65 protein-coding genes and 1 pseudogene (2 of these 66 cut by a window edge) are annotated in these 53,539 nt (G+C 63.0%); 37 read left to right on the top strand and 29 right to left on the bottom strand.

Features of this window, described 5'->3' with window-relative positions; all coding sequences use genetic code 11:
- Positions 1–491, top strand: the 3' end of a protein-coding gene (locus tag WI560_RS23000) for an adenylate/guanylate cyclase domain-containing protein (protein WP_375304990.1). Its footprint begins 718 nt before the window's first position; only the last 491 of its 1,209 coding nucleotides appear in the window; its start codon lies beyond the left edge, outside the window; it ends in the stop codon at positions 489–491.
- A gap of 300 nt (positions 492–791) precedes the next feature.
- Here the strand turns inward: WI560_RS23000 and WI560_RS22995 are convergent, their stop codons facing one another.
- Positions 792–1,052, bottom strand: a complete 261-nt coding sequence (locus WI560_RS22995; protein WP_375159360.1) for a hypothetical protein — start codon at positions 1,050–1,052, stop codon at positions 792–794.
- Positions 1,053–1,303: 251 nt separating this feature from the next.
- On the opposite strand from WI560_RS22995, the gene rocF reads away from it, so the two are divergent.
- Positions 1,304–2,281: an arginase gene (gene rocF / locus WI560_RS22990; RefSeq protein WP_375304989.1), complete on the top strand. Its 978-nt coding sequence runs from the start codon at positions 1,304–1,306 to the stop codon at positions 2,279–2,281.
- Between the two features lie 120 nt (positions 2,282–2,401).
- Here rocF and WI560_RS22985 read toward each other — a convergent pair whose 3' ends face one another.
- Positions 2,402–2,797, bottom strand: coding sequence for a response regulator transcription factor (locus tag WI560_RS22985; protein WP_375304988.1), 396 nt, complete (start codon positions 2,795–2,797; stop codon positions 2,402–2,404).
- A gap of 323 nt (positions 2,798–3,120) precedes the next feature.
- On the opposite strand from WI560_RS22985, the gene WI560_RS22980 reads away from it, so the two are divergent.
- Positions 3,121–3,459, top strand: coding sequence for a hypothetical protein (locus WI560_RS22980; RefSeq protein WP_375304987.1), 339 nt, complete (start codon positions 3,121–3,123; stop codon positions 3,457–3,459).
- Positions 3,460–3,532: 73 nt separating this feature from the next.
- Here the strand turns inward: WI560_RS22980 and WI560_RS22975 are convergent, their stop codons facing one another.
- The gene (locus WI560_RS22975) at positions 3,533–3,949 is read right to left on the bottom strand and encodes a hypothetical protein (protein ID WP_375304986.1); all 417 of its coding nucleotides are present in this window, start codon (positions 3,947–3,949) and stop codon (positions 3,533–3,535) included.
- A 237-nt stretch (positions 3,950–4,186) separates the two neighbouring features.
- On the opposite strand from WI560_RS22975, the gene WI560_RS22970 reads away from it, so the two are divergent.
- Entirely contained in the window at positions 4,187–4,390 is a 204-nt protein-coding gene (locus WI560_RS22970) for a hypothetical protein (protein WP_375304985.1), read from the top strand.
- Between the two features lie 5 nt (positions 4,391–4,395).
- Positions 4,396–4,518, top strand: a complete 123-nt coding sequence (locus WI560_RS22965; protein ID WP_375304984.1) for a hypothetical protein — start codon at positions 4,396–4,398, stop codon at positions 4,516–4,518.
- Between the two features lie 321 nt (positions 4,519–4,839).
- Here the strand turns inward: WI560_RS22965 and WI560_RS22960 are convergent, their stop codons facing one another.
- A complete protein-coding gene (locus tag WI560_RS22960) occupies positions 4,840–5,175 on the bottom strand; it encodes a nuclear transport factor 2 family protein (RefSeq protein WP_375304983.1) in 336 nt (111 codons plus the stop codon).
- Between the two features lie 3 nt (positions 5,176–5,178).
- Between WI560_RS22960 and WI560_RS22955 the strand changes: the two genes are divergently transcribed.
- The gene (locus tag WI560_RS22955; protein ID WP_375304982.1) at positions 5,179–8,601 is read left to right on the top strand and encodes a LuxR C-terminal-related transcriptional regulator; all 3,423 of its coding nucleotides are present in this window, start codon (positions 5,179–5,181) and stop codon (positions 8,599–8,601) included.
- Positions 8,602–8,745: 144 nt separating this feature from the next.
- Positions 8,746–9,030, top strand: coding sequence for a hypothetical protein (locus WI560_RS22950; protein WP_375308887.1), 285 nt, complete (start codon positions 8,746–8,748; stop codon positions 9,028–9,030).
- Between the two features lie 68 nt (positions 9,031–9,098).
- On the opposite strand, the gene WI560_RS22945 is transcribed toward WI560_RS22950, so the two are convergent.
- The 5 genes from WI560_RS22945 to WI560_RS22925 form a co-directional block, all read right to left on the bottom strand.
- On the bottom strand, positions 9,099–10,385 hold the full coding sequence (locus WI560_RS22945) for an NRAMP family divalent metal transporter (RefSeq protein WP_375304981.1): 1,287 nt from the start codon (positions 10,383–10,385) through the stop codon (positions 9,099–9,101).
- Between the two features lie 237 nt (positions 10,386–10,622).
- On the bottom strand, positions 10,623–10,808 hold the full coding sequence (locus WI560_RS22940) for a hypothetical protein (RefSeq protein WP_028137711.1): 186 nt from the start codon (positions 10,806–10,808) through the stop codon (positions 10,623–10,625).
- A 219-nt stretch (positions 10,809–11,027) separates the two neighbouring features.
- On the bottom strand, positions 11,028–11,654 hold the full coding sequence (locus WI560_RS22935) for a hypothetical protein (RefSeq protein ID WP_375304980.1): 627 nt from the start codon (positions 11,652–11,654) through the stop codon (positions 11,028–11,030).
- A gap of 26 nt (positions 11,655–11,680) precedes the next feature.
- Positions 11,681–12,001: a hypothetical protein gene (locus WI560_RS22930; protein ID WP_375304979.1), complete on the bottom strand. Its 321-nt coding sequence runs from the start codon at positions 11,999–12,001 to the stop codon at positions 11,681–11,683.
- A 493-nt stretch (positions 12,002–12,494) separates the two neighbouring features.
- Positions 12,495–12,677, bottom strand: coding sequence for a hypothetical protein (locus WI560_RS22925; RefSeq protein ID WP_257175739.1), 183 nt, complete (start codon positions 12,675–12,677; stop codon positions 12,495–12,497).
- A 130-nt stretch (positions 12,678–12,807) separates the two neighbouring features.
- Here WI560_RS22925 and WI560_RS22920 point away from each other — a divergent pair, with 130 nt between their 5' ends.
- Positions 12,808–13,035 carry a hypothetical protein gene (locus tag WI560_RS22920; RefSeq protein ID WP_375304978.1) on the top strand — a complete coding sequence of 76 codons (228 nt, stop codon included), beginning with the start codon at positions 12,808–12,810 and terminating at the stop codon, positions 13,033–13,035.
- Positions 13,036–13,174: 139 nt separating this feature from the next.
- On the opposite strand, the gene WI560_RS22915 is transcribed toward WI560_RS22920, so the two are convergent.
- Positions 13,175–13,945 carry an EAL domain-containing protein gene (locus WI560_RS22915; protein ID WP_375304977.1) on the bottom strand — a complete coding sequence of 257 codons (771 nt, stop codon included), beginning with the start codon at positions 13,943–13,945 and terminating at the stop codon, positions 13,175–13,177.
- 718 nt (positions 13,946–14,663) lie between these two features.
- Here WI560_RS22915 and WI560_RS22910 point away from each other — a divergent pair.
- Complete coding sequence (locus WI560_RS22910) at positions 14,664–14,933, top strand: hypothetical protein (RefSeq protein ID WP_375304976.1); 270 nt, start codon at positions 14,664–14,666, stop codon at positions 14,931–14,933.
- On the opposite strand, the gene WI560_RS22905 is transcribed toward WI560_RS22910, so the two are convergent.
- Together WI560_RS22905 and WI560_RS22900 are read right to left on the bottom strand one after the other, a co-directional pair.
- Positions 14,927–15,154 carry a hypothetical protein gene (locus WI560_RS22905; protein WP_257196428.1) on the bottom strand — a complete coding sequence of 76 codons (228 nt, stop codon included), beginning with the start codon at positions 15,152–15,154 and terminating at the stop codon, positions 14,927–14,929. The two genes, WI560_RS22910 and WI560_RS22905, sit on opposite strands and share 7 nt — an antisense overlap.
- The gene (locus WI560_RS22900; protein ID WP_375304975.1) at positions 15,151–15,351 is read right to left on the bottom strand and encodes a hypothetical protein; all 201 of its coding nucleotides are present in this window, start codon (positions 15,349–15,351) and stop codon (positions 15,151–15,153) included. The genes WI560_RS22905 and WI560_RS22900 overlap by 4 nt, the downstream gene beginning before the upstream one ends.
- A gap of 556 nt (positions 15,352–15,907) precedes the next feature.
- Here WI560_RS22900 and WI560_RS22895 point away from each other — a divergent pair.
- The 3 genes from WI560_RS22895 to WI560_RS22885 are packed head-to-tail and all read left to right on the top strand — an operon-like array spanning position 15,908 to position 17,480.
- Positions 15,908–16,642 carry a DUF4261 domain-containing protein gene (locus WI560_RS22895; RefSeq protein WP_375304974.1) on the top strand — a complete coding sequence of 245 codons (735 nt, stop codon included), beginning with the start codon at positions 15,908–15,910 and terminating at the stop codon, positions 16,640–16,642.
- Positions 16,643–16,647: 5 nt separating this feature from the next.
- On the top strand, positions 16,648–16,851 hold the full coding sequence (locus WI560_RS22890; RefSeq protein WP_375304973.1) for a hypothetical protein: 204 nt from the start codon (positions 16,648–16,650) through the stop codon (positions 16,849–16,851).
- Positions 16,848–17,480: an imm11 family protein gene (locus WI560_RS22885; protein ID WP_375304972.1), complete on the top strand. Its 633-nt coding sequence runs from the start codon at positions 16,848–16,850 to the stop codon at positions 17,478–17,480. Before WI560_RS22890 ends, WI560_RS22885 begins: the two co-directional genes overlap by 4 nt.
- Before the next feature lie 155 nt (positions 17,481–17,635).
- On the opposite strand, the gene WI560_RS22880 is transcribed toward WI560_RS22885, so the two are convergent.
- From WI560_RS22880 to ligD, 3 genes are all read right to left on the bottom strand, one after another.
- Positions 17,636–18,301, bottom strand: a complete 666-nt coding sequence (locus tag WI560_RS22880) for an SOS response-associated peptidase (protein ID WP_375304971.1) — start codon at positions 18,299–18,301, stop codon at positions 17,636–17,638.
- A gap of 15 nt (positions 18,302–18,316) precedes the next feature.
- The gene (locus WI560_RS22875) at positions 18,317–18,730 is read right to left on the bottom strand and encodes a hypothetical protein (protein ID WP_375304970.1); all 414 of its coding nucleotides are present in this window, start codon (positions 18,728–18,730) and stop codon (positions 18,317–18,319) included.
- A 529-nt stretch (positions 18,731–19,259) separates the two neighbouring features.
- Entirely contained in the window at positions 19,260–20,183 is a 924-nt protein-coding gene (gene ligD / locus WI560_RS22870; RefSeq protein WP_375304969.1) for a non-homologous end-joining DNA ligase, read from the bottom strand.
- Positions 20,184–20,318: 135 nt separating this feature from the next.
- On the opposite strand from ligD, the gene WI560_RS22865 reads away from it, so the two are divergent.
- The 3 genes and pseudogenes from WI560_RS22865 to WI560_RS22855 all read left to right on the top strand — a co-directional run bounded on the left by WI560_RS22865 (position 20,319) and on the right by WI560_RS22855 (position 21,378).
- Positions 20,319–20,504 carry a DUF3606 domain-containing protein gene (locus tag WI560_RS22865; protein WP_375304968.1) on the top strand — a complete coding sequence of 62 codons (186 nt, stop codon included), beginning with the start codon at positions 20,319–20,321 and terminating at the stop codon, positions 20,502–20,504.
- Between the two features lie 232 nt (positions 20,505–20,736).
- A pseudogene (locus WI560_RS22860) lies at positions 20,737–21,118 on the top strand (hypothetical protein).
- Positions 21,119–21,147: 29 nt separating this feature from the next.
- Positions 21,148–21,378: a hypothetical protein gene (locus WI560_RS22855; RefSeq protein WP_375304967.1), complete on the top strand. Its 231-nt coding sequence runs from the start codon at positions 21,148–21,150 to the stop codon at positions 21,376–21,378.
- Here the strand turns inward: WI560_RS22855 and WI560_RS22850 are convergent.
- Positions 21,375–21,608: a hypothetical protein gene (locus tag WI560_RS22850; RefSeq protein ID WP_375304966.1), complete on the bottom strand. Its 234-nt coding sequence runs from the start codon at positions 21,606–21,608 to the stop codon at positions 21,375–21,377. The genes WI560_RS22855 and WI560_RS22850 overlap by 4 nt on opposite strands.
- Positions 21,609–21,660: 52 nt before the next feature.
- Here WI560_RS22850 and WI560_RS22845 point away from each other — a divergent pair, with 52 nt between their 5' ends.
- The 4 genes from WI560_RS22845 (at position 21,661) to WI560_RS22830 (ending at position 24,497) form a co-directional block, all read left to right on the top strand.
- Positions 21,661–21,846, top strand: a complete 186-nt coding sequence (locus tag WI560_RS22845; protein ID WP_375304965.1) for a hypothetical protein — start codon at positions 21,661–21,663, stop codon at positions 21,844–21,846.
- Between the two features lie 134 nt (positions 21,847–21,980).
- A complete protein-coding gene (locus WI560_RS22840) occupies positions 21,981–22,424 on the top strand; it encodes a hypothetical protein (RefSeq protein WP_375304964.1) in 444 nt (147 codons plus the stop codon).
- Positions 22,421–22,618, top strand: coding sequence for a hypothetical protein (locus WI560_RS22835; RefSeq protein ID WP_375304963.1), 198 nt, complete (start codon positions 22,421–22,423; stop codon positions 22,616–22,618). Before WI560_RS22840 ends, WI560_RS22835 begins: the two co-directional genes overlap by 4 nt.
- A gap of 265 nt (positions 22,619–22,883) precedes the next feature.
- Entirely contained in the window at positions 22,884–24,497 is a 1,614-nt protein-coding gene (locus WI560_RS22830; protein ID WP_375304962.1) for an MASE4 domain-containing protein, read from the top strand.
- Here WI560_RS22830 and WI560_RS22825 read toward each other — a convergent pair.
- Both WI560_RS22825 and WI560_RS22820 read right to left on the bottom strand, forming a co-directional pair.
- Positions 24,485–24,853, bottom strand: coding sequence for a response regulator (locus WI560_RS22825; protein ID WP_375304961.1), 369 nt, complete (start codon positions 24,851–24,853; stop codon positions 24,485–24,487). The two genes, WI560_RS22830 and WI560_RS22825, sit on opposite strands and share 13 nt — an antisense overlap.
- 119 nt (positions 24,854–24,972) lie before the next feature.
- A complete protein-coding gene (locus WI560_RS22820) occupies positions 24,973–25,596 on the bottom strand; it encodes a response regulator transcription factor (protein ID WP_375304960.1) in 624 nt (207 codons plus the stop codon).
- Positions 25,597–25,907: 311 nt separating this feature from the next.
- Between WI560_RS22820 and WI560_RS22815 the strand changes: the two genes are divergently transcribed.
- Positions 25,908–26,588 (top strand): helix-turn-helix domain-containing protein, encoded by a 681-nt coding sequence (locus WI560_RS22815; RefSeq protein WP_375304959.1) that lies wholly within the window; start codon positions 25,908–25,910, stop codon positions 26,586–26,588.
- A gap of 286 nt (positions 26,589–26,874) precedes the next feature.
- On the opposite strand, the gene WI560_RS22810 is transcribed toward WI560_RS22815, so the two are convergent.
- From WI560_RS22810 to WI560_RS22800, 3 genes are all read right to left on the bottom strand, one after another.
- Positions 26,875–28,407, bottom strand: a complete 1,533-nt coding sequence (locus WI560_RS22810; RefSeq protein ID WP_375304958.1) for an FAD-dependent monooxygenase — start codon at positions 28,405–28,407, stop codon at positions 26,875–26,877.
- A 237-nt stretch (positions 28,408–28,644) separates the two neighbouring features.
- On the bottom strand, positions 28,645–28,989 hold the full coding sequence (locus WI560_RS22805; RefSeq protein ID WP_028137698.1) for a response regulator: 345 nt from the start codon (positions 28,987–28,989) through the stop codon (positions 28,645–28,647).
- A 58-nt stretch (positions 28,990–29,047) separates the two neighbouring features.
- Positions 29,048–29,272 (bottom strand): hypothetical protein, encoded by a 225-nt coding sequence (locus tag WI560_RS22800; protein WP_375304957.1) that lies wholly within the window; start codon positions 29,270–29,272, stop codon positions 29,048–29,050.
- 93 nt (positions 29,273–29,365) lie between these two features.
- On the opposite strand from WI560_RS22800, the gene WI560_RS22795 reads away from it, so the two are divergent.
- The 7 genes from WI560_RS22795 (at position 29,366) to WI560_RS22765 (ending at position 34,081) form a co-directional block, all read left to right on the top strand.
- Positions 29,366–29,704 (top strand): hypothetical protein, encoded by a 339-nt coding sequence (locus WI560_RS22795; protein WP_375304956.1) that lies wholly within the window; start codon positions 29,366–29,368, stop codon positions 29,702–29,704.
- Positions 29,705–29,715: 11 nt separating this feature from the next.
- Positions 29,716–29,877 carry a hypothetical protein gene (locus WI560_RS22790; protein WP_375304955.1) on the top strand — a complete coding sequence of 54 codons (162 nt, stop codon included), beginning with the start codon at positions 29,716–29,718 and terminating at the stop codon, positions 29,875–29,877.
- A complete protein-coding gene (locus WI560_RS22785; RefSeq protein ID WP_028137680.1) occupies positions 29,874–30,173 on the top strand; it encodes a hypothetical protein in 300 nt (99 codons plus the stop codon). The genes WI560_RS22790 and WI560_RS22785 overlap by 4 nt, the downstream gene beginning before the upstream one ends.
- A 64-nt stretch (positions 30,174–30,237) precedes the next feature.
- On the top strand, positions 30,238–30,666 hold the full coding sequence (locus tag WI560_RS22780) for a GNAT family N-acetyltransferase (protein WP_375304954.1): 429 nt from the start codon (positions 30,238–30,240) through the stop codon (positions 30,664–30,666).
- Positions 30,667–30,908: 242 nt separating this feature from the next.
- Positions 30,909–32,174 (top strand): CaiB/BaiF CoA transferase family protein, encoded by a 1,266-nt coding sequence (locus WI560_RS22775; RefSeq protein WP_375304953.1) that lies wholly within the window; start codon positions 30,909–30,911, stop codon positions 32,172–32,174.
- A 134-nt stretch (positions 32,175–32,308) separates the two neighbouring features.
- Entirely contained in the window at positions 32,309–33,514 is a 1,206-nt protein-coding gene (locus tag WI560_RS22770; RefSeq protein ID WP_375304952.1) for an acyl-CoA dehydrogenase family protein, read from the top strand.
- Positions 33,515–33,523: 9 nt separating this feature from the next.
- Positions 33,524–34,081, top strand: coding sequence for a flavin reductase family protein (locus WI560_RS22765; protein ID WP_375304951.1), 558 nt, complete (start codon positions 33,524–33,526; stop codon positions 34,079–34,081).
- Between the two features lie 31 nt (positions 34,082–34,112).
- On the opposite strand, the gene WI560_RS22760 is transcribed toward WI560_RS22765, so the two are convergent.
- Positions 34,113–35,021 carry an NAD(P)-dependent oxidoreductase gene (locus WI560_RS22760; RefSeq protein ID WP_375308886.1) on the bottom strand — a complete coding sequence of 303 codons (909 nt, stop codon included), beginning with the start codon at positions 35,019–35,021 and terminating at the stop codon, positions 34,113–34,115.
- Positions 35,022–35,187: 166 nt separating this feature from the next.
- Here WI560_RS22760 and WI560_RS22755 point away from each other — a divergent pair, with 166 nt between their 5' ends.
- The 6 genes from WI560_RS22755 to WI560_RS22730 all read left to right on the top strand — a co-directional run bounded on the left by WI560_RS22755 (position 35,188) and on the right by WI560_RS22730 (position 41,493).
- Positions 35,188–36,171, top strand: coding sequence for an ABC transporter substrate-binding protein (locus WI560_RS22755; protein ID WP_375304950.1), 984 nt, complete (start codon positions 35,188–35,190; stop codon positions 36,169–36,171).
- Positions 36,172–36,242: 71 nt separating this feature from the next.
- Positions 36,243–37,937, top strand: a complete 1,695-nt coding sequence (ilvD, locus tag WI560_RS22750; RefSeq protein WP_375304949.1) for a dihydroxy-acid dehydratase — start codon at positions 36,243–36,245, stop codon at positions 37,935–37,937.
- Between the two features lie 82 nt (positions 37,938–38,019).
- Positions 38,020–38,865: an ABC transporter ATP-binding protein gene (locus WI560_RS22745; protein ID WP_375308885.1), complete on the top strand. Its 846-nt coding sequence runs from the start codon at positions 38,020–38,022 to the stop codon at positions 38,863–38,865.
- Complete coding sequence (locus WI560_RS22740) at positions 38,862–39,647, top strand: ABC transporter permease (protein WP_375304948.1); 786 nt, start codon at positions 38,862–38,864, stop codon at positions 39,645–39,647. Before WI560_RS22745 ends, WI560_RS22740 begins: the two co-directional genes overlap by 4 nt.
- Complete coding sequence (locus WI560_RS22735) at positions 39,647–40,411, top strand: ABC transporter permease (protein WP_257175713.1); 765 nt, start codon at positions 39,647–39,649, stop codon at positions 40,409–40,411. The genes WI560_RS22740 and WI560_RS22735 overlap by 1 nt, the downstream gene beginning before the upstream one ends.
- 35 nt (positions 40,412–40,446) lie before the next feature.
- On the top strand, positions 40,447–41,493 hold the full coding sequence (locus tag WI560_RS22730; protein WP_375304947.1) for a peptidase M29: 1,047 nt from the start codon (positions 40,447–40,449) through the stop codon (positions 41,491–41,493).
- Here WI560_RS22730 and WI560_RS22725 read toward each other — a convergent pair.
- From WI560_RS22725 to WI560_RS22705, 5 genes are read right to left on the bottom strand one after another with little or no spacing between them, the layout of a single operon-like run.
- Positions 41,490–42,482 (bottom strand): 3-hydroxybutyryl-CoA dehydrogenase, encoded by a 993-nt coding sequence (locus tag WI560_RS22725; protein WP_375304946.1) that lies wholly within the window; start codon positions 42,480–42,482, stop codon positions 41,490–41,492. The two genes, WI560_RS22730 and WI560_RS22725, sit on opposite strands and share 4 nt — an antisense overlap.
- 3 nt (positions 42,483–42,485) lie before the next feature.
- A complete protein-coding gene (locus WI560_RS22720; protein ID WP_375304945.1) occupies positions 42,486–43,574 on the bottom strand; it encodes an NAD/NADP octopine/nopaline dehydrogenase family protein in 1,089 nt (362 codons plus the stop codon).
- Positions 43,571–45,097 carry a class I adenylate-forming enzyme family protein gene (locus WI560_RS22715; protein ID WP_375304944.1) on the bottom strand — a complete coding sequence of 509 codons (1,527 nt, stop codon included), beginning with the start codon at positions 45,095–45,097 and terminating at the stop codon, positions 43,571–43,573. Before WI560_RS22715 ends, WI560_RS22720 begins: the two co-directional genes overlap by 4 nt.
- A 2-nt stretch (positions 45,098–45,099) precedes the next feature.
- A complete protein-coding gene (locus tag WI560_RS22710; RefSeq protein ID WP_375304943.1) occupies positions 45,100–46,389 on the bottom strand; it encodes an acyl-CoA dehydrogenase family protein in 1,290 nt (429 codons plus the stop codon).
- A 12-nt stretch (positions 46,390–46,401) separates the two neighbouring features.
- Positions 46,402–47,217: an alpha/beta fold hydrolase gene (locus WI560_RS22705; protein WP_375304942.1), complete on the bottom strand. Its 816-nt coding sequence runs from the start codon at positions 47,215–47,217 to the stop codon at positions 46,402–46,404.
- A 182-nt stretch (positions 47,218–47,399) separates the two neighbouring features.
- On the opposite strand from WI560_RS22705, the gene WI560_RS22700 reads away from it, so the two are divergent.
- From WI560_RS22700 to WI560_RS22685, 4 genes are all read left to right on the top strand, one after another.
- The gene (locus tag WI560_RS22700) at positions 47,400–48,161 is read left to right on the top strand and encodes an SDR family NAD(P)-dependent oxidoreductase (protein ID WP_375304941.1); all 762 of its coding nucleotides are present in this window, start codon (positions 47,400–47,402) and stop codon (positions 48,159–48,161) included.
- Positions 48,162–48,192: 31 nt separating this feature from the next.
- Positions 48,193–49,029: an enoyl-CoA hydratase family protein gene (locus tag WI560_RS22695; RefSeq protein WP_257196403.1), complete on the top strand. Its 837-nt coding sequence runs from the start codon at positions 48,193–48,195 to the stop codon at positions 49,027–49,029.
- 97 nt (positions 49,030–49,126) lie between these two features.
- Entirely contained in the window at positions 49,127–51,478 is a 2,352-nt protein-coding gene (locus WI560_RS22690; protein WP_375304940.1) for a bifunctional salicylyl-CoA 5-hydroxylase/oxidoreductase, read from the top strand.
- A gap of 51 nt (positions 51,479–51,529) precedes the next feature.
- Positions 51,530–52,780: a flavin-dependent oxidoreductase gene (locus WI560_RS22685; protein ID WP_375304939.1), complete on the top strand. Its 1,251-nt coding sequence runs from the start codon at positions 51,530–51,532 to the stop codon at positions 52,778–52,780.
- A gap of 9 nt (positions 52,781–52,789) precedes the next feature.
- On the opposite strand, the gene WI560_RS22680 is transcribed toward WI560_RS22685, so the two are convergent.
- Entirely contained in the window at positions 52,790–53,245 is a 456-nt protein-coding gene (locus tag WI560_RS22680) for a cupin domain-containing protein (RefSeq protein ID WP_375304938.1), read from the bottom strand.
- A 30-nt stretch (positions 53,246–53,275) separates the two neighbouring features.
- Positions 53,276–53,539, bottom strand: the end of a protein-coding gene (locus WI560_RS22675; RefSeq protein ID WP_257196400.1) for an ABC transporter substrate-binding protein. 912 nt of this gene lie beyond the right edge of the window; the window shows 264 of its 1,176 coding nt (coding positions 913–1,176); its start codon lies beyond the right edge, outside the window; its stop codon occupies positions 53,276–53,278.

Below are 53,539 nucleotides of genomic sequence, written 5' to 3'. Positions count from 1 at the left end.
GTCAAACGTCCCCCACGCAGCTAGTCCAACTGCTCAACAGCGTATTTACGGCATTCGACGAGCTCGTAGAAGAACACCGGCTCGAGAAAATCAAGACGACCGGCGATGGTTACATGGTGGTCAGCGGAGTTCCTGTCGAGCGCGAGGATCATGCGCAGGCGTTGGCGGTCTTCGCACTCGATATGCTCGGGGTCGCAGCAAGTCTTCGCGACCAGCATGGAGAGGCTGTGCCTATCCGAATTGGAATCGCGAGCGGGCCGCTGGTCGCCGGCGTGGTAGGTAAGCGAAAGTTTTTCTATGACGTTTGGGGCGATGCGGTAAACGTCGCCTCGCGAATGGAGTCCACTGGGGTGCCTGGACGCATCCAGGTATCGAAGGAAGTTTTTGACCTCCTGAAGGGAGATTTCGTTTTTGAAGCCCGAGGCGCAGGAGAGGTGAAGGGAAAGGGAGTCATTCCGACCTGGTTCTTGATCGGTCCCAACGGCGAATAGCTAGTCGAGAACAATCTGTGCAAGGAGATGGCATGCACAGCGGGAAACGTACAAAGTCATATGAGCGGTTGCAAACAGTTAGACGTCGCACCATTGGCGACCGATCTGCCGTCGAAGTCTCCGTTGGTCCTTCGCGAGCGGCTGCGCCACCGGGTTCAATTCGAACTTCAAGGTGAGGATTGCCGTCGGCCGGTGCTACCGCCGCAATGCGAATCGTGCCTCCAGTGCACCGTCTCTGGGGCCGAGCCGCACGGGCGAGCCACTGATGGAGGACGATCTCGCCGAAGGGGCGGCAGAAAGCTACCGCCGGCGCGCCACCGCGACGCCGAACAGGAAGGCGACGAACAGGCTGGCAAGCGGCGCTTCGCGCGTGATCGCCGCGACCGTCGCGAGGGCGCCGCCGGGCTTGCGCGATTCCTCGATGGTCGAGGTGAAGCGGTCGACGGCCGCGTGCAGGCCGCCCGCGACTTCACCGATCGTGCGGGAGACATCCGCCGCCGTATCGATGGCACGCTCGGCCATGCCGGGTTGGGACGTGGATTGCGGTATCTCCGTGCTCAAGTGCGCGACCTCCAAACCTGATGGCGGAGGCCGGCACCTTTGGCTATCCGCGCGAGCGCTTGTTTTGAACAGCGGGTCTGACGACCTTTGGCTATCCGCGACAGGCGCCGTCATTAACGGCGGGTGCCGGCCTTGGATGGGCAATGCAGCGCAGGGGCTTTTGTTCCTGTCCGGATGGCAAGTGCCCCCGTGAAACGACGGATGCGAATCTCTGTTAGGCTGGCTCGACCTTGTTGGATCAGGAGGCGGCCGTGACCGATCGGACCATGACGGATCGAGCCCGGCGCATCGCTTTGCTCGGCGCGCCCATCGATATGGGCGCATCGCAGCGCGGCACATTGATGGGTCCTGCGGCGCTGCGTACCGCGGGCCTTGCGACACTGCTCGAAAGCCTGGATTTCGAGGTCGTCGACTACGGCGATCTTTCCGCTGGCGAAGTCCGAGACCTCACCGACAGGCCCCCGGAAAGAGCCAATCACTACCGCGAGATCCAGCGCTGGACACGCGCCCTGAGCCGCAAAGGCCATGAGATCGCGAAGACCGGTGCGCTGCCGATCTTCCTGGGCGGCGATCACACGCTGTCGATGGGATCGGTCAATGCCATGGCGCGCCATTGGCAGGAGCGTGGCCGGGAGCTGTTCGTGCTCTGGCTCGATGCCCATGCCGATTACAACACGCCGGAGACGACGATCACCGCGAACATGCACGGCATGTCGGCCGCGTTCTTGTGCGGCGAACCCGGCCTCGAGGGCCTGCTCGGCGACGATCCCCGCGCCTCAATCCATCCGGACCGGCTCGACCTGTTCGGCGCGCGTTCGATCGACAAGCTGGAGAAGGAGCTGATGCGCGCGCGCCGGATCAGGGTCGTCGACATGCGCCAGATCGACGAGTTCGGCGTCGCCGTGTTGATCCGGCGCGTCATCGAGCGGGTCAAGGCGAGCAACGGGGTGCTGCACGTCAGCTTCGACGTCGATTTCCTCGATCCCTGCGTGGCGCCGGGCGTCGGCACCACGGTGCCGGGTGGTGCGACCTATCGCGAGGCACACCTGATCATGGAGCTGCTGCACGATTCCGGCGCGGTCGGATCGGTCGACATCGTCGAGCTCAATCCCTTCCTGGATGAACGCGGCCGGACGGCGCGGACGGCCGTCGAGCTTATCGGCAGCCTGTTCGGCCAGCAGATCACCGACCGGCCGACGCCGAGTAACGCAATTGCTCCGGGGGAGTGAAGCGTCGGCAACGATGACGATGAGATTCAATCTGCTAGACGAGTCCCAGCTTGTCGCTTGGCGGTATCAGGGCTTCGTCGTCGACGGAGAGAACTGAAGCAGTCAGGGATTGCGGAAACCTCAGGCGGGACCCGTTTGCTGCGAGCCCGCGTTCAAGAGCTGCGATACAGCGGCAACCACTTGCGCGGGCGCAAATGGCTTTTGCAACAGGATGCTGTTCGGCACCCCTAGGACGGGCCATTGATCGGCAGCGCCACCCGTCATGTAAACCACCGGAAAATTCGGATCGAGCTCCCGGGCCGCTCTTGCGACCTCCCAGCCATCGAGGCGTCCGAGAAGATTGACGTCCGTGACAAGAGCCCGGTAGGGCCTGAGACGGCCCTTCAGCAGTGTACTGGCTTCCTCGCCCGTCTTCACGGTTGCGATCTCGAAGCCTCCTTCGGTCAAGGCATCTTCAACGATAGCCTGGATCGTATCGTCGTCTTCGATAACAAGAATCATCGGACGTTCTGTCACGGCACCAATCCCCTGCCATCTCCCCGTGTGTTACAAAGTGTACACAGCGCCGTTTGTTCCCCAGCGGCACAAATCACCTGAATTCAAGGCTGGCGTGGTCAAGCATTTCGTCTGGAATTCCGCCGGAACAGGAACATTCCGGCAATTGCCAAGTTTTCCCGATGCCCTTCCCCAAGGGTGACCCCGATGGCCCCAGCTCCAACGCCCCCCAACTATCCCCGCGAGCTGGGGCCCTTTTTTATCGAGACCGGGCGGCGACGCAGCCCGGAACTTTGCCGACGCATCACCATTCCGGTGTGCAGGCGCGAACGTAGGCGGACACCATGAAATGGATGCTTGTGGTCCTCGTCGGTGGCGTCGCGCCCGTCAAGACGGATCTCGTATTCGACAAGTTCAGCGACTGCCTGTCCGCCGAGGCGCAAATGCGACAGCATTACTCTGACGCGTTCGATGCCTGGGACCGCGTGGCTGCGGCAAGAATCGACCGGCGTAGCGACTACAGGAAAGCCCGCGAACTCGAGGCGAAAAGACTGCTGAGCAACGTCGGGACCTGTGTGCCTCATGGCGGGGGAGATTCTGTCACGCCGACGGAGCCGCCCAAGCCGCCCGCCGCACCTTCACAGCAACCTGCTGCGCCGCCGCAGCCGGCGCCGCGAACCTAGCAAGACGCGCGCCTCATCGAGAAAAAGCCGCGCTCCTGGGGAGCGCGGCCGCATTCGGAATGACGCGCAGCGCTTACCGGTGGTGGTGATGCCAACGGTGCCGCACCACGGGATATGATCCGGGGTAATAGGCGTAGGCGGGGCGCACGACGCGGCGATAGCGATAGCCGTAGGAAACGGGCTGTGTGTAGTAGGTGGTCGTGGTGTATCCGCCGCCCCAACGATACGGTGCGTCGTACCCATAATCATAGGCGTATGGCCCGCCATAATAGCCGGCGCCATAATAACCCGGACCGTAGCCGTAATAGCCATGGCCGGGGCCCCATCCATACGCCGAGGAGGCAAGCCCGCCGATCACGGCACCTGCGACTAGGCCGCCGGCAAGTCCCGGTCCCCAGCCCCGCCAATGGGCTTCAGCCGGAGACGTCGCAGCGATCGAGCTCAAACCAAGAGCGCCGGCCATCAGGGCCGACATTGCGATTTTGTTCATCGAGATACCTTTCACATCGCATGACATCCGCCCCGGAGATAACGGGAAAAATAGGCAATAGTTGCCAAGTGAAAGATCGTCCCCGCCAAGGGCCAATTCGCCTGCGTGAGAGCCCCCACGACCGAAACCGTCCCGCGCGATGTCGTCCGTTCGACTAAAGATACCGGGAAAAACTGGAAACATCAGGAGTGCCTTGAGTTGGCAGCGATGGATCCGGTGTCGTGGAGAACAAGCATCGTGGACGACGTCTTGAAGAACGCCGCCGAAACGGCCTGGACGGTGTACCGGGCGCGGCATCCCGACGTCGACGCATGCGACAGTCGGCGATGCCTGCTGGAACGCCATTTGCTCAGGAGAAGGGAAGAGCGCGAGAGCGATGCCGAAGAGCTCGTCAGTTTCGGGATAGCCTACCTGTCCCGACTTCCCAGCGACGAATGTTGACGAGCATGAAGATGCTCGTCGCGCGCGTAGCCCGCGGAAGCACAAGGCCGAGTTGGACGCTGCTGGCGATTTCGTTTCTCATCTCGGCGGTCATCGTGATCGCCTTGCGCATCGTCTTCGGCAGTTAGCAAGGGAGGCACCACTGCTGCCGGTCCGGATCGCGCCGAAGGTTGTAGGGCGGGGCAATCGCATATGGATTGCACGGGGGCCGTCTGCGGGCTTGCTCCGCCTCTCCCGCTTGCGGGTGACGCGCTCGCAGAGCTTGGCGAGACCTGCGCACGCCTCGCCCTTCGAGACGACCGCTTCGCGGTCTCCTCAGGGTGAGCCAAGCGGCATTGGTGCTTGCTGAAACTAGTAGGGGCGCATCCGGTCCTCATCCTGACGGCCGCCAACGGCGGGCGTCTCGAAGGATGGCCCCAGGCGAGAGCGCTGCAAGATGCGGTTGCCTGCTAGGGCAGGGGACTGCAGTCCAGGACCTTGATCCTGCCGGAGGTGTCAAACGCCAAGACCGCGCTCATGACACCTGTACTGGTGAGGTAAGAGATCACGGTTCCCCGGTCCGAAGGATTGAGATCGTCCAACGAGCCCGCCGGATATCGTCGGAGGTGCTCGATCCAATAGGCACGAAGTGCTTCGCGGCCGGTGACGGTCTGGACGCCGCTGCAGCCGCAGTGCACCACGGCATCGTCGGCATGCAGGTCCAGGAGCGCTTCGATGTCGCCGGCGCGGTAGGCATCAAGCCAGTCGACCGCAACGGCCATGGGGTCAAAGGAGATATTTGTCACTGAGTGCCGTCCAAACTGATTCAAGCCAGTGGGAACCAAATCGATTGCTTGTATTTTATTATCCCACCCGGCCACGGCGATATGCCGAAGGACATAGAGGACCGGGCCGAGGCAAAGTCGATGTTGGACGCGTCCGCCAAGCAGGGGATTTCCAAACCCATCCGGCTTGTGCTTGTTGATCGGCAACCGATCGTCCTGCAGGGACTGAAGTCGGTCCTCGGGACGCAGCAGGATTTCGATGTTGTCGCGTCCGCCAACGACGGGACAAGCTGCCTCGAGGCCATCCGGAATTTGTCGCCCGACGTCGCGCTCATTGCCGACACCCTGCCGGACCTGACGGCATCCGACATCCTCGCGATCGCGAAAGCCGAGAAGCTTTCGACGCGCCTGGTGTTCTTTGTCGAATCCGACGCCAACCACGGTCTGACCGCAGCGATCGCTGCCGGCGCCTGCAGCGCAATTTCGAAATATGCTGCTCCCGGCCCCATGCTACGATCGTTGCGGCTGATGGCCAAGAGCGGTGTGTCGCTGGCGCAGTCCGATCTTGTGCCAGGCGGCGAGGACGGCGACGGCAAGCTCGAAAAGATGCTGAAGCTATTGACGCCGCGAGAACGTCAGATCGCCCGACTGGTCGCGGAAGGGATGTCGAATAAGGAGATCGCGCGCCGGCTCGACGTTTCCCAAGGGACAGTCAAGGTCCACCTGCACAATATCTTTCAGAAGCTTGAAATCACCAACAGAACGGTGCTTGCGACCCTCTCGTTGTTGCAACGCACCTCCGGCTTCAGCGTGCTCGCTCTGGCGTTTCTTGCCTTCGCAATTGCCGACGAACTCAAGGCGTCGGAAGCCGAGGACACTTTTGCGCATGACGATGGCCCCGGTCAGAGCGACGAACACGCCGGCTTTGAGGTCTGGAAAAAAGCCATCCTCGCGCATCTCATCATCTCGAAATCCGGGGAAGCGACTGCTCTCACCGAGAGGGACTTGCTGGCCAAGGCAAGCCAGGCCGCGAACCCGAGCACGGCAATGGAAGTGCTGCGCGCGGCGGAGCAGCTGCTTGGCTCACAAGTCCCTGGCTTGAACGCGTTGAAGCAGGGCGGTGCTGCTGGATCGAACACGCCGAGCCTTCATGCGCTTTTGCCGCGGGAATCCCACGACGCTTCAAGCGGAGGTGTCCTTCGGGTGGAAGATCACCTTCCGCGGCTTGCTTTCCAACCGACGCCGGTCCCCGGAGGCTATGGCACTTTCGCCACTCTTGCCGGCGCGCTGATCTACGCCCTCAGCGATCCCCATCTCGCCGCGCAGGCGCATGAGTTGGATCACACATCGATCGGCAGCCTCCTGGACGGCGTTGGCGAGACTGCGACGACCAAGCTCGCCGCCATCACGCATGTCGACGCCAATCAGCCAGCGAGCTTGCATCCAGCGAACTTAACTTCGGATATCCTTGCGCACGATTTTGGCCGGGCTGCCGGCTTTGTGACCGGAAGCATTGACGTCCCGCAACAGGACGTTCGGGGGCAGGCTGGCCCGGATGCCGCGAGCGACAGCGGCCAGAAAATTGACGACGGGTTGGATCTTGGTCCTGCTTCCGGTTCCGGCGGAGATGGCCTCGATCAATTGCCGGGTGGCAAAGTCGAGAACGTCGTTCATCGCGGTGGGGTCGATACCAAATCCGGCTCTTCCGATTCCGTCCTGGATTCCGCCTCAGGACCGAACAGGATCAATCTTGCGGCTTTCGGGGCGCTCGCTTGTCTGCATTTGACGGCCGCGGTCAAATCGATCCCGCCACATACCCTCGCCTGGATCTACGATCCCGCAACCAATCAAACGATCGTCTACGTGAATCCGACAGATCGTGTGCTTGATGTCGGGGATCGCGCGCTGCTGGAAGTTCATCTGCAGGGAATTGTATCCGTCGCAGATGCGGATGTCGTTCATCCCACAGATGGCGCAGCTGTCGCCGTCACCCTAGAGCAACTCGAACGGGCGCTGATATCGGCGGCCGCCATCGATGAGACTGATCCGAGTGAGAGCCGGGACCACGCGAGCGAGAGTTCGCCCGGGACAGCCCACGTTTGGAGCGCTTCGGCCGATGACGGCTTGAGCTTCCAGTTCGCACACTTTCGGACGGGCTCCGGGACGTCGGCCAAGTCGGGCACCTTCGCACGCCACTCGGCAGATACGACCGAGGGAAGTACCGATGCCTCCGGTGTCTCGTCCTACGGATCATCAACCGCGCCCGCTCATGGTGCGTCGCCTCCGGCAACCGAAAATCTCAGTTCAAAGAGCGCTCCGGCTAGTCCGAACAGCGGCGCTCCATGGAGCGCGCAGAATGAGATCGTCCCGCCTGGCCTCTCGACGGTTGATAGTGCAAGCCATGGCAATTCTGCGCACGCTTCAAACCAGGGACAGGGAAAGAACGCGGCCGCGGGCGAGGCTGAGACGGAGTCCAAACCCGGTAACGCTGACCACGACAGTGAGCACCATTCCCAGGCTCCGGACAGTTCGCCAGGGCAAGCGAAAAAGGCAGAGGCCGGCGGCGCCGATCACGGCAAGTCGGGCTACTCGGGCAAAGCAGTGGACCCAGGCGAGAGCGACCCAAATGCCGGCAACGCCGAGCACGGTCACGCGTCGCATGATTTGAAGTCTGGGCTTGTCAAGGCGGCGAACGTGGAGAAGGCCGAAGCCAATTCCAAGCCGGACCATGACGTCGGCCATGACAAGGAGCATCATTCCCAGGCCGCGGACAATCCGCCAGGGCAAGCGAAAAAGGCAGAGGCCGGCGGCGCCGACCACGGCAATTCGGGCCACTCGGCCAAAGTAGCGGAAGCCGGCGAGAGCGACCCAAATGCCGGAAATGCCGAGCACGGTCACGCGCCGCACGCTGGTAAGCCTCTGCCTGCGAACGTGGAGATGGCCGAAGCCGAGTCCAAACCGGATCACGGCGCCAGCCATGATGAGCATCCATCCCACGCTTCCGACCCGGCATCTCCGGCAGGGAAGACAGCAGACCCGACGGCTTCGGAGCACGGCAAGCCGCCGCACGATTCGCCTTCGGCCTCACCGAACGCAGGCACGGCCGAGCCGAGCGTCGTAAGAGGGGACATCGCCGCGGGCGGAAGCCCACACCAGCCTCCGCAATCTCCTGCACCTGAAGCCCAACCGGGAAAATCTGGATCCGCAAGCAACGGCGCGGATCGTGACCTGGTGTTTCGCTTCGATAGCGGGACAGCTCCTTCCACATTCGCCCCGGCCGTCGAACTCAGAGAACATGGTGTTGCCCACCTGACGCCCGGTGAGAAAGGCTCCCCCCAGATGATCACCGAAATCGTTGCCGGCGCGCTGGACGAGCACGCAGCCCATCACGGCGTGAACGGTCCGCATCACGGCATGGGACCCGCGACCCATGATTGGTTGATCTGAAGCGCGGCGCCCTCATTGCGCGGACAGGAACATGATGGCGCGGGCCGCATCCGCGCAATTTGCCTGGAACCTGCCTGATGGAAGCTGGAACCGGGAAGGGCGCCTTGGAATTAACCTGCGGAAGGATAACCGCGGATTTTCATGATGACAAATGGTCGTTTCGCCAACTCCATGTCCACCGCCTTCCGCCATCCCGGCGTGATCGCGCTGATCGTAGCGGGGGTGACGATTGCGGCCATGCTGATCGTCGATCACGGCCCGTGGAATCGCGCCAAAACCCAGCCGGCTCATGTCGCGATGTATGCGACCACGGGCGAAGCGGCACGGGCCGCGGGGGCCAAGGTGCTTCCGACCACTCCGAAATCGCCGATCGAGCCGACGCGACCGGGGCCCAGGACGTCCCCTGTCGTCAATCCCGTGACGCCGTAATCGCGTCAGCCCTTGCGGCCGTGATTCATGAGCCCGCGGCGAACTTCTTCTCGCGCACCTCGGTCGCGTCAGCCGATCACCGATGAGGCGAGCAAGGCGAGGACGGCGAGCGCCATCAGCGCGGTGCCGAGCCAGCCCAGCGCGACCAGCAACGGCCTTGCCCTGAAGCGGCCCATGATCGCACGGTTCGAGACGATCAGCATCATCATTGCCATGATGGGGACGGCGACGATGCCGTTCAGCACCGCGCTCCACACCAGCATCTGGATGGAATCGATCCCCGTGAAGCCGAGGCCGAAGCCGATGAGGGTCGCTGCGGCGATGATGGTGTAGAAGCCGGCCGCCTCGTCCGGCTTGGCCTCCAGCGTGGCGCGCCAGCCGAAAATCTCCGCAACGCCGTAGGCGGCCGAGCCTGCCAGCACCGGGATCGCGAGCAGACCCGTGCCGATGATGCCGAGCGCGAACAATGCGAAGGTGAAGTCCCCGGCGAGCGGTCGCAGCGCCTCGGCCGCTTGCGTCGCCGAATCGATGTTGGTGATGCCGTTGGCGTGCAGCACCGACGCGGTGGTGAGAATGATGAAGAAGGCGATGCCGTTGGACAGCAGCATGCCGGAGATGGTGTCGGTCTTGATGCGGTCGAGCTCCCGTCCGCCGCCGCGCTTGAGCTCGCGCAGCGGCTCGTCGCGCGTGCCCTGGTTCATCTCCTCGACCTCCTGCGAGGCTTGCCAGAAGAACAGATAGGGGCTGATCGTGGTGCCGAGCACGGCGACGACCATGAGGAAATAATCGGCGCTGACATTGGCCTTGGGCCACACCGCGGCGAGCAGCGCCGTGCTCCAGGGGATCTTCACGGTGAAGGCGGTCGCGACATAGGCGAACAACGCCAGGGTGAGAAACTTCAGCACCGGCGAATAGCGGCGATAGGGCAGGAAGACCTGCAGCAGGGTCGAGCCCGCCGCGAAGATCAGCGCATGCTCGTGATTGAGCCCGCCGATCACGAGCGACAGCGCCTCGGCCATCGCGGCGATATCGGCGGCGATGTTGAAGGTGTTGGCGGCAACCAGCATGGCGACGAGGCCCAGCACCGCCCAGCGCGGCACGATCTGCATGACGTTGGCGGCAAGCCCCTTGCCGGTGACGCGGCCGATCCGCGCGCTGACGAGCTGGATCGCGATCATGAACGGCGTGGTGAGAAACACCGTCCACAACAGCCCGTAGCCGAATTGCGCGCCGGCCTGCGAATAGGTGGCGATGCCCGAGGGATCGTCGTCGGCAGCTCCGGTGACGAGGCCCGGCCCCAGCCGTTGCAGAAGCGTCGGCGCGGATTTCGTCGGGGTGAGGGCGCTGTCGCTCATGGAAGGGGGACCTCGATCGGGCGGTGTTTCCATAGCAAATGCTAAGGAGGGAACGTAGGTTCCACACCGCGCGGAGATCCATCATTTCTGAAAATGCTAATTCGACTTGACCGCCGGGCAAAACACATGTAGATTGCCATCATCGCAAGTCTTCTCGAACCCCGGTCGAGTGGGCGAGGGCCTCGCGTCCAGGCGGAGTCTTGAAGCGGGCGCGCCGGGAACTGCTGCGCCGCCGGGCTACTTGATGCTGACGAACATGCCCCAGGCAGCCGCCAGCGCCGCGCCGGAAAAGACGATCAGCGGGTTGTCGCAGAATGCACCGCCATAGGTGCACATGGTGACGCCGAACGAGCCGATCTCGTGATGGCTCGCCGAATAGAACAGTCCCGACAGCACCAGCAATGCAGCGGCGACGTAGTACATGGGTGATCTCTCCGAAGCTCTTCCGACAGCGCCCGCGCAAAGAGAGCAAGCGGCACGCTCAGCATGGCGCGAGGAGCTTTCATTCCGCCAAATCCGATGCGTCGGATTTGGCTAAAATTGGCGCGATTTCCGGTTTGTCCCGACCGGGCATAGGTGGATCGCGCTCATGAAGAAAGGCCCCGCATTGCGGGGCCTTTGCGTATCTTGCTTGACGGGAGCTTATCGCCGCGTACCTGCGCCGTAGAGTTCGCGCTCGCGGCCGATGTCCTGCGGCGACAGCGGCGGGCTTGCCGCATCGAAGTCGGTCCAGCCGCTCTTCTGCCAGGCCGCGCTGCGGTCCTGCAGGTTCACGGCTCGCTCGTTGAGAAGCGCATCGAGCCGCGCGCGGTCCTGGTCGGGCACCCGCGCTGACACCAGCGTGCCGCCGCGGCGAACGCCTTCGGCATAGCGCGAGGCCTCTTCCTTGGAGACGCCGGCTTCGGTCAGGGCGCCGACGATTCCGCCCGTGGCCGCACCGGCGGCTGCGCCGGCCGCCATCGAGGCGAGCCATCCTGCCGCGACGACCGGCCCGAGGCCGGGGATGGCGAGCAGGCCGAGACCGGCGAGCAGGCCCGCCGCGCCGCCGAGGCCGGCGCCGATGCCGGCACCGGTGCCGGCGCCCTCGGCGCGGTCGTCGACGCCGTCGCGGTCACGGTCGACCTTGCCGGAGCGAGAGCCGTACCAATTGTCGGAATTGTTGGCGACGATGCTGATGTCGGAGTGCGGCACGCCGGCGCTTTCGAGACGGGTCACGGCGCGCTCGGCATCGGCGTAGGTGTCGTAAAGGCGGGAGATGGTGGCTGTCATTTGCATGATTCCTTACTTGGTCGGCCTTACTTGGCGGGGTTCACGTTGCCCTGGAAGTCCAGGCTGACGTCGGTCTTGCTGCCGGCCTTGTCGGCCTTGCCGCGCCAGACGCCCTGGTCGTCCTTGTGCAGTCCGGAGACGTTGGAATATCCGGCGCCCTCGATCCGCGACTTCGCCTGTCCCTCGGTGAAGCTGTTGCGGCCCTCGACAGGCTTGTTCGAGTTGTTCTGGTCCGAGCTGTTGACGGCGTTGTTGCCCGGCCCGCTTTGCGCGGGCTGCGACTGCGCGCTTGCGGGCACGGCTCCGAGCATCAGCAAGGTTGCGGCTAGTAAGGTAAGGCGTCTCATTGTTTGTTCTCCGGCGGTGAATGTGCCGGCGACAACACGTGAGATTCGAATTGGTTGCTATCGTGCGAAGCTGCGAATGCGGCAGCAGCGTCTTGCTTCGATCGTGGTCGCGCAGGTAAGGGGCGCGAGCAACGATTGCCACACTGGTCGGAGGAACTTCGCTTCCGGCGACCGATTGTCTTCGCTTTCACAGCGGGCGAGGCAGCGCCAACCATGCAATCACGCTATCCATTGTTGAAGAGGTGGACAGCGGATGAGCACGAGCAGTTGAAAGCCATGGCTGAAGCGGGCCGGCGGCCCGACGAGATTGCACTTGCGCTTAACCGGAGCGAGGCGGCCGTGAGGGGGCGAGCCTGGCAGCACGGCATCAGCTTGCGCTCCGTCACCGCGAAGCGCGGCAAATGAGTTGCGCCGGGGTTCGAGACCGCAGACGTGCGAGGCGATCCTTGCGGGGGTACAAAAGCCTGGAATCCAGTTGCCGAGAAGCTCCGCCTCACTTCGCCGGCGGAGCCTCGGCCTGCGTCGTGGCGGGCTCCCAAGGGGCCGGCAGGATGACGCGGATCGGACGAGCCTCAGCCGCAGGCCGCCCCTGATCCTTGGTGGGCTCGGCCAGCGCCACGGACATGAGCGCGATCAGCATCGCCAGCGAGGTCGTCACAAGTCTCACATCCAGCATCGAAGCCTCCAGGGTCGTGCGTCAACGCGGGCCGCGGCCGTTGGTTCGGGTCCCGACCGGGAACAAGTGGCAATATTTGAAGTTTAAAGGAGACAGGTCCGGGATCACCGGGCCGCTGGAGGAGGACACGATGAACATCAAGACCATCATTACCGCCGCCGTGCTGACCTCGTTTGCCGCGCCTGCGTTCGCGCAGTCGTTCTACGTGGTGCAGGACGTCAAGACCAAGAAGTGCACGATCACCGAGGCGAAGCCGACCACCACCGAAACGACGGTCGTCAGCGGCGACACCGTCTACAAGACCAGGTCTGAAGCCGAGGCCGGCATGAAGACCGTCAAGGTCTGCACCTCGAACTGAGGATGCACTGAGACGACGATCGACGCCGAGCCCCCTCGGCGCTGCGCCTTCGAGAAGGCCGCGCAAGCGGCAAACGAAAGCCCGCGTGGAGCGATCCGCGCGGGCTTTGACTGATGAGCGGCTTAGGCAGGACAGTGCCTCACCCCGCGAGCGAGACGTCGATCCGTTCGAATCCCCGCACCGCCGGCAGCGACATCAGGGCGGGCCTGGCGAAATAATAGCCTTGAAACAGTGCGATGCCGGCGGCGCGCAAGATGATGAGTTCGGCCTCGTTCTCGACGCCCTCGGCCAGAACCGCGATATCGAGCTCGCGCGCGATTTGCGCCAGGCCTGAGACGATCACCTGCTTGGGCCGGCTGAGATGGATGTCGCGCAGCAGCTCCATGTCGATCTTGATCAGGTTCGGCTGCAGCCGGGCGAGCAGGCCGAGGCCGGCATAGCCGGCGCCGAAATCATCCAGCGCCGTCCAGAAGCCGAGCGCCTTGTAGGTGCGCACGATGTTCTCGACATGCGCCGGATCGCTCATCCGCTCGTTCTCGGTGAACTCGAACATCAGATTGGAGGCGGGAAAATTCACGCGGCGCGCCGCTTCCAGCGATTTCCGGATGCAGGCGCGCGGCTCGTACACGGCGTTCGGCATGAAGTTGATCGAGAGCCGCGCGCGCGGATCCACAAACAGCCGGCCGGCGGTTTCGATCGCCATCACCCGGGCGGCCTGGTCGAAGCGGTAAAGCTGCTGGTCGGTGAGCTGGCTGAGCACGCTATGCGCGCTCTCGCCGCTGGGGCCACGCACCAGCGCCTCATAGCCCCAGATCCTGTTCTCGGCGACGTCGACGATCGGCTGGAATGCCATCTTGAATTCGAACGGCAACTCCGTCCCGTCAGCGCATCCGGCGCACGTCACGCCCATCTTGCAAGTCTCCTGCAGCCCTTCACCTGCGCGGACGTTATGGCGCACCCGTTAAGGAACAGCGAAGCGTGGACGCGGACCCCGGAAAGGCATTGCCCATGTCCATTTGTGAACACAAGCAGGCGGGCCATCAGCGTCACGATCGGACGAAACACGCCTGAAACAATGCTGAAACCCGATTGTCCTGAACTCCGTGCGCCCGGGCCCCGACCAACGAAGCGAAAAGGAGATCATCATGATCCAGATCGGTTCAAAGGAAGAAGTCGCGTTCCTGCTGGCGCTGTTCGGCACCCACACACAGCCGGTGCGGCGGCCGAAGCCGAAATCGCAGCAGAGGTGAGAAGCAAACCCATGCCCGGTTTGGCCGAATGCCAGAGCCTGCTCCGGCTCCTGATCGCCAGGGGCGATCCCAAGGCCATCCCGCTCGCCAAGGGCGCCATCGATCAATATCTGAATACGGCGCCGGTGAGCTGCCGCGGACGGGGCCTGCGCGTGCTCCAGCGCGATGCACTCGACCAGCACGACGTGGCGGTCGGCGTGCAGCGCTCGTTCGCCGAGACGGTGGACGCCTATATATCGAGCGCAAGCTCGCGGAAGAGTAGGGGACTGCGCCAGGGAGGCGCAGTCAGTTCCCGGAACCCCTTGGCTTCAATTGATTTTCGATGGGCTTGCAACCTTTGTCCCCTCCCGGGCCTCTTAGGGACAAAGGAATACGCACATGGCGCGCTACTACTTTGACTTGACCGACGAGCACGGAGTCGCGCTCGACGAAGAGGGGCTGGAATTGTCCAACATGCGCGCGGTCCAGGCCGAGGCCGCCAAGTCGGTCGGCGACATGGCGCGCGACGCCATCATTTCCGCACCGGCGACCGGCGGACGGCGGAGGATGGCGATCGACGTTCGCGACGCCGGCGGGCCTGTCATGCAGGTGACATTCAGCTTCGCGATCGAGACGTTCGACGCACGAACGCCATCCGGCGATCATTGACGCGTCAGCGTCGGCCGCGATGGCTGCGGCGGTGGCGGCCAGGATTGCCCGGACTCGAGCACCGCGATCTTGCGGCCGAGCTGCCAGACCTCGACCTTGCCGTGCCGCGTGAACTGCCGCGCGAAGGCGAGGGCGGTCTCGTCGGACGAGGCCTCGAAGGCCTCCGCCGAGCGGAAGACGCCGTTCTCGCCGACGAGATAAGCGCGATATTGCTGGCTCATGTCGGCGCCCTCAGGCCGGGCGAGCGCAGCCAGGCCTCGATCTGCATGGCGGTCTCGTCCTGCCGCGCCCGGCGCAGCAGCATCTCGCGGCGGCGCCCCGGCGACAGCGCGCGCGCCTCTTCGCGGCAGCGGATGGCCTCGTCGGCCAGTCGTTCGTTGAGGGTCTTGATTTGTTTGAAACGACGCCGTTTCAGCATGGCGTACTCTCCTCGCGGGATAGAAGGGCGGGAGCGCGATTGGCGTTCTCATCACCGGTCTTGTGCCACGGGCCTTGCGGTGATGGATGAAGCCTAGGCCTGGCGCAGCGGCGAGTCTGTATCTTTTGATACGTGCGCAGATTAAATTTCGAGGCGAAGTTTGAGCCTGTTGAGCGACTTACTCAATCTGAGTGCGCGTCGATACGTGCGCTCATCTCTGCAAGCGCGTGCGCGCATGCCGCGAGCAGCTGAAGCAGCCGCCGCCCAGCTTTTTTCACGACGCAAACAGACAAGAAGGACAAGTCGGAGACGAAACGCTGAACGCGCGGCAACGCCCGCGCTGGTCAGCGCGCACCACGGGCCGTTTCCTGCGTGGCCGAGATCTCATTTGCGCTCCCATCAAAACGTCGATTGACATCGTTCTCTTTTTGTTCTAGTCAACCAACATTTCAACCTGTGGGCGAACGCCGCTGGATCGGTGTTGGCCTGATTTTTTTTCGCGGGGCAGTCGATGAGTAGCTCGCTTCTCGCTTTTGTCTTGTTGGACAACCCGGCGATGCCGGACATGTCAGCGGTCGCCAAGGTCCTTCACGCCCGGCATCCGGATTTGGCAACGGAGGCGATCGGGGACGGACCTCCGCAGCAGACCCAGGCCAATTCGCCGCTCATCCGCTGTGGCCGCGAGCTTGTTGCCGTGATGTCGATGCCCGCGTCCGTGCCGCACGACCAGGGACTGTGGGCGCGGGCCGCCACCACATGGCCGGAGAGCAAGGCGGTGGCGGCCCGCCATCGCGGTCATCTGATCGTATCGATGCTCGGAAAGAGCGAGCAGCCACTGGTCGCCGCGCGCGGCACCACCGCACTCATCGGCGCTTTGATCGCGACCATGCCGGAAGCTTGCGGCGTGGTGTGGGCCGGCCGGGTGGCGCGGCCCGCCGATCTCTGGCTCGAGATGTCGCGCGACGCGTTCGCAGCGTTTCCGGACTATCCCTTCAGGCTCTGGGTCGACATTCTTCCGTTCCGGTCAGGCGCCAGGATCGGCGCGGTGACAATGGGACTGTCCGCCTTCGTCGATCGGGAGATCGAGTTCGTCACCGCCAAGCTCACGCTTTCGGCGCTCTTCGACAAGGTAGCCGGCCTTGCCGTATATCTGATCGAGCATGGCAGCGTGGTGAAGGACGGCGACACCATCGGGGCAAGTGCGAGCGAGCGGATCCGGGTCCGTCACAAGGAGTCCGATGCGTTTGGCGGGATGCCGGTGTTTTACTGTGTTGATGAGGTCGCGCAGTGATGTCGATGAGCGACTACCATCGGTACTTGCCGCCGGACTCATTGCTCGAGATTGATCGTTTGACACGTCGGGCAAAACACCGGCAGAATGGCATCATCGAAAAAAGCCGATTAAGCTCGCGGGAAGCCGCGGGCTTTATTGTTGTGCGACCGATCGCGCTCTTCACCGCGTGTGTCGCGGGTACGATGTTCAGTGAGATGCAGTCGTGACTGACGAAAAAGAGAATTCTGTGCCGAAGCGACCGAGAGCACGCAAGCGCCGCTTCCACCAGATAAGGTACAATCTCAGCGGCCGGCCCGGCTTTTGGATCGCGGACGAAAGCGTCCTTCCTCCCTACCAAGTATCTCGATTGCCGGCTTCTACGCCGCCTGTGCCTTACATGTTCGATAAATCGGACGGCCGTCCGCCCGGCGACCTGGAGCTCTGCTGGGGGTGGTGGCTCATTTCGGATCGAACCAAGGCTGTCTTCGAGAGGATGGATCCGGAAGCCTTCGTTTTTGTGCGATGCGACGTGCGACTACCGAAAGGTAGCTATCATGGGCCGGACTATTGGATCTGCGATGTTGTTCGCGTCCTCGATGCGGTGGACGAAGCGCAATCGCATTTGCAGATCGGAATTCGGGACGATATCCGCTACATGGACCATGGCATGAAATATTACGAATTCCCTCTCGGATACAAGCTGGTCTTCAGAGAAGACGTGATCGGCACGGCGCACATCTTCCGCATGGCCTACAACGAGGCGACAGTCATATGCGACCAGGAGTTCAAGGACGCTTGCAAGTCGGCGGGGTTGAAGAAGATCCATTTTGCCGACACTTCGAAAGGCGAAATTTGACTCTCTCCTTCCCGAGGAATGAAGTCCTTTCTCTCGTCGAGGGTGTGCTTTCCTGAAACACAAGCGAGGGGCCGTTTCGGTTCGGCTATGACTAGTTGCGGCGGGCCGAAATCCATTTACTTTATGAGGTCGCGCAGTGATGGCGAGGATGCGGCTTAGGAAGGCACGCCCGGATCCTCCTTTTCAGTTCCGCGCGCCACGATCTTAAGCTCCTCGTCGGCAAGTGGACGCTGCAAAGATTTTGCCTCGTCCCACGGCGCGCCTAGCCAAACGTCCCACTCGTCGGAAGAGGTCAGCAGAACTGGCATGGCCTTAGGGTGTATCGGTTCTACGACCGCATTGGGCGCCGTCGTGAGAAACCCATAGACCTGATGCGGCCCCGGCACGGGTTTCGACTTCGTGCCCCGATCGCCATTGAAGGTGGTCCAGATCCCGGCGAATGCAAACAGCGGTCGCTCCTTCGCGCGCGCGAACCACACCACATCTTTCTTCTTCGTCTCTGGGTTCGGCTCCGGGGCATATTCGGCAAAGCTGTTGGCGGGCACGAGGCAGCGGTGCTCCGGCTTGAGCCAGGCGCGCCAGTGTGGCGACGACGTGTTGCGGATGTTGGTGACGGGCGGGCCGCCGGTGCGCGGTGGTGGCGGCATGCCCCAGCGCATCATCACTAGCTCGCGCTCGCCGCCTGCGTTGCGAATGACGGGGGCGGGGTAGTCCGGAAACACGCCCGGCATCGGCGGCAAATTGCCCTCGTAGCGGCGGACGATGCGGAACAGATCTGCGATGGCGGCTTGATTGGTAGTGATCGAATAGAGATTGCACATGAAATGGATTGTCCCTTATCGCTCGCCCGGCCACCAGATCGAGGGCGGGTGGTCGGCTGAAATCTTCGTTGGCCTCAACGCCACAAGCGTACTGCGCTTATACGGGTAGCCGCGCAGCTGCGAACAGTCCTTGCAGCGCATGTAACGTTCGAGTTCGTGCACCGGTGTTGTCTTGGGACGCCGGATGATGTCGAGTGCTACGGTTTGGTTAGTGTCGCAGCCGAGACAGCGAACTTCGAGGTATGGATATCCTCCATTGATCGCGTCGCCAATCGTGGGCGAGGGCTGCGCCGGCCCCTTGTACCCTAGCATACGGTAGTTCCACGCCTCGCAGGCGAGCTTGTCAGCCTCCTTGCGCGCGTCCCTGGCGCGTTCGGCCGACATCTTGATCTGAGTGCCGAAGAGATATTGGCGCGACTTCGTGGACATCCGATCATCAAAGGCATGCACCAACTGCGTTGGCAAATTGTCGATTCCTAGTGGGCGGGCAGGACGGAGAGACACTGCCTGTCGTGGCTGTGGACAACCCAAACCCTCAGATGCTCACCAACTGTCGGCCTGTCCCTTTGCAATCAACACAAGCGCAATCGGGTCCGACAATCTCTGGTGCGAACTTGCCCCAGTTACCGTCGCCTCCGCATTCGAGGCAGCGGATCTCTCCGGCGCCGCATCCGAGATCTCTGACGTCTGCCGCGACTTTGGTGTTGCAGTTGTTGGCGCAGAAAACCCGCATCCGTGTTACCAAGGCGGCGTCCGTCTCAGTCATCTCTATTGTCCTCATCCAAAGGATCGGGTTGAAAGCCAGGCGGCATGGCCGGCGGGTTCGACGCATCCGCTCGATTGCAGACGGGGCAGGGCATTCCTGCTCCGCACTCGCAGGCACGCGGCCCGAAAGACGGCCTGTCCGGATGATTCTCGCAGACCCAGCGCTGATTGTCGCAGCGTGTGCAAAACTGAATCAAAGGTCCTCCCTCAATCCCTTGAAGAAGGGATGCCGCACCTTTCCCTCCGCCGACTTGGCGCGGTACTCGACCTCGGCCAACAGCTTCGGTTCGACCCAGATGCCCTTGTGGGCGATGCGCTTGGCGTACGGCTGCGTCCTGCGCCGCAGCGGCTCCAGGCGCTTCTGCAGTTCGGCGGCGGATGTCTTATCGAACCCGTGGTCGACCTTGCCGGCGTAGATGAGGTCATCGCCCTTGCGGCGACCAAGATACACGCCGTCCCATTTTCCTTCGTCGAGCGCGAAGCCTGCGATGGTCAGGGTCTCTCGCTGGCGGCAAGTCGTTTTGACCCAATTGTTATTCCGGCCGCTGCTGTAGATGCTGTCGCGGACCTTGGAGACCACACCCTCAAGCCCGACCTTGCAGGCATGCGCGAACATCTCGCGCCCTTCCAACTCGAAGCTCTCGCTGAACTGCACGTCGGTCCCGGCGATGATCTTCTTCAGCTCGGCCTTGCGCTGAACCAGCGGCAGGCGGCGAAGGTCGCGGCCGTTGAGATACAGCAGGTCGAAAGCAACCAGCACGATCTTGGACGACTTCCCCTTCAGCTCGTTTTGCAGAACCGAGAAATCGGTGGTGCCGTCCGCCGCCGGGACGACAACTTCGCCATCGATGATCGCCGCCCCTGCCTTGATGCGCCAGGCATCGTTAGCGACTTTCTTGAAGCGCTTGGTCCAGTCGTGGCCGCGACGGGTGTAGATGGTGGCCGCTTCATTGGCCAACTGCACCTGAACGCGGTAGCCGTCGAACTTGATTTCGTGAATCCACCGCTCCCCGGACGGCACCCTCTCGACGGTGGATGCCAAGGCCGGTTCGATGAATCCCGGCAACGGCGCCTTGACGCCGATCCCCGGGGACTTCCGCTGACGCTGAGACGCCACCAACCAACTCCACGCAACAAACTCATTTGATTCGAATCTTTCTGCGCCGATTCGTTCCGGGCTCGCCGCCGCTACAGAGAGGCTTTAGGAACCAACTGAATCCTCTGTCGTTTTCGCAGTGCATGGAGGTGCACTATGGCTAAAGCAAAGAAGCAGACCGCTCGCGGTCGCAAGCAAGACCGCGCGCGCGTGGCGGGTGGCCAGAAATATGAAGTTGGTTACGAGGCGAAGAAGACGGGGCGCTCCGCCTCTGCCGTGAAGAAGGCAGTCAAGAAGGTCGGCAGCAGCCGGAAGAAGGTGGAGCGCAAGCTGGGGCGCTGACAATCCTTCCTGGCTCCCGCTTGGGTCAGAGTGAGCCGGTCGCGTCAGCGACCGGCTTCTTGCGTTGTCGCCCGCCTATTAGGAATCTTCTCAACGCAGGAACTGCAGCAATCACCGTGGAATTGAGTCGCTGCTGGCTCGCCGCCGAGCTGGCGGAGCGGCCCCGGCCATACCCCCATCCCCTGCGACGCCGGGGCCGTCTCTCCGCCAACGCGCGTTTCCGAGTGAGAGTATGCGTTCATCGCCTCCGATCATCCCAATCGATCGCCTCGACCGCGACATTTATTTGGTGCTTGAGGATTCTGGCGCACGTGCCGGTTGTGCTTGGCGCGAGACCGACGAGCAGGATACCGACTGCGACCACCATCATCCGCGATCTGCTTTACGGCGAATACACCTATCCGGTGCGGATCGTGGTTTTCAACGCAATCGAGGGCCCCGCGCGCGACGCGACCATCGAGATTGCAGACGAGCTGGCCTAGACTGTCGCTGAGAACGCCGATATCGGCAACGCCTTCGTCGAGGCAAATTTCACGCGCCCGCCGGCTCGTCAGTTGCGGCTCCCCCTTAGAGCGTTCCCTTCCTGGAACCAACAAACCACCGGTGCGTTTTGATGCTGCACGCAGTTGTTGGGGAGGGAGTGATGGCCGACAGCCGGCGTCGCGTTAAGCACACCAAGACCTTCAAGGAACGTCTCCTTGAGGAAGCTGCCAGATTTCGCGCGGAGGCAGATAAACTGCCCCCTGGCACCCAACGTGAGCTACTGATGAAGCGCGTGTACCAAGCCGAGAAGGCGGTGGAGATGAGCGATTGGCTGAGCAAACCAGCCAGTAGCCCGCCCGCTTCGCTCGGCAATCTCTTGAAAGCGACCTAGTCCTCTTGGATCTTCGCGCTGATGTAGATTTGATAAAGTGGTTTGCGGGCTTCCGTCATGACTTCAAGCCTCCAGTCCTCGCCTGGGCGAAACTTGCCGTCAATATCTTTGAACAACTCGCCTGCAAAGCGGGTCGCTTCACGCCAAGCAGCTTCATCGTCCGGTAGTTCTTCGCCGGCCTGATCAGTGCTAGGCTGAACGTTATGCACATTGAAGAAATACTTTGGCATAGCAATAGAATGCCGTTCGACTGATGCTGTTCCGGAGCGACGCGGAGTCTGAATGAAACTGCTGAATGAATACCTAGAGCGCGCAGTTCAGCTAGAAGCGCTAGCAGCCGATGAGAGCGATGGGCCGTTCAAGACCCAATTGCTGGTGCAAGCACAATCCTATCGCAACCTCGCGGCAAAACGTGCCAAGGACTACGGGCTTCCGATGCCTAGTCCTCCGGAGCCAAAGGTTGTTTGACTCGTCGGGCAAAACACCGGCAGAATAGCATCATCGAGACGAGTTTGTTTTGCGCCCGCGCCGGACTTCCGCCGCGGGTTTTTTGCGTCTCGATCCTGAATTGAGTTGGCTGAGTTTTCAAATGGATGATCAAAATGACTGAAGTGGTGAAATTCAAACTTCTTTCCGAGCATGCTCTGGCGAGAGAGGCCGCTCGCCGAGCCCTGAAGCAGCGGACGTTGACCGAAATCAAGTCGCTGGCGCGAACGCATACGAATGTCGCCGTTAAAACTCTCGTGCAGGTCATGCGCGACAAGGAAGCTCCTGCCCATGCCCGCATCATGGCGGCCAATGCCATTCTTGATCGGGGATGGGGCAAGCCGCTGCAGCCGATCGCCAGCGAAGACGGCAAGCCGTTGGAATTTGTTCACCGTATCGAGCGCGTGATCGTGCATCCCGGCGACACGGTGACGATGGAAGCGCAGATCGAGGAAAGCGTGCAGCGCATGCCGATCAGCGTTCTCGGCAGCGTCGGCGCGACCAACGATTTCGATGTCTCTCCCGAAGAGCTTTGGCTGCAATCGCAGGAGCAGACATGAGCGACATACTTCAGAAGCTGCTTCCGCGTGCCGAGCCAAAGCCGGAAGCCAAATGGCCGCAATGGATCGCCGACGCGCTTGCGTACAAGCCCGAGAGTGCCGCCCCGGTGGCGGACTCTCCAACCAGAGCGGTCACACCGGAGACCGGCGACCGCCGCAACTTTCGGGTATCGATGCGCGTCTCAAACACTTGAAGCTTAAAGCCCGCGGCGTGCCGCGGGCTTTTTGAGAGCCGATGTCGGCTGCGGAGGACCGAGCGGACATCTTCAGAGGGCCAGAGCATTGCGGCTTATGACCCGAAGCAGACAGTACGTTAAGTCGACCTGTTAAACGCCGTCGTCTAAGCAAGGTAAAGACCGGCGGTTCCTGCGTCCGGCCAGCCAGCTCATTGCTGCACGGCGATATTCCAAAACAGTCCTGATGCGCTAGACTGGACGCGGGAACCTTAGCGTGGGCGCAATGCTGAAGGCTACGACTGCTGACCAAGAAAATGGGCTGGATCGCGACATCCCGATCGCGGTCGCCACTATGCCGGCGTCTCAATCTCAGCGCAGAGCGGCGGTCATCACCGTTTTTTGCCTCCTTCTCGCGGCGGTCTCGATCGCTCCCTTTGCGAAAGTTCAACTCCCTCGCATCGATGCGTTCATTCCGGTCCTGCAGACAGTCCTCAGCACCGCAGACTTTCTTACGGCGACGATCTTGTTCGCACAGTACTCATTCCAGCCTCAACGGGGGCTGTTGATCGTCGGGATCGCCTACCTCTTCAGTGGATCATTTGCCTTTCTTCAGACCTTGGCATTTCCCAACGGATACGCTCCATCCGGCGTGATCGGAGATGGCTTCAATAGTCCGGCTTGGTTTTTTGTCCTATGGCATACGACCTTTCCACTGACCATCCTCGCCTACGCACTGCTCAAGGACAGCTCTCCGTCCCCAAGCGCCCATGGAGAAAAGGCAGGCCAAAGGATCTTGCTGGCCGTGCTTTGCACGTTTGTTGTGATCGCATTTGCCGCCTGGATCGTGACAACGGGCGTTGCTCATCTGCCGAGTTTCTATGCGGGCAGCATCGTCGAGCAGACCAGACTGGGCAATCAAGTTAATGTCGCCCTTTGGTTGCTGGGGGTGACCGTCATGGTGATCTTGTTCGTTCGGCGCCGCACCATCCTGGATCTTTGGCTTATCGTCACTCTGCTTGCCTGGACACCCAATTTCCTGGCGGCGGCCGCGGCGAATTCGATACGCTTCTCGCTCGGCTGGTACGCCGGCCGCGGCTTCGCACTGGTTGCGAGCTGCACCTTGTTGTGCGTCTTGCTGACAGAAATGACCGTGCTCTATTCCCGTCTCGCGAGCGCACTCATTTTGCAACGGCGAGAGCGTGTCAATCGGCTCATGAGCATCGATGCCGCTACTGCAGCCATAGCCCACGAGGTTAGGCAGCCGCTCAGCTCCATCGCGTTGAACGCCAGCACGGCAATCAGCCAGGTTCGCGAAACGCCTCCTGATCTGGATGATCTGGATATCATGCTCGAGGAGATAGAGGCCGCTAGCCATCGAGCTGGTGCAGTTATCACCAGCGTTCGCCAGTTGTTCGGGACAAGATCCGAAGACAGGTCGGCCGTGGACGTCAACAAGATCGCGGAGCAGGCGGTAGTACTGTTGCAACACGAATTGCACCTGAACGAGGTGCGGACGAGTACCGACTTCGCCGCCGACTTGCCTCAAGTGGCCGGGGACGCGACCCAACTTCAGCAAGTCGTCCTGAATCTCGTCAAGAATGCTATCGATGCTATGCAGGCCAGGCCTGCAAATGCCAGGCTCTTGCAGATGGCGACGCGACGAAGCGGCGCTACCTCTATTGTGTTGTCCCTTTCCGACAGCGGCCCGGGAATATCGAAAGAGAGCCAATCCCGGATATTTGATCCGTTCTTCTCGACCAAGCCGACCGGCATGGGATTGGGCCTCGCTATCTGCCGCTCGATCGTCGAAAATCACGGAGGAGGCTTGCGGCTCGCCGAGTCGAGCGCCATGGGCTCTACTTTTGAAATGACGCTGTCGGTCGATCAACGAACTTGACTGGACTGCTCAATCGAGTGGATCAATGATCTCGCGTCGAACGGTTTGACCAGATAGGCAAGAAACCCGCACTCCATCGCTGCATGCCGTGTTGCCTGGCTGTCATTCCCCGTGATGTAGATGATGGGGATTGAGTGGCCCGCATTCCTAAGTTGGATGCCTAGCTCGATGCCGGAATCGCGTCCAAGATCTATGTCGAGCACGATGCAGCGGGCTCGCGCGACCTCCGTATAACTTCGCAGGTCCGAGGCCTTGCTGAAGGCGACGGTTTCATAGCCGTGCTTGCGAAGCAATCGTTCCAGCCCACGCAACAACGCAGGATCGTCATCGACCACGAGAACGGGCTTGTCCGGCAATGCAGGAGGTCTCCAAAATGATGCGTATACCTAGGCCGGTTTGCCGGATTTTGATATTGGCCGTTGGTTCAAGCAGCGCTTCAATGAAGCAGCGATCGAGTGACATCCGCTCACTTCTGTCAATCGTCGCTAAACGGAACCATTCCAAGCCGTTCGGCGAGAGACACCAACTCTGCAAGCGATTGAACCTGCATCTTTTCCATCACTTGCTGCCGATGTGCCTTGACCGTCCGTTCGGTTGTTCCAATTTCGTGAGCGACCTGCTTGTTGATCCTGCCTCGTACGATGCGGTCGAATACCTGCCGCTCTCTCGGGGTCAGGGACGACAGAAGGCTTCGAATTGTCTCCAGCTTGCTGCGCCGCTGGCTCGCAACCTCCTGTCGCGCCAGGGCACGTTCGATGGCATCGATCAATTGGCTTGCCGGGACCGGCTTTGTCAGAAAGTCTTCGGCACCTGCCTTGATGGCTTGGACCGTAGTCCGGGTGTCGGCATTGCCCGTGAGGAAAACGATCGGCAGGACCGAGCCGAGCTCGATCAGACGCTTTTGCAGTTCGGGGCCACTCAAGCCTGGTATTAGGACGTCAAGCAGGATGCATCCCGGCTTATCGTCGTCGGGCAATCGATCGAGGAAGGCCTGAGCCGAGGCATAGGTCACGACCTCGTAGCCAGCGCGCTTCAGCCACCGCTCCGTCGCCACACGGAATTGCGCATCATCGTCCACCAAATGAACAAGACCAGGCAATTCTATCTACCTTGGTTCATGATTTGGTGCCTTTAGTTCACCAGGAAGAATTTGGCCCGCTCAGGTGAAGAGTAGCACGTCCTGCCAGCTCGCCTGAGGGGTAACGAGGCAAAGCTCGACGAAACACTTGTGAAGTCCCGGCCGTCCCATCCCATGGTTCAGGCTACCACCCTGTCTGATAGTACAATGAACCCAAGGACAATGGATCAGGGTACCATTTTGATCAAGAGTCAACCTTAGCGAGTTGGGGCGTTGGCCCATTCCCGCAAAATTCTACTTCGGCCAATTCAACGACATTTGAGGATTGGGCCATGTTAATACGAACCACAATTGCCCCTGCGTCCCGCCCTAACTCATTGCGGGACCTTGGAATCACCAGCGCGTCAGATATCGGAATCACTTTAAGCGAATTTTCGTACAAGAAAGGCATGGAAATCTTCGGCGAGAGGGAGCCTGCCGAATACGTCTACCAAGTTAAATCCGGCGCTGTCCGGAGCTACAAGCTGCTTTCCGACGGTCGACGGCAGATCGGTGCATTTCACCTGTCTGGCGACATCTTTGGATTGGAGAACGGCACGCATCACCGGTTCACGGCCGAAGCGATCGTCAAGACCAGCGTTCGCCTTATCAAGCGGCAACGTCTGCAATTGGTGGCGGACAACGACGCCAAGGTCGCGAACAACCTGCTCAGCATGACAACCAGTAACTTAGAGCATGCGGAAAACCACATGCTGCTTCTCGGACGAAAAACTGCGCTCGAGCGAGTTGCTGCATTCCTCGATGAAATGAATAGTAGGCATAACGCTGCCGGCGTCATGTCGCTCCCCATGAGCCGTCGTGATATTGCGGACTACCTTGGCTTGACGATCGAAACTGTGTCCCGTGCGGTTACCCGGCTGCACCGTGCCCGGGTCCTGACGTTCACGAGCAACAATCAACGAGAGATCGTGATCCTTGACCCGCGTCGCTTGGCTAGCCTCGATCTATCGTAACCAGCCTCCCTCAAACATTTATCGGCTGCCGCGTTAGTTCTACGGGCCATGGCGTTCCTAAGCTCGGCAGTGCTCGATCAAAGGCTGGTTTCTCGGTCTTAAGTCGTGCAGGGGTTCTGATGCCATCGAAATTGAGGTCGTCCAGCTGATGCCCTGTTTCACTCGCCGATGTCAGCACGTGGCCCAAAGGCGACCTTCAACGCCGTCCGCTGCTTGCGCCGCTGTTGAGGGAAGAGCGGACATCTGGAGCACTCAAACGAAGCGCCTGATGTATTAATTGCGCGCCCTACACCGCAGCCGGTCCGAACCATCGCGTCAGCGCATCCTCGAGCCCGCGCTGGCTCTCGTCTCCCACCCAAGCCACGTGCCCGTCGGGCCGCACCAGCACGGCGCCCGGCGCGGTGACCCGACCGATCACCGGAAGCTCCCACGGCCCGTGATGGCTGGCATCGACGACATCGATGCGATCCACCCAGGGCCCCACGTCCGTGCCGCCGCGCCGGCCGAAATGGAGCAGCACGCCGCGCGCGCGGCGCAGCAGCGTGAATAGGTTCAGCGTCCGTCCGTCGACCACGAGGTCGAGATCGGGCATGCGCCGGCCGAGCAGCTTGTGGCCTTCGCCGAGATCGTAGGCGATGTCGAGCCCGCTCATCATCGCGCCGAAGCGCCGGCGCGGCTCGTCCATCGCGAGCAGCTCGGCGATCGCCTCGCGCGCGGCCTTGCGGCCGTCGTCGCCGCGGCGGAGCAGGGCGATTTGCGCCCTGGTGTTCTTCAACACGCGCGCGGCCACCGGAAGGCGCTCGGCGTGGTAGCTGTCGAGCAGGCTATCCGGCGCGAGTCCCTTGACCACCTGCGCCAGCTTCCAGCCGAGATTGACGGCGTCCTGCACACCGAGGTTGAGGCCCTGTCCGCCGACCGAATGATGGATATGCGCGGCATCGCCGGCGAGCAGCACGCGGCCCTTGCGATAGCACGCGGCCTGCCGCGCCGCATCGGTGAAGCGGGAGATCCACGCCGGGCTGTGCACCCCGAAGTCGGTGCCGTAGACGGCAACAAGCGCGTCGCTGAGATCGCGCAAGGTCGGCTGGCCGGTCGCCGCGAGCGTTGCTTCCGTCGCCACGACCAGGACGCGGCCGCTCTCGGTCCTGCTGAGGCCGTGAAAGCCGAGCGCATCGTGGCGCAGCCCGAACTCCGGCGGCTCGCGCATCTCGACCTCGGCCATGAGGTTGACAAGCGTCGGTGAAGTGCCGGGGAAATCGATGCCGGCCGCCTTGCGCACCAGGCTGCGGCCGCCGTCGCAGCCGACCAGATATTTTGCGCGCACGCGCGCGCCGCCGGACAGCGTCACGGCGATGCCGGTCTCGTCTTCGGCAAAGCCGGTGACCTCGCGATTGCGATAGAAGGGGACGCCGAGCTCCTCGGCCCAATCGGCCAGGATGCGCTCGATGCGGGTCTGCCGCAGCTTGAGCCCGTAAGGATGCCGTGTGGGAAGATCGCTGATGTCGAGCGGGGTCCAGGCAAAGCCGGCGAGCTGGAGTATCTCGCCTTCGCGCAGGAAGCGGTCCGCGACGCCGCGCTGATCGAGCACCTCGATGGTGCGGGCGTGCAGGCCGCCGGCGCGCGCCTCGACGATCGTCTGGTCGCGGCGCCGCTCGACGACGGCAACATCGACATCGGCGAGCGCGAGCTCGGCGGCCAGCATCAGCCCGGTCGGGCCGCCGCCGGCGATCAGGACGGCATGGTCTCTCGGCGTTGCCGTCGCAGCGTCGGCGCCGTGGGCGCTGCGGCGTGAACGGGACGTCGGAAGCAGGACAGGCATGTTGACCCCCTCGATGGTCTGGTTGGGTCGGGGGTTCTACGGCAGGATCGGGGACTTGAAGCAAGCCCGTCGCGCACCACATATTGAGCTGGGAGGAGGGGCTTTCGCTTCCGCACCCGCCGCGTTGACACGTCGGGCAAAACACCGGCATAGTGGCATCATCGAAAGAATTGAGTTCAGCCCGCGCGGACGCCATCCGCTGCGGGTTTTTCATTGGCCTCTTTTATTGGCCTGTGGTCAGTGAATGCCTGCGGTTCGCTGCAGGACGTCGGCGAGCTCCTCGAACGAGAACGGCTTCCGGATCATCGGCAGGCCGCCGCGCCGGGGCTCGCGCCCCGACAATTGCAGCATCTTCAGCTCGGGGCGGAGGCGCCGCGCCAGCTCGGCCAGTTCATGACCGTCCATGCCGGGCATGTTGATGTCGGTGATGAGGACCGAAATGTCGCGGTTCTCCCCGAGCCGCTCGAGTGCATCCGCGCCGCTCCTGGCGCTGATCACCTCGCAGCCGAGATCCTCGAGCATGGCCACGATGGTCTCGAGGACGGGGGGATCGTCGTCAACAACCAGGACAGTGTGACTCATCAACGTTCCCTCCAACCAGGACGTCAACGCGCCTCTCGTCGCGTAAGTTCCGGCCCGCCTAATCGTCCTTCGACAAATCGCCCGGCCTCGCCGGAAGATCGATCGTGCCGCCTTCGCCGCGCGCGAGGTCGCGGCCGCCGTCGGCGCTCTCGCCGGGCTGTTCGATGACGGCATGGTCCGGGGCGCGGTCCTTGTCGTTGCGCGGCTTGGCTTCGCTGCGCGGCTTGGCGTCGCTGCGCGGCCTGGCGTCGTTGCGCGGCTTGCGATCTGTCCTGGGTGTCATGACGGTCCTCCGACCGATCAACTTCGGCGCGGCGCATTGGTTCGTTTGACACGTCGGGCAAAACACCGGCAGAATGACATCATCGAGACGAGTTTGATCGACCCGCGCGGACATCATCCGCCGCGGGTTTTTTCGTCTCGGTTGCAGAATCGGACGGTGGCCGCGCATCCGGCCACGCACTCGACAAACCTGGAGCGCCGATCGGCGCGCCGCCGTCCGAACCATTGCTGGCCGTGCACGCGCGAACGTGCCGGCCTGCGGCGCTGGGGCCGATGGCCCGCGCCGCTGCGGTCTCCGGAAGACACGGAGATAGGGTTCGCGCCCGAAACGATCGTGCTTCGCCTGGCCGATCTGCCGCGCATTTTCTTCGCATGGAGGATGATGATGACCGCTTATCTGATTTCGCTCGCGCTTACGAGCCGGACAAACTGATGGGATATTGCGTGACGCTGTATTTCGCGAAGCTGCTGGTCTGGGACAAAGTCCTCGGTTTGGGCTCCACGGACGCTCTGGCCGGGTTTGCGGCGATCACGGCAAACCTGGTCGTCTCCTTTTACTTCGCCAAGCGCGGCTTGGAGAACGTTGCGAGGATCATCAAGCGGTGAAGATTCAGGACGAAGAGATTCGGGCGATTGTCGCGCAGACACTGGCCGAGCAGCAAAGGGTTCAGCAGGAGAGCGTCGATGCAATCGTGTTGAAATCGGTGGCATCAGTCCTGGCCTCCTTCGGAATCGAAGACGATGACCGGAAAGAGCTTCGGGCCGACTTCCAGCATCTGCGGCGCTGGCGAAAGAGCGTGGAACAGGCGCAGAGCTATACCTTCAAGGCTGTGATCACGGTGGTCGCAACCGGCTTGATGGGGGCGGTCTGGCTCGGCGTCAAGGTCGCGCTGGGCAAGTGAGCCTCGACCACCAAGGCGGCGCGGGTCACGCAGTTGCGACGATCGCTGCCAATAGGGCCATCCCATGTACAGAATTCGGATCGTCGATGCGGACGATGACGAGACTGCCGAGACTCTCGGCGATTTGCACCGGCTGACATTCTTCGATGGGGCCGCCGTGCCGCAATTCGAGTCGGGAGCGTGGTGGATCGCCTACCACGATGACGACGCAGTTGCCTTCGCCGGCGTCGTGCCGTCGACGCATGCGCGGAACAGCGGATATTTCTGCCGGGTCGGAGTCTTGCAGCGGCACTGGGGACGGGGACTTCAACTCAGGCTGATGCGGGCTGTCGAAGTGCGAGCGCGACGCCTCGGATGGGACAGCATCGTCTCGGATACAACGGACAATCCGGTATCTGCCAACAATTTCATCCGTGCGGGCTATCGGCTCTACGAGCCCGACGCGCCGTGGGCCTGGTCGCATACGCTCTATTGGCGAAAATGGCTGCGCTGATCGATCGGAGCGGGTTTCCCGTGCTGCGGAACATGACCTTCTGAAACCAGAATGGCTGCGCAACGCGCCTGACCTTCATACACCCGGAAATGTCTAGCGGCCCGGCAGCTTGAGGGCTGCCGGGCCGTTTCTGCGTTTCGGGAAAAGCAAGCGAGGCACTTGCGAAGCTGGCGGTGCCGGGCTTTAAGTTCGCTGTTGCAGGAAATTCGGCGGCCACAAGCCGATGTAAGGGAGCGCCATCCATGCCCAACAAGCCTCAATTGCCGGAACGGCCGTCGCGGGCGACGGCAGGGCTGACTGCGCTCGATGGTCTCTTGGTCATCGATTTCACGCGTGTCGTCGCCGGACCGGCCTGCACGCAGACGCTCGCCGATTTTGGCGCACAGGTCATCAAGATCGAGAATCCCGACGGCGGCGACGACACGCGCGCTTATGAGCACGCCGAAATCGGTGGCGAGAGCGCCGCCTATCTCAGCCTGAACCGCAACAAGCGCGGCATTGCGCTCGACCTTTCCGTGCCGGAAGCCCGCGAGATCGCGCTGGATCTGATCCGCAAGGCGGATGTCGTCGTGGAAAATTTCTCGAGCGGGGTCATGAAGAAGTTCGGGCTCGATTACGAGTCGGTCGCGCCGCTCAATCCACGGCTGGTCTATTGCTCGATCTCCGCCTATGGCCGCTCCGGACCGTTCGCCTCGCGGCCCGGTTTCGATCCCATCACGCAGGCGGAGAGCGGCTTCATGTCGCTCAACGGGTTTGCCGATGGCCCCGCGGTTCGCACCGGCCCGCCCATCGTGGACATGGCGACGGGGATGTCTGCCTGTAACGCCATCCTGCTGGCGCTGCTCGCGCGCGACAGGCTCGGCCGCGGACAACGTGTCGAAGTCGCTCTGTTCGACGTCGCGATGGGAATGACCGGCTTCTACGGCATGGCCTATCTCATCAACGGCGAAAATCCCGGCCGGTTCGGCAATTCGCCCAGCGGGTCGCCCACCGTCGGCGTCTATGAGGCCTCCGATGGGCCACTTTACATGGCTTGCGCCAACGATCGGCTCTATCGCCGGCTCGTGGTCGAGGTCCTGAACCGGCCAGATCTCATCACCGATCCCAAGTTTGCCACGCGCAAGGCCCGTTCCGAGAACAAGGAGCTCCTGCGCGCAGCCATTGCCGAGGTCTTTGCCAGCGATACGCTCGAGAACTGGATGGCGAAGATGAAGCAGGCCAATATCCCGGTCGGCTATCTCCGGACGGTCGAGGAGGGATTCAATGCGCCCGAGGCACGCGAGCGCCAGCGCTTGAACCGGATTCGGCACCCGACGGCGGAATGGGTGCCCAACATCGAGCCGCCGATTACCATGAGCCTGACCGGCACAGTCGATCCCGTTGCCGCCCCGCTGTTAGGCGAGCATACCGAGGACGTCTTGCGCAATGTTCTCGGTTATGACGAGCGTCGGATCACCGAATTTGCCCAGAAAGGAATCTTTGGCGCGAGCAGGACCTCGACGGGCTAGGCTCGGGATCCGTCCCCATGTCACCAGGCTCCGGCTTGCGGGCCGGTGCCAGCTGCATGGCTTGATTTGGCGATGGGGCGGCCGCATAAATGTGTGAAAGAGGGACACAAATGGCGCCTGGTCGAAAGCCGAGCATGGATCAGCCCGCCGGCCCGGAAGCCGGCGGACGTGCCCACGCGGAAATGATCGCGAAGGCTGGGGCGCTCGTGCCGCGATTGCGCGAGCGGGCGGCGCGAACAGAGGAGCTGCGGCATCTCCCGCCGGAAACCGAAAGGGATCTCCACGATGCCGGCCTGTTCCGAATGCTGCAACCGGCACGGATTGGCGGCGCGGAGCTTGACTATGTCGCCCTCGTCGATTGCGCCGAGCTGCTCGGGCAAGCGGATGCGTCGGTCGCCTGGAATCTCGCCAATCTGGCGAGCCATCACTGGATGCTCGGCATGTTCGAGCAGAAGGCGCAGGATCTGGTCTGGGGCCGTGATCCGGACGTGCTGATCGCATCCTCGTTCATTTTTCCCGCCGGACGCGCCACGCGGGTACAGGGCGGATACCAGCTTCGCGGCAGCTGGCCGTTCTCCTCCGGCGTTGCCTCGTGTGAATGGAACATGCTGGCAAGCGTGGTGTACTCTGACGACGAGGCGGACGGCATCGAGTATCGCATCTTTCTGCTGCCCAAGGGCGACTACAACGTGCTGGACACCTGGAATGTCGCGGGATTGCGCGGGACCGGATCTTGCGACGTGGAGGTCAGGGACGCCTTCGTGGCCGAGTATATGACCGTCGCTGTCGGCGATCTCGCCGGCGGCCCGACGCCGGGAAGCAGGGTCAATCCGAATCCGCTGTATGCGCTGCCTGTGTTCTCTTTGTTCCCCTACGTCCTCTCGGGTGTTGCGCTTGGGAACGCGCAGGCGTGTCTCGACGATTACGTCGAGGTCGCACGTCACCGCATTTCAACCTACAACCGCGCCAAGCTGAGCGATTTTCAGAGCACCCAGATCAAGATCGCGGACGCCTCGGCGAAGATCGACGCCGCACGCCTGATCATGCGGTCGGCATGCCTCGAGGCCATGGAGGACGCGCGGCGCGGTCACATCGTCGATATGGCGACCAAGACCCGTTATCGGCGCGATGGATCCTTTTCCGTGAACTTGTGCACGGACGCGGTCTCGATGCTGTTTGCCGCGAGCGGGGCGCGCGGCCTGTTCACGAGCGGCGTGTTGCAGCGGCAGTTCCGCGATGCGCACGCGATCAACTCGCATCTCGCGTTCAACTTCGATGCGGCCGGAACCAATTATGGACGTGTGGCGCTAGGGCTGCCGTCCGAAAATCTCACGCTGTGAGGCCGGCCGATGAATGATCAGCCGCAGCAGCCCCGTGTGTCCGATCCCGCTAACGAGTTCGCGAGCGACAACTCGTCGATCGATCCTCGCGACTTTCGCAACGCGCTCGGAACCTATGCAACGGGCGTAACGATCATCACGGCCGCGGCGTCTGATGGCAAACCTTACGGCCTCACGTGCAACTCGTTCGCCTCGGTCTCGCTGAATCCTCCGCTGGTGCTGTGGAGCCTTGTCGTCTATTCCTCGAGCCTGACTATCTTCCAGAACGCCAGCCATTTCACCGTCAACGTGCTCGGCGCTTCGCAGCAGGCTCTCGCGAATAAGTTCGCAAAATCCTCGGACGACAAGTTCACCGGCGTGGACTGGACGCCGGGCCTCGGCGGGGCGCCGGTGCTTGCCGAGAGCGTCGCCAACTTTCAATGCCGGTCCGTGAATCGCTATTATGGCGGCGACCACGTGATCTTTCTCGGTGCGGTCGAGGCCTATACCTACAGTACGACCGAGCCGCTGCTCTTCGCGCGAGGGGCATTCGGCCGATTTCTCGCCGACGACGAGCGCAAGAAGTGATCCTGGTGGGCTTTAGCTCGAGCGCGACAGCTCAGCCCTTTGCGGCTGAAAGCTTGTAGATCTCCAACGCGTCCGCATCCGCGCCGTGCGCGGCCTTGGCCAACCTGAAGAGTTGTCCGGCAAGCGAGGCCATCGGCACCGGCGTCGAGGTCGCCTGTGCGACATCGGCAACTGTATCGAGATCCTTGAGCATCGTGGCGATGTGACCAAGGGGCGGCGAGTGAATGCCTTGCACCATCCTCGGCACGAACAGCTGAAGCGGAATGGAATCCGCGAAGCCGCCGGCGAGCGCTTCCGGCAGGCGATTGGCGTCAATCCCGGCGTTGACGGCGAAACGCGTGGCTTCTGCCAGCACGGCCATCGCGCACCCGACGATCACCTGATTGCAGAGCTTGGTGGTCTGGCCGGCGCCTGTCGGGCCCATATGGGTGAGCCGGCGCGCCATGGCCAGCACGTAGGGCCGGACCCGTTCGATAGCGTCTGCTTCGCCGCCTGCCATGATCGCAAGCGTGCCTTCCTCGGCGCCCTTCGTCCCGCCGGACACCGGCGCATCGATCCACCCGGCGCCATTGGCGTCTTTCAATCGCGTCGCCAGGTGGCGCGCGGCATCGGGATGTATCGATGAGAAATCGACGACGAGCTTGCCGGCACCAGGCGCCGCGGCGAGACCCTCCGGTCCGAAGATCACCTCCTCGACGGCCGTTGCATCCGTTACGCACATGAAGGCGATATCCGAGTTCGCCAGGAGATCGCGAGGCGTGACTGCGCGCCTGGCACCGGCTTCGACGAGCGGAGCCGCCTTGCCCTCCGACCGGTTCCAGACCGTGACCTGATAACCGGCCTTGAGCAGGCGCCGGGTCATCGGCGTTCCCATCAGCCCGAGGCCGAGATAGCCAAGCCTCTCGGCGCCGTGCGGGTTTGCCTTGCTCGCATCAGCCATAGGTTGCCTCTTTCTGTCGCAGCGCGACGCCGGCTTATCATACATTTCGCGTCGGACGGCAGAACCCTCCGGCCCGCATGGCTTGCCTGAATGTTTGAACCATGAAACATTTGAGGCGGTCGGGTTGGGTGGCGCCCGTCGGCGCCGGAGCAGCGGAGTGGGCACGATGCGAACCGTTTCGAAGTGGATCCTGGCTTTGGGGGCGGCAGCTGCCGTGAGTGCGGGGGCAAGCCCGTCATGGGCGCAACAGACGATCCGCGTCGGCTGGACGATCCCGGCCGAGGAATCCAAGTACTGGATGATGCGTCGCCAGGCTGAATTTCCCAACCTCGGCAAGGCCTACAACATCGAATGGACCCAATTCCAGGGCACCGCGCCGATGACGCAGGCCTTGGCAGCCGGCGCGCTGGACTGCGCGACGCAGGCACCGCTGTCGCTTGCCAACGGCGTGGTCGGCGGCAATCTCAAGGCCTACATCGTGGCGCAGCACGTGTTCGAGAAGCCCGGCGGGTTCTCCGTCTATTGGGCCGTCAAGGATGACTCCCCGATCAAGAGCATCGCCGATCTCAAGGGCAAGACGGTCGGCATTTCCGTGATCGGCGGCGGGACCCAGGGTCCGTTCAATCTGCTCCTGAAGCAGAATGGCGTCGATCCAGCCAAGGATATCAAGCTGGTCGAGGTCGGTTTCGCGGTCTCCGAGGACGCGCTGCGTCAAGGCCGTGTCGATGCGGTCAACATGAACCAGCCGTTTGCCGCGCGCGCGGAGGCAAAGGGCGGCACGAGGAAGCTGTTCTCGCTCTCGCAGGCCATGCCGAACATCGTGCATATCCTGGAAGCCTGCCGCGCCGATTTCGTCGACAAGAACCCCGAATTGGTCAAGGCCTATGTTCGCGACATCACCTCGGGCATGAAGAGGGCGTTGGCAAACCGCGAGGAGACTCTCAAGGTCGTCAATGAAGTGCTGAAGGCGCCCATTCCGGTGCTCGAGACCTACCTGCTCAAGGACAACGATTTCGGCCGTGATCCAGGCGCGGCACCGAACTTCCCCGCTATCCAGAAGATGCTGGATATCTACGCCGAGACCGGAATGCTGCCGAAGCTGGATGTCACGCAGTTCAAGCATCCGACCATCGTCGCTCCGCTGGAATAGGCGGGCCAGCGATCCGGGACAGGATCCAGCGGCGTCTCGGATCCGGGACGCCGCACAATGAAGATGCACGTATGAAGAAGCTGCGATCACGAGTGACGACAGACGGTCTCGATCGGCCCCCGCATCGGGCGTTCATGCGCGCGATGGGGCTCGACGACGCAGCGATTGCTAAGCCGATGGTGGGCGTCGTCAGCATGAAGGGCGAGCAGACGCCCTGCAACATGACCCACGACTTCCAGGTGGCTGCGGCCAAGACCGGCATCGAGGAAGCCGGCGGCACGCCGCGCGAATTCTCGACCGTGTCGGTGTCCGACGGCATCAGTATGAACCACGAGGGCATGAAGTTCTCGCTGTTTTCGCGTGAGCTGATCGCCGACTCGATCGAAGCTGTTGTCCATGGTCTGGCCTACGACGCGCTGATCGGATACGGCGGATGCGACAAGACGCTTCCGGGCGTCATGATGGGCATGGTTCGCTGCAACGTGCCGTCCATCTTCATCTATGGCGGCAGCTCGCTGCCGGGCCGCGTCGATGGGCGTACGCTGACCGTGCTCGATTCCTATGAGGCTGTCGGCAGCTTCATGACCGGAGAGATCGACGGCACCACGCTCGAGCGGATCGAGCGTGCCTGCCTGCCGACGATCGGCGCATGCGCCGGCCAGTTCACCGCGAACACCATGGGCATGGTCTCGGAGGCGATGGGGCTGACCATTCCCAACGTCTCGATGGTGCCCGGCATCTATGCCGAACGCGCGCAGATCTCGCGGCGGGCCGGACGTCTGATCATGCAGATGCTGGCCCGTGGCGGACCGTTGCCGCGCGACATCGTGACGCGGAAATCCCTGGAGAACGGTGCGGCGATCGTTGCGGCGACGGGAGGCTCGACCAACGCCGCGCTGCATCTGCCGGCGATCGCGAACGAGGCCGGCATTGCATTCACGATCGATGATGTAGGCGAGGTCTTTGCCAGGACGCCGCTGATTGGAAACCTGCGGCCGGGCGGGAAATACACGGCAAAGGATGTCTACGACATCGGCGGCGCCGCGGTCGTGATCCGCGAACTGATCCAGAGCGGTCACATTGATGGCAGCTGCATCACCATCACCGGCCGCACGCTTGCTGAAGAATACGGCGCGGCCAACGCACCGGACGGAGAGGTGGTCTATGCGTCTCGTGCGCCGATCATGCCTGACGGCGGCGTGGCGGTGCTGAAGGGAAATCTCTGTCCGGATGGCGCTGTGATCAAGGTTGCCGGCCTGAAGAGCCAGTTCTTCGAAGGTGTGGCGCGCGTGTTCGAGGATGAAGAAGCCTGCGTAAAGGCGGTTCGGGATCGCACTTATGCGGCCGGCGAGGTTCTCGTCATCCGCAATGAGGGGCCGGTCGGCGGACCTGGAATGCGCGAGATGCTCGGCGTCACTGCGCTGATCTACGGGCAGGGCATGGGCGAAAAGGTGGCGCTGATCACCGATGGCCGGTTCTCCGGCGCCACCCGCGGCATGTGCATCGGTTACGTGGCCCCGGAAGCATTTGTCGGCGGTCCGCTGGCGCTGGTTCGCGACGGTGACAGGATCCGGATCGATGCCGCAAACCGGCGGATGGATGTCCTGCTCGATGAGGGAGAGCTCGCCGCGCGACGACGCGATTGGAAGCAGCGTCCGCCGCGCCATCGCGCAGGGGCGCTTGCAAAATATGCGCGACTGGTTGGGCAGGCGCCGGGCGGAGCCGTGACGCATGAAGGCCCCGCAGAATGGCCGTGGTTCGAATGACGTATCGCACGGGTGCGAAGACGATCGTCAGTCTGGCAGGCTTCTTGCTAAGTCCGTGCCTCACGGTGAAGCGAGTGACGGGATGACGGTGGTGCCTGCGAGACCGAGCGAATGGGTGAGACCGGTGACATCACGAGAGCCGGCTTCGGCAATCATCGAGATTGATCGCGTCTCGCAGGTCTTTCAGACCTCCGCGCGCAGGGATCATGTGGCGCTCTCGGACATCTCGCTGACGATCGAGGAGAGAGCCTTCGTCTCCATCCTGGGTCCGTCCGGCTGCGGCAAGTCGACACTACTTTATATCGTCGGCGGCTTCGTCAGCCCGACCAGCGGTGCGGCGAAGATGAAGGGACAGGCGATCACGGGCCCCGGTCCAGACCGCGGGCCGGTGTTCCAGGAATTTGCGCTGTTTCCGTGGAAGACCGTGCTCGGCAACGTGATGTATGGCCCCCGCCAACAAGGTGTGCGCACTAGCGAGGCCGAAGCGCAGAGCCTGGCCTTGCTCGAGATGGTCGGCCTCAAGGGTTACGAGAACTTCTATCCCAAGGAGTTATCGGGCGGCATGAAGCAGCGCGTGGCGCTGGCCCGGACGCTGGCCTACCATCCCGAAGTTCTCCTGATGGACGAACCGTTCGGTGCGCTCGACGCCCATACGCGGACTCGCTTGCAGAACGATCTTCTCAACATCTGGGAGCGCGATCGCAAGACGGTGCTGTTCGTCACTCATTCGGTTGACGAGGCCGTCTTTCTCTCCGACAAAGTCGTCATGATGTCGAAATCGCCCGGCCGCATCCGCGAGGTCATCGACATCGATCTACCGCGGCCGCGCCGTCGCAGCGAGCTGTTGCTCGACCCGCGCTATCAGAAGTATGTCGTCGATATCGAACGCATGTTCGATGAAAGCGACGAAGCCGGGACTGCGTTATGATGTCACCGGCTGCCCTGATCAGACGAGCCGCTCCGGTTCTGGCCTGTATCGGGTTGCTCGCGGTGTGGCAGGTTGCGTCGCTTGTGCTCGAGAACGACAGCTTTCCGACCGCGGTCGAGGCGATCCGGGCGATTCCAGATATTCTCGGTGACAAGGAATCCCTCCTCAACATCCTGGCTTCGCTTCGCCGCATGGCTGTGGGGTTTTGTGTGGCGGTGCTGATCTCGATTCCGCTGGGCCTGTTGATGGGACGCAGCCGGAGCGTTGCGGCCTTTTTCAATCCGCTCCTGATGGTGATTTATCCGGTGCCGAAGGCCGCCTTGATGCCGATCATCATGCTGTGGCTGGGCGTTGGCGACATCACGAAGACATTGGTGATCTTCCTCGGTGTCAGCCTTCCCGTGATCTATCACAGCTTCGAGGGCGCCAAGGCTGTCGAAGAGAAGATGCTGTGGTCGGGCGCTGCGATGGGACTTTCACCCGTACAGCGCCTGGTGCGGATCGTACTGCCCGCGGCGCTGCCGGAAATCCTGACCGGCTGCCGCACGGGTCTGGTGCTGGCGCTGATCACGATGATCACCAGCGAGATGATCGCGCGGCAGTCAGGGGCCGGCAACATCCTGTTCAATGCGCTCGACATGGGCCAGTACGACACCGTCTTTGCGATGATCATCATCGTGGGCGCCATGGGAATCTGCCTCGATGCCATTTTTGAAAGGGTTCGTGCCAGGCTCGTGCGTTGGTCCGAGCCTCAGTTCGACATGCCGCTGAGTTTCTCCTGATGCCGCGCCTTCTTTCCGCAAACGTCCTTCTTGGCATTGCCCCGATCGCGCTGATCATCGCCCTGTGGCAGGGGCTGGTGTCATTCGGCTTTGCGCCCGCGGTCTTGCTGCCGCCCCCGGGCTTCGTCTTCGGCCGGCTGCTCCAGCAGCTCGCGACGTGGACCTTCCAGCAGGAAATCGCGGCGACCCTGATCCGGCTGTTTGCCGGGTTCGCCATTGCGGTGGTGCTCGGCGTCAGCATCGGCATTGCCGCTGCCGCAAGTCCAGCGATCAACGCCGTGGTTCGGCCCATTGTCCGCGTCCTGGCCCCGCTGCCCAAGGTTGCGCTCTATCCGGCGCTCCTGCTCTTGCTCGGGTTTGGCCACGGATCGAAGGTCACTTTGGTGGCCGCGGATGCGCTCTTTCCCATTCTGCTCTCGACCTATTATGGTGCGTCGACCGTCGAGCAGAAGCTGATCTGGTCGGCCATGGCGGCGGGAACGCCGCGCATCCAGATTCTGTTCAGAGTGGTGCTGCCGGCGGCGATGCCGTCGATCCTGACCGGATGCCGGATCGGACTTGTCATTTCCTGCATCGTGGTGTTTCTGGCCGAGATGATCACGTCGACGGACGGATTGGGGCACGCGCTCGTGACCGCGGCGCGAACCTTCCAGGCTGTCGACATGTTCGTGCCACTGATCACGATCTCGCTGTTGGGGCTGATCCTGAACGCCTTGTTGGGAGCCCTGCGGTCGTACCTCTTGCGCGGCTTTCCAGAAGCGTGATCTGAACGAAGAATAAACAAGACCGGGAGTGACCCATGCTGGCTGACCGCATCGAGGCAAAATGGATCGACGCATTTTGCGAGATTTTCGAGCGATGTGCCGTCAAGGCCGGCGATACTGCGGCGATCCTGTCGGAGACGCAGTCGCGGGCGCTGAACGTTCATCTGGCGGAGCTCGCGCTGCTGCGCATGGGCGCTCGGCCGTTTCACGTGGTGATGCCGACGCCGCGCAACCGGAACATCGTTCCGGTTCGCTCCACCGGCGCGAGCGAGGCGATCCAGAAGCTTGGTCCGGTCATCACCGCGCTGCAGCAGGCGGGCTTCGTGGTCGATTGCACCGTTGAAGGCCTGATGCACGCGGTGGAGACGCCGGAGATCCTCAAGGCCGGCGCGCGGATTTTGGTGATCTCCAACGAGCACCCCGAGGCGCTGGAGCGGATGGTGCCGGATTCCGCGCTCGAAAAGCGCGTTCGAGCCGCGGCGAAGATGCTGCGGGGAACCAAGCGGATGCGCGTGACCTCGAAAGCCGGCACCGCGCTCGACGTCGACATGATCGGTGCGTCCACGGTCGGTGTGTGGGGCTGGACCGACAAGCCCGGTACGCTGGCGCATTGGCCCGGGGGCATCGTCGTCAGCTTTCCCAAGAGCGGGACGATCAACGGCACGCTGGTGATGGCGCCAGGCGATATCAATCTCACGTTCAAGCGTTACCTGACGTCGGCCGTGAAGATGACTCTGAAGGACGATTATGTCGTCGAGCTGGAGGGGGAGGGCACCGATGCCGCGATGATGCGCGCCTATCTCGCAGCCTGGGGCGATCGCGAGGCCTATGCGGTCTCGCATGTCGGCTTCGGCATGAACCCCGGTGCGCGTTATGAGGCGCTCTCGATGTACGACCAGCGCGACACCAACGGCACGGAGATCCGGGCCGTCTCCGGCAATTTCCTGTTCTCGACCGGCGCGAACGAATTCGCCGGCCGCTACACGGCGGGTCATTTCGACCTGCCGATGATGGGAACGACGATCGAGCTCGATGGCGTCGCGGTGGTCCGGGAAGGCGTGCTTCAGGACGTCTTCGGCTAGTCGGGATCGAGCACCGGCGGACGGGCCAGATCGAAGTGGCGGAGCAAATCCACCATGGCCTGCAGGCGCTTCGCGCGATAGGCATCGACGTCCATCCCCGAATAATCGAGGAAGCCGGCGCCGGTGCGCAGGCCGATGCGGCCCTCATGCATGTTGCGGGAAATGACGTTCGGCGCCCGATAGCGGTCGCTGCCGAGCGCACCCTCGAGATAGCGGCTCGCGTAGTAGAGGATGTCGCCACCGCCCCAATCGATGAATTCGAGCAGGCCGAGCACGGCATAGCGGAAGCCGAAGCCGTAGCGGATCGCCTTGTCGATCTCTTCCGCGCTGGCGACGCCCTCCTCGACCATGCGCGCGGCCTCGTTCATTGCCAGCGCCTGGATGCGCGGCACGATGAAGCCGGGCGTCGCCGCGCAGACCACCGGCACCTTGCCGATGCCTTCCAGCAGGTTCTTGACCTCGTCGATGATGGCGGGGTCGGTGGCCTTCCCAGGTGAAACCTCGACAAGCGGAATGAGGTAGGCTGGATTGAGCCAGTGCACGTTGAGAAAGCGGCGGGGATTTACGATCGCGCCTGAGAGATCGTCGACGAGAATCGTCGATGTGGTCGATGCAATGATCGTGTCAGGTCCGACCTGCCTTGAAGCCGCCCCGAGCACCTCCCGCTTGAGCTCGACGACCTCCGGGACGCCCTCGAAGACCATGCCGGCGTCGGATAGTGCTGCGCCGCTCTGGCCAGCGGGCACCACCGAGACCCGCGCGATCAGCGGGTCAACATCCCCTTCGGTCAGCAGTCCCAGCTTCGACAGGCTGGCAAAGGTCTTGCCGATTTCACCCAGCGCGTCCCCCTCCAGCTTGGCGAACTCCTCCGCGGAACGCGCCTTGACATCGATCATCGTGACCTTGTGCCCTGCATAGGCGAACGCGACGGCAATGCCGCGTCCCATGCGGCCAGCGCCGAGACAGGCGATGTTGGCGCGGCTTGTCATCGTTCAGAATCCATTGCGAAGCAGCGTCTGCAATTCAGCCTTGCCGAGATTGTCGAGGCCCAGCGTCTTGAGCGTTCGGCCGCCTTGCGCAAAATCCTCGCCGCAGACCGCGCCGCCAATCGACAGGAACGCTTTGGCCAAGGGAGTGGCCACGCCAGCCAGGCCGGCGACGGAGACCAGCAGCGACAACCCCAGTCGCAGGTCCTCGCGCATATAACGATGCTCGGTCAGCACGATTCGTTCGCGCCAATCGCCGGAATCGGTCAGGCGGTCGTGCGAGCCGCGGCCGTACATCCAGATCTCGCCTTCCCTCGCGTAATGATGAGCGAGCGGGAAATGTGGCGCGCCATAGCCGAGCGCCTCGCGTACGGCAATCCGCTCGGCGTCGAGCGCATCCGTGACCCGCCGGATCGCGGCTTGCGTGCCTTCCTTGTGGATATCCCACCTGTCGAAGTGCTCGATCGGGCCGGCGTTCATCACGATCAGTGGCGGATGGATGATTGGGCCGGCATTCATCAGCGCGCCGGACAATGCGTCTCCGCACGGTTCGATCGCCTCGGGGAAAGCCCGTCCGATCACGGCGAGGGCGTGCGGCGCCTGGTCGAGCGGAAATACGCCGACCGGAAGCCGTTTGGCGCGGATGGTGATGGCAACTTCGAACGGTCCGTGCTTGCGCGTCAGCCAGGGCAGCGTCCCGGTTTCGGCAAAGCTCGCCTTGGCGCGGTTGCCGGCGTCCCGCGCGGCTTGGGCGAAGATCATCGAGCCAAATGTCGCCGGCGGCAAGAAGACGACCTGGCCATCGCGCAGATGCGGGGCAAGCAGGCGGGCGATATCTGCTTGCGCGAAGGCAGGAGCGGGGCACAGGATCAGCTCCGTGCCGCCGACGGCCTCGGCGATATCGGTCGTGACCAGCGCGAGCGTCACGTCGTGGCGGCCGTTGTGATCCTTCACCAGGATGCGCGAGCCGGCGGCGCGATGCGCCGCGACCTGGTCGGCATCGCGGCGCCAAAGCCGCACCTCGTGTCCCGATAGGGCAAAATCGCCCGCGGCCGCGAAAGAGCCGTTTCCCCCACCCAGAACTGCAATCTTCAAGATGCTTCTCCCTGCGCGCGTGACTGCGCATCGAGCTGCTTCAGCAGGAAATGCTGGACCTTGCCCAGCGCCGTGCGCGGCAGGTCGGTGACGAAGACGATGTCGCGCGGCACCTTGTACCGTGCGAGTTGCGCCTGGATATGTGTTCTGAGTTCATCCGCTTCGAGTGGAGAGCCGGATCTCCGGATCACGTAAGCGATGGGGACCTCGTCCCAGCGCGGATCTGGCCTGCCGATCACGGCGCATTCGCTGACATCGGGGTGTTCGAGCAGGACGCGCTCGACCTCGGCCGGGTAGACGTTCTCGCCGCCAGAAATGATCATGTTCTTCTTGCGGTCGCGGACCCAGAAATAGCCGTCGGCGTCGCACAGGCCGATATCGCCGGTGCGGTACCAGCCGTCGTGCAATGCATCGCGCGTTGCGGCTTCGTTGCCCCAATATTCGAAGAACACGTTGGGTCCACGCACCGCGATCTCGCCCGGCGTGCCCGCCGGCACCTCGTTGCCGGAGTGATCGACCACCTTGGCTTCGCAGCACAGGCCGGCGAGGCCGGTGGATCCCGTGCGCGACAGATCGCCGCCGAGCCGCGTATAGATGGCGAGGGGGCAGGTCTCGGTCGAGCCGTAGACCTGGAGCACGGGAACGTCGCGGGCGACGAAACGCTCGATCAGGTGCGGAGGCACGATGGTGGAGCCGGTGGCGACGGCTTTGAGTGACGAAAGATCAGTGCTCGGCCAGGCGGAATGCTCGCTCACGGCCTGGATGATCGCAGGCACCATCACCGTGAGCGTCGGCCGTTCTCGTTCGATGGCTTCAAGCGCGGTATCCGGCGCAAAGCGCGCCTGAACCGTGACGGTCGCGCCCAGCTGCAGCGCCGGCGTGGTCTGGATGTTGAGGCCGCCGACGTGGAAGAATGGCAGCACGGTCAGCACGTGGTCGTCGGACGTCATGTTATGCATGTGCTGGCTCATGACGCCGTTCCAGAACAGCGCCTCCTGGCGCAGCACCGCGCCTTTTGGCCGTCCGGTCGTTCCTGACGTGTAGACGATGAGCAGCGGACAGGAGAGATCGGTGTGCGGGTTGCGGCCGGTGCCGTCGCTGCGCGTCAGCAGGCCTTCGAAGGTTGTGCCGCGAGGCGGTGCGAAGTCGAGGCCGACGACGGCTGTCCCCGGCGCAAGCTCGGAGAGCACGCCCTCGAAGGCGCGTTCGAGCACCAGCACTTTGGCGCCTGCATCGGTGAGAATGAAGACTTGCTCCGCGACGGCGAGCCGCCAGTTCAGCGGCACCAGCATCGCCCCCAGCCGCGCGCAGGCGTAGAGCAGAACCAGATAATCCGGCCGGTTCAGACTGAGGATCGCGACGCGGTCGCCGCGGCCGACGCCGAGTTCCTGCTTCAAGGCCGTTGCGGTCCGTTCGATGCGCGCCGCGAACGCGGCATAGCTCAGCCGGTCGCCTTCGAAGGCAATAGCGATCTTGTTCGGCGAAAACGCCGCGTTGCGATCGATCAGGCTGCAGAGGTCCACTGTCAGTCGTCCGTCTCGCCGGTCTCGTACAGCGCCTCGCGTCCGATGCGATCGAGGCAGAGCTCGGCCGTCCAGGGCAGCATCAGCGAGCCGCAGCGGCTGTCGCGATAGATCCGCTCCAGCGGCAACGAGCGAAGCATCGCCTGGCCGCCGCAGGTGCGGATTGCGAGCGCGGCCAGCTCATTGGCGCCTTCCATCACCGAATATTGCGCGGCATAGGCCCGCAGCACCTGCTCCTTGCTTGGATTGGCGCAGGCTTCGGTGACAGCCTGGAACCAGATCCCCTTGATTTGCTCCAGCTTGATCTGCATCTGCGCGACCGCGATCTGCTTGGTCGGGTACATCCGGCGCTTCACCGGCGGCATGCCCGGAACTTCGCCGCGCAGATAACGCACGGTGAAGTCGTAGGCGGCTTGAGCCAGGCCCATATAGGTCGGCGACAAGGTCAGGAACATGTGCGGCCAGCGCATCGCGGCCTGGAAATAGACCCCGCGCGGCATCAGCGCAGAATCCTCCGGGACGAACACGTCCTTGAACAGCAGCGTGCGCGACACCGTTCCGCGCATGCCGAGCGGATCCCAGTCGCCGACAACCGAGACGCCTTCCGACTTGGCCGAGATGGCGAGGTAAAGCGTGTTGCGGCGAGACGCTTTCTCGCCTTCCTCGATCTCGGTGCAGAGCACGCCGTAATAGTCGGCATGGCCGGAGAGCGACGCAAAAATTTTCTTGCCGTTGACGATCCAGCCGCCCTCGACCGGCCTTGCTTCCGTGCCGAAGGCAACGCCGCCCGCGGCCGCCGCGCCACCCTCGGAGAAAGGCTGCGAATAGATCGCGCCGTCCTCGACGATCCGCTTGTAGTGGATCGCGCGTCTCCGTTCGTGCTCGGCGCGGGTCACCGCGTCCATGTCGAGATCGTCGGCGAGGGGGCCCGACCACAGGGTCGAGCAGACATGCATGTTCCAGGTCAGCGCGGTCGCGCCGCAATAGCGGCCGATCTCGGCGGCTGCCAGGGCGTAGGTCTGGTAGTTCGCACCAAGGCCGCCGTGCTTCTTGGGAACGGCAATGCCGAGCAGGCCGACGCGATGCAGGTCGCGGTAATTCTCGGTCGGGAAGATTGCCTCGCGATCGTAGGTGGCGGCGCGATCGGCAAACACGGTCTGCCCGATCTCCCTTGCGCGGGCGATGATGCTGGCCTGCTCCTCGCTCAGGCGGAACGCCACGGGATCGAAGATCGGTGCATCCAGCGCAACCTTGTCGGTCGTGCCGAGAGTCTTGCTGACTTGCATGGTCATTGCGCAGTCACCTTACGCTTTGGTCGTAACGGAACTAAGGAAACGGCCGAGGGCCTCGTCGAACGCATCAGGGCGCTCGAGGTTGGCGAGATGGCCGACGCCGGGAAGCTCGACGTATTCGGCCCCCGGGATGTAGGTCGCCGTCTTCGCCATCATTGGCGCGGGCGCGTTGTTGTCCTTGGAACCGGATAGCAGCAGAGTGGGGACCGAGATATCCTTGAGCGTGCTGCGCTGATCGAAGCCGATAAGAGCGAGCATCATGGCGCGATAGCTTGCCTCGGGTACGCTTCCCATGCATTCGCGCGCAAGCTCCATCCCCTTTTGGTCCGGATCGTCGCCGACCAGCTCTTTCACCAGCGAGGGCGCCAGCGACTGCATCGTCTCGCCGCGATCGAGCGGGCCGAGCCGCGCCGCGATGAACGATTTCTGCCAGTCGCCGTCGGCCTTGCCGAAGGCAGGGCTGGTCTGCGCCAGCACGACCGCGCGCGCTAGTTTGGGGGATTGCACGAGCCATTTCTGGACGATCATGCCGCCGATCGAGTGACCGACCAGGATGGGTCTGGTGGCACCGAGCTGGGCGATGAATTGCTGGAGCGCGTCCGCCAGGGCAGCGATGCTGACGCTCGCGAGCGGTGCCGAACCGCCATAGCCCGGCATGTCCCACGCGATGGCGCGAAAGCGGTCGCCGAACGTAGCCAGCTGCCGTCGCCAGGCTCGCGCCGCGCCACCGATGCCATGCAGGAAGATCAGAGGGATCGCGTTCGGATCGCCCGCGGCTTCATAGGCGAAGCGTCCATCCTCTGTTATCATTGGTCCAGGCTGCGGCACGCGACATCCTCTTGCTTGCCCCCATCGATGCTAACAGGCCTTTCGGGGATGGGAAGCGATAATTTTACACTTAAAGCAATTTCCGGGCCGGCCTCCGTCGCATGCGTTCTGCGCCTTCGTTGCAAAAGTTTGAAGGTTAAAATATATCGGTGCAACGGTCACAGATCCGAGGGAGCCAGCGCATGTCCGGATTGCCGCACTCGCCGCACGCGCTGGTGACCGGCGGAGGCCGCGGCATCGGCCGCGCGATCGCGGCGGCTCTTGTCGGCGCAGGCGCGACCGTGACGATCATCGGCCGGAATGCCCAGGTCCTCGATGAGGCGGTCAATGATGGCGCCGCGAATTTTGCCGCGGTCGCCGACGTCGCGAACGAGACGGCCTTGAAGGCCGCCATTGCCGAGGCCCATGCGCGAAGGCCGATCGATATCCTGATCGCCAATGCGGGCAGCGCCGAATCCGCGCCATTCGCGAAATCGGACAGTGCCCTGTTCGCGCGCATGATGGACATCAACTTCATGGGCGTGGTTCATTCCATCCACGGCGTACTGCCGGGCATGAAGAATCGCCCCTATGGCCGCATCGTCGTGATTGCGTCGACCGCGGGACTCAAGGGCTATGCCTATGTCAGTGCATACGTAGCGGCCAAGCACGCTGCGATCGGTCTGGTTCGTTCGCTTGCGCTCGAACTCGCCGGCAGCAGCGTGACCGTGAACGCGGTTTGCCCAGGTTTTACCGACACGGACCTCGTCGCCGGCAGCATCGACAACATCATGAAAAAAACCGGACGAAGCCGCGAGCAGGCGATCGCCGAGCTTGCCAGGCACAATCCGCAAGGGCGCCTGATCGCGCCGGAAGAGGTGGCGGACGCCGTGCTTTGGCTGTGCGGCCAAGGCGCCAGCGCGATCACCGGGCAGGCCATCGCAGTTGCGGGCGGCGAAATCTAGCGCGCGGAACAGACATACCCAAGGAGATCGCATGAGCAGACCAGCCAATCCCGTCACCGTGCCGCTCGCGGACTACTCGCCGCAGCATTTCCTGCTGGCCGTGGTCGACGGCGTTGCGACGGTCACGCTCAACCGGCCCGAACGGAAGAATCCGCTGACGTTCGAAAGCTACCGGGAACTGACCGACTTCTTTCGCGCCTGCGCCTTCGATGACGAGGTCAAATCCATTGTCGTCACCGGCGCCGGCGGCAATTTCTCCTCGGGCGGCGACGTGTTCGAGATCATCGGCCCGCTGGTGAAGATGGATACCAAGGGGCTGACCGCCTTCACGCGGATGACCGGTGACCTCGTCAAGGCGATGCGGGCCTGCCCGCAGCCGATCGTCGCCGCCGTCGAGGGCATCTGTGCCGGCGCGGGTGCGATCGTAGCCATGGCCTCGGACATGCGCCTGGCGGCAAGCGGGTCCAAGGTGGCCTTTCTCTTCAACAAGGTGGGGCTGGCTGGCTGCGACATGGGCGCCTGCGCGATCCTGCCACGGATCATCGGACAGTCGCGCGCCTCCGAGCTGCTTTACACCGGCCGCTTCATGACGGCGGAGGAGGGCGAGCGCTGGGGCTTCTTCAGCCGCATCGTCACGCCGGAGCAGGTGCTGCCCCAGGCGCAGGTCCTGGCCAAGCAGATCGCGGAAGGGCCGACCTTCGCCAACACCATGACCAAGCGGATGCTGGCGATGGAATGGGCCATGTCGGTCGAGGAGGCGATCGAGGCGGAGGCCGTTGCCCAGGCACTGTGCATGACCACAGCCGATTTCGAGCGTGCCTTCGAGGCCTTCGCCAACAAGGTCAAGCCGGTCTTCCGAGGCGACTAGGGCCGGTCAGCCTGTGATCTCGCCAGCAACGGGGACTTGCGCGAAATTATTTTAGGCTTAAAATAGTTTCATGACCGGGTGAATTGGCGAGGCTCCCATGAAAGTCGCGATCATCGGTGGCGGACCTGCGGGTCTCTATGCTGCGATCCTGCTCAAGAAGCAGCGCCCCGGCGCCGATATCACCGTGTATGAGCGCAACCGGGCCGACGATACCTTCGGCTTCGGCGTGGTGTTCTCGGATGCCACGCTGGACAATTTCGAAAAGCATGATCTGCCGAGCTATCGCCGCATCACCCAGGAGTTCGCGTACTGGGATGATATCGCCGTGCATTTTCGCGGCACCGTGCACCGGGTCGGCGGCAACGGCTTCTGCGGCTGCTCCCGGCGCAAGCTGCTTCTGATCCTGCAGGAGCGTGCGCGCGAGCTCGGGGTCGCCCTGCACTTCGAGGTGGACATTGAGGACGAAGCCCGCTTCGCCGATGCCGACCTGGTGCTGATCGCCGACGGCATCAATAGCCGCTTCCGCGAGAAACATGTCGATCATTTCGAGCCGGAAGTCGATCTGCGTACCAACAAGTTCGCCTGGATGGGCTCGACCAGGCCGCTCGACGCCTTCACCTTCATCTTCCAGGAAACCGAGTGGGGGCCGTTCATCGCCCACGCCTATCAGTATGAGGCCGGACACTCGACCTGGATCTTCGAGACCGATCCCGACACGTTCGAGCGCGCCGGCCTGACAGGACTGGACGAGACGCAGTCCGCCGCGCGGATGGCCGAGATCTTCGGCTGGTTCCTCGATGGGCATAAGCTGCTCACCAATCGCTCGATGTGGCGCAATTTCCCGATGATCCGCAGCAAGCGCTGGGTCAAGGACAACATGGTGCTGCTCGGCGATGCCAAGGCGAGCGCGCATTTCTCGATCGGCTCCGGCACCAAGCTCGCGATGGAAGACGCGATCGCGCTTGCCGAAGCGATGGAGAGGGCCCCGGACATCAAGGCCGCACTCGACATTTACGAGCACGGCCGCCGCGAGGAGGTCGAGAAGACGCAGCACGCCGCCGACGTGTCGCTGGTTTGGTTCGAGCACGTCGACCGCTTCTGGGATTTCGACCCCGTGCAGTTTGCCTTCGGCGTGATGACGCGGTCGAAGGCGATCACCTACGACAACCTCAGGCTTCGCGCGCCCGATTTCGTGGCCGAGGTGGAGAGGTCGTTTGCCAGACAGGTTCGCGACAGCGGCTTTGAGGTCGACACCCAAAAGCCGGCGGTGCCGTTGTTTCAGCCGTTTCGGCTGCGCGAGATGGAGATCGCCAATCGCGCCGTGATGTCGCCGATGTGCATGTACTCGGCGAAGGAGGGCGTGCCGACCGATTTCCACCTCGTGCACTATGGCTCGCGTGCGATCGGCGGTGCCGGCCTCATCTTCACCGAGATGACCTGCGTCAGCCGCGATGCCCGCATCACGCCCGGCTGCGCCGGATTGTGGAACGACGAGCAGGAAGCCGCTTGGCGGCGCATCGTGGATTTCGTCCACGGCAATTCGGCTGCAAAGATCTGCCTGCAACTCGGCCACGCCGGCCGCAAGGGCGCGACCAAGCTGATGTGGGACGGGATGGACCGTCCCTTGGAGGAGGGCGGCTGGGACGTGGTCTCGGCATCGCCGCTGCCCTATTTTCCCGACAGTCAGGTGCCGCGCGAGCTCGACCGCGCCGGCATGAACGCGGTGAGGGAGGCCTTCGTTGCGGCGGCCGAGCGCGGCGAGCGCTGCGGCTTCGACATGCTCGAGCTGCACTGCGCCCACGGCTATCTGCTCGCGAGCTTCATCTCGCCACTGACGAACTCTCGCACGGACGAATATGGCGGCTCGCTCGAGAACCGTCTGCGGTTCCCGCTCGAGATCTTCGAAGCACTGCGGGCTGTATGGCCGAAGCATAAGCCGATGTCGGTTCGTATTTCCGCGACCGATTGGGCTGAAGGCGGTATCACTGGCGACGATGCCGTGGCAATTGCACGCGCTTTCGCCGAAGCTGGCGTCGACCTCGTCGACGTCTCGACGGGACAGACCGTCCGCGATGCGCAGCCGGTCTACGGCCGCATGTTCCAGACTCCGTTCTCGGATCAGGTCCGTAACGAGGCGCGGGTGGCGACGATGTGCGTCGGCAACATCACGACGGCGGACCAGGCCAATACGATCCTGGCAGCCGGCCGAGCGGATCTCGTCGCGCTCGGCCGGCCGCATCTGGTCGATCCGTTTTTCACCATGAAGGCGGCGGCCTGGTACGGCGCAGATGGGGCATTCTGTCCGCCGCAATATCTGCCGGGAAAAGAGCAAATTTTCCGCAACAGCGTGCGCGACCGGCAGGACCTCGAGGAGCTGAGAATTAAGGCTAAGCCCAAGACCCGGGCCGAGCTCAAGGCGGAGGCGACAAACCCGCTTGCGGCGGAGTGACCGCCCGTGCGACGTTAACCCATTGCCTGTGTTTCGAGTGGAGTAAGGGCGATGAAGGCGATTATCGTCGGTGGCGGTATCGGTGGTCTCACCACGGCATTGATGTTGCGGTCGCGCGGCCTCGACTGCGAGATTTTCGAGCAAGCCGACACCATTCGCGAGCTGGGGGTCGGCATCAACACGTTGCCGCATGCCATGCGGGAACTCGCCGGTCTTGGTTTGCTCCAGAAGCTCGATGACGTCGCGATCCGCACCGACCAGCTCTATTATCTCAACCGCCATGGTCAGGAGGTCTGGCGCGAAGCCCGCGGCATCGACGCCGGCCACGACGTGCCGCAATTCTCGATCCACCGCGGCCGCCTCCAAGGCGTCATCCACCGCGCCGTCGACGAACGGCTTGGGGCCGATGCCATTCACACCGGCTGCCGGCTGGGCTCGTTCACACAGGACGAGGGCGGCGTCACCGCCTATTTCTTCGATCGCGCTGGCGCGCACATTCACACCGCGCGAGGCGACATTCTGATCGGCGCCGACGGCATCCATTCCCGCGTCCGCGAGACGCTGTTCCCGAACGAGGGACCGCCGTGCTGGAACGGCCTGATGCTGTGGCGCGGCGCGCGCGACTGGCCGCTGTTCCTGACCGGCAAATCGATGATCGTGGCCGGCGGTCTCAATGCCAAGGTGGTGATCTATCCGATCGCGGAAGGATCGAGCCCGGCCAGCCGCCTGACCAATTGGGCCGTACTGGTAAAGGTCGGGGAGGGTAACGCCCCGCCGCCGCGCAAGGAGGACTGGTCACGGCCGGGCCGCCGCGAGGAGCTGATGCCGCACGTCGCGCGCTTCTCGGTGCCCTATATCGACGTGAAGAGCCTGATCGCGGCGACACCCGAATTCTACGAATATCCGACCTGCGACCGCGATCCCCTGCCTTACTGGTCGTCCGGACGGGTCACGCTGCTCGGCGATGCCGCGCATCCCATGTATCCCGTCGGCTCCAACGGCGCCTCGCAGGCGATCCTCGACGCGCGCTGCCTTGCCGACGCGCTGGTGCGCGCCGAGCATCCGCGTCAGGCGTTGCTCGAGTATGAGAAGAAGCGGCTGCCGATGACGGCCGATATCGTTCGCTCCAACCGGCGCGGCGGCCCCGAGGGCGTCATCGACGCCGTCGAGCAGCTCGCCCCTGATGGCTTCGACAATGTCGACAATGTGCTGAGCTATTCCCAGCGCGAGGCCATCGTGCGCGGCTATGCCGCCAAGGCCGGTTTCGCCGCCGTGCCGGGACTCGCGGCGGTGCGCGCCTGAACCGCGCCGCTAGCCGCCGGGCGGCGGCGGCAGGAAGTGGATGTTGAACTCGGCCGCCAACGCCACCACGTCCTCCGGCTTCTGCTCCTTCATGTTGTGAAGGCCCCAGAACAGGTCGAACAGCTTGCGGCTCGGGGAGACCCAGAACAGCACTTTTGCGGTCTGCTCCGACTTGTTGAAGATGCCGTGAGGCACGCCCATGCCGAGCCGGATCAGATCGCCGGCGGCCGCCTGCGCCTCGGAATTGCCGAGCACGAAATCGAGCTTGCCCTCCAGCATGTAGAGATACTCATCCTGATCGGGATGAATGTGCGGCGGCACAAACGTGCCCGGCGGAAGTGTCGCATGCCAGGAGAAGCTGTGCTCGGCGTAGCTCTTCGGCACATAGGTCTGGCCGAGGATGTTCCAGGAAATGCCCTGGATGCCCTCATTCGCCCGGGTGATGCCGGTGATTTCGCTCTTCATTTTAGTCCTCCCGTAACGCGATGCGCGGCCTTAGTTCGCCGCCTTGCAGTCCTTGGCATAGCGGTCGCCGTAATTCTCGAAGACCTTCTGGACGATCTCGGTCTGGAACTTGCCGTCCGGACGCTTGGCGACTTTGGTCAGGTAGAAATCCTGGATGGGATAGCCGTTGGTGTTGAACTTGAAGGTGCCGCGCAGCGAGGTGAAGTCGGCCTTCTTCAGCGCCGCCTGGACCGCTGCCTTGTTCGACAGATCGCCCTTCACGGCCTTGACCGCGCTGTCGATCAGCATCGCGGC

The sequence above is a fragment of the Bradyrhizobium sp. A11 genome, from assembly GCF_042077125.1.
GTDB classification, from domain to species: domain Bacteria; phylum Pseudomonadota; class Alphaproteobacteria; order Rhizobiales; family Xanthobacteraceae; genus Bradyrhizobium; species Bradyrhizobium japonicum_B.
Note: the sequence above shows the minus strand (reverse complement) of the source record. Positions and strands in the feature narration are given on the sequence as shown.

What these genes read in the sequence shown, in the direction of transcription:
- WI560_RS22980 (WP_375304987.1), top strand. Translation starts at nt 3,121, where the DNA reads ATGAAATGGATGCTTGTGGTCCTCGTCGGTGGCGTCGCGCCCGTCAAG.
- WI560_RS22975 (WP_375304986.1), bottom strand. Translation starts at nt 3,949, where the DNA reads ATGAACAAAATCGCAATGTCGGCCCTGATGGCCGGCGCTCTTGGTTTG.
- WI560_RS22965 (WP_375304984.1), top strand. Translation starts at nt 4,396, where the DNA reads ATGAAGATGCTCGTCGCGCGCGTAGCCCGCGGAAGCACAAGGCCGAGT.
- WI560_RS22950 (WP_375308887.1), top strand. Translation starts at nt 8,746, where the DNA reads ATGACAAATGGTCGTTTCGCCAACTCCATGTCCACCGCCTTCCGCCAT.
- WI560_RS22945 (WP_375304981.1), bottom strand. Translation starts at nt 10,385, where the DNA reads ATGAGCGACAGCGCCCTCACCCCGACGAAATCCGCGCCGACGCTTCTG.
- WI560_RS22940 (WP_028137711.1), bottom strand. Translation starts at nt 10,808, where the DNA reads ATGTACTACGTCGCCGCTGCATTGCTGGTGCTGTCGGGACTGTTCTAT.
- WI560_RS22935 (WP_375304980.1), bottom strand. Translation starts at nt 11,654, where the DNA reads ATGACAGCCACCATCTCCCGCCTTTACGACACCTACGCCGATGCCGAG.
- WI560_RS22930 (WP_375304979.1), bottom strand. Translation starts at nt 12,001, where the DNA reads ATGAGACGCCTTACCTTACTAGCCGCAACCTTGCTGATGCTCGGAGCC.
- WI560_RS22925 (WP_257175739.1), bottom strand. Translation starts at nt 12,677, where the DNA reads ATGCTGGATGTGAGACTTGTGACGACCTCGCTGGCGATGCTGATCGCG.
- WI560_RS22920 (WP_375304978.1), top strand. Translation starts at nt 12,808, where the DNA reads ATGAACATCAAGACCATCATTACCGCCGCCGTGCTGACCTCGTTTGCC.
- WI560_RS22915 (WP_375304977.1), bottom strand. Translation starts at nt 13,945, where the DNA reads ATGGGCGTGACGTGCGCCGGATGCGCTGACGGGACGGAGTTGCCGTTC.
- WI560_RS22910 (WP_375304976.1), top strand. Translation starts at nt 14,664, where the DNA reads ATGGCGCGCTACTACTTTGACTTGACCGACGAGCACGGAGTCGCGCTC.
- WI560_RS22905 (WP_257196428.1), bottom strand. Translation starts at nt 15,154, where the DNA reads ATGAGCCAGCAATATCGCGCTTATCTCGTCGGCGAGAACGGCGTCTTC.
- WI560_RS22900 (WP_375304975.1), bottom strand. Translation starts at nt 15,351, where the DNA reads ATGCTGAAACGGCGTCGTTTCAAACAAATCAAGACCCTCAACGAACGA.
- WI560_RS22895 (WP_375304974.1), top strand. Translation starts at nt 15,908, where the DNA reads ATGCCGGACATGTCAGCGGTCGCCAAGGTCCTTCACGCCCGGCATCCG.
- WI560_RS22890 (WP_375304973.1), top strand. Translation starts at nt 16,648, where the DNA reads ATGAGCGACTACCATCGGTACTTGCCGCCGGACTCATTGCTCGAGATT.
- WI560_RS22880 (WP_375304971.1), bottom strand. Translation starts at nt 18,301, where the DNA reads ATGTGCAATCTCTATTCGATCACTACCAATCAAGCCGCCATCGCAGAT.
- WI560_RS22875 (WP_375304970.1), bottom strand. Translation starts at nt 18,730, where the DNA reads ATGTCCACGAAGTCGCGCCAATATCTCTTCGGCACTCAGATCAAGATG.
- WI560_RS22865 (WP_375304968.1), top strand. Translation starts at nt 20,319, where the DNA reads ATGGCTAAAGCAAAGAAGCAGACCGCTCGCGGTCGCAAGCAAGACCGC.
- WI560_RS22855 (WP_375304967.1), top strand. Translation starts at nt 21,148, where the DNA reads ATGGCCGACAGCCGGCGTCGCGTTAAGCACACCAAGACCTTCAAGGAA.
- WI560_RS22850 (WP_375304966.1), bottom strand. Translation starts at nt 21,608, where the DNA reads ATGCCAAAGTATTTCTTCAATGTGCATAACGTTCAGCCTAGCACTGAT.
- WI560_RS22845 (WP_375304965.1), top strand. Translation starts at nt 21,661, where the DNA reads ATGAAACTGCTGAATGAATACCTAGAGCGCGCAGTTCAGCTAGAAGCG.
- WI560_RS22840 (WP_375304964.1), top strand. Translation starts at nt 21,981, where the DNA reads ATGACTGAAGTGGTGAAATTCAAACTTCTTTCCGAGCATGCTCTGGCG.
- WI560_RS22835 (WP_375304963.1), top strand. Translation starts at nt 22,421, where the DNA reads ATGAGCGACATACTTCAGAAGCTGCTTCCGCGTGCCGAGCCAAAGCCG.
- WI560_RS22830 (WP_375304962.1), top strand. Translation starts at nt 22,884, where the DNA reads ATGCTGAAGGCTACGACTGCTGACCAAGAAAATGGGCTGGATCGCGAC.
- WI560_RS22815 (WP_375304959.1), top strand. Translation starts at nt 25,908, where the DNA reads ATGTTAATACGAACCACAATTGCCCCTGCGTCCCGCCCTAACTCATTG.
- WI560_RS22810 (WP_375304958.1), bottom strand. Translation starts at nt 28,407, where the DNA reads ATGCCTGTCCTGCTTCCGACGTCCCGTTCACGCCGCAGCGCCCACGGC.
- WI560_RS22805 (WP_028137698.1), bottom strand. Translation starts at nt 28,989, where the DNA reads ATGAGTCACACTGTCCTGGTTGTTGACGACGATCCCCCCGTCCTCGAG.
- WI560_RS22800 (WP_375304957.1), bottom strand. Translation starts at nt 29,272, where the DNA reads ATGACACCCAGGACAGATCGCAAGCCGCGCAACGACGCCAGGCCGCGC.
- WI560_RS22780 (WP_375304954.1), top strand. Translation starts at nt 30,238, where the DNA reads ATGTACAGAATTCGGATCGTCGATGCGGACGATGACGAGACTGCCGAG.
- WI560_RS22775 (WP_375304953.1), top strand. Translation starts at nt 30,909, where the DNA reads ATGCCCAACAAGCCTCAATTGCCGGAACGGCCGTCGCGGGCGACGGCA.
- WI560_RS22770 (WP_375304952.1), top strand. Translation starts at nt 32,309, where the DNA reads ATGGATCAGCCCGCCGGCCCGGAAGCCGGCGGACGTGCCCACGCGGAA.
- WI560_RS22765 (WP_375304951.1), top strand. Translation starts at nt 33,524, where the DNA reads ATGAATGATCAGCCGCAGCAGCCCCGTGTGTCCGATCCCGCTAACGAG.
- WI560_RS22760 (WP_375308886.1), bottom strand. Translation starts at nt 35,021, where the DNA reads ATGGCTGATGCGAGCAAGGCAAACCCGCACGGCGCCGAGAGGCTTGGC.
- WI560_RS22755 (WP_375304950.1), top strand. Translation starts at nt 35,188, where the DNA reads ATGCGAACCGTTTCGAAGTGGATCCTGGCTTTGGGGGCGGCAGCTGCC.
- ilvD (WP_375304949.1), top strand. Translation starts at nt 36,243, where the DNA reads ATGAAGAAGCTGCGATCACGAGTGACGACAGACGGTCTCGATCGGCCC.
- WI560_RS22745 (WP_375308885.1), top strand. Translation starts at nt 38,020, where the DNA reads ATGACGGTGGTGCCTGCGAGACCGAGCGAATGGGTGAGACCGGTGACA.
- WI560_RS22740 (WP_375304948.1), top strand. Translation starts at nt 38,862, where the DNA reads ATGATGTCACCGGCTGCCCTGATCAGACGAGCCGCTCCGGTTCTGGCC.
- WI560_RS22735 (WP_257175713.1), top strand. Translation starts at nt 39,647, where the DNA reads ATGCCGCGCCTTCTTTCCGCAAACGTCCTTCTTGGCATTGCCCCGATC.
- WI560_RS22730 (WP_375304947.1), top strand. Translation starts at nt 40,447, where the DNA reads ATGCTGGCTGACCGCATCGAGGCAAAATGGATCGACGCATTTTGCGAG.
- WI560_RS22725 (WP_375304946.1), bottom strand. Translation starts at nt 42,482, where the DNA reads ATGACAAGCCGCGCCAACATCGCCTGTCTCGGCGCTGGCCGCATGGGA.
- WI560_RS22710 (WP_375304943.1), bottom strand. Translation starts at nt 46,389, where the DNA reads ATGACCATGCAAGTCAGCAAGACTCTCGGCACGACCGACAAGGTTGCG.
- WI560_RS22700 (WP_375304941.1), top strand. Translation starts at nt 47,400, where the DNA reads ATGTCCGGATTGCCGCACTCGCCGCACGCGCTGGTGACCGGCGGAGGC.
- WI560_RS22695 (WP_257196403.1), top strand. Translation starts at nt 48,193, where the DNA reads ATGAGCAGACCAGCCAATCCCGTCACCGTGCCGCTCGCGGACTACTCG.
- WI560_RS22690 (WP_375304940.1), top strand. Translation starts at nt 49,127, where the DNA reads ATGAAAGTCGCGATCATCGGTGGCGGACCTGCGGGTCTCTATGCTGCG.
- WI560_RS22685 (WP_375304939.1), top strand. Translation starts at nt 51,530, where the DNA reads ATGAAGGCGATTATCGTCGGTGGCGGTATCGGTGGTCTCACCACGGCA.
- WI560_RS22680 (WP_375304938.1), bottom strand. Translation starts at nt 53,245, where the DNA reads ATGAAGAGCGAAATCACCGGCATCACCCGGGCGAATGAGGGCATCCAG.